42 protein-coding genes and 8 pseudogenes are annotated in these 45,413 nt (G+C 58.2%); 31 read left to right on the top strand and 19 right to left on the bottom strand.

The window, feature by feature from the left end:
• Positions 1-26: 26 nt before the first annotated feature.
• Positions 27-815 (top strand): annotated as a pseudogene (locus DT23_RS09150) (IS3 family transposase); the annotation flags it as partial.
• Between the two features lie 95 nt (positions 816-910).
• Here the strand turns inward: DT23_RS09150 and DT23_RS19810 are convergent.
• From DT23_RS19810 to DT23_RS09140, 3 genes and pseudogenes are all read right to left on the bottom strand, one after another.
• Positions 911-1,054 (bottom strand): annotated as a pseudogene (locus DT23_RS19810) (ISNCY family transposase); the annotation flags it as partial.
• Positions 1,055-1,182: 128 nt separating this feature from the next.
• Positions 1,183-2,058 carry an Eco29kI family restriction endonuclease gene (locus tag DT23_RS18560; protein ID WP_051697170.1) on the bottom strand — a complete coding sequence of 292 codons (876 nt, stop codon included), beginning with the start codon at positions 2,056-2,058 and terminating at the stop codon, positions 1,183-1,185.
• 2 nt (positions 2,059-2,060) lie between these two features.
• A complete protein-coding gene (locus DT23_RS09140; RefSeq protein ID WP_051697169.1) occupies positions 2,061-3,278 on the bottom strand; it encodes a DNA cytosine methyltransferase in 1,218 nt (405 codons plus the stop codon).
• A 204-nt stretch (positions 3,279-3,482) separates the two neighbouring features.
• Between DT23_RS09140 and DT23_RS20015 the strand changes: the two are divergent.
• Together DT23_RS20015 and DT23_RS20010 are read left to right on the top strand one after the other, a co-directional pair.
• Positions 3,483-3,664 (top strand): annotated as a pseudogene (locus DT23_RS20015) (IS5 family transposase); the annotation flags it as partial.
• Between the two features lie 188 nt (positions 3,665-3,852).
• Positions 3,853-4,170 carry a hypothetical protein gene (locus tag DT23_RS20010; RefSeq protein ID WP_240473580.1) on the top strand — a complete coding sequence of 106 codons (318 nt, stop codon included), beginning with the start codon at positions 3,853-3,855 and terminating at the stop codon, positions 4,168-4,170.
• A 71-nt stretch (positions 4,171-4,241) separates the two neighbouring features.
• Here the strand turns inward: DT23_RS20010 and DT23_RS09130 are convergent, their stop codons facing one another.
• Genes DT23_RS09130 through DT23_RS09105 form a run of 6 tightly spaced genes read right to left on the bottom strand, consistent with a single transcriptional unit; the run spans position 4,242 to position 11,260 of the window.
• The gene (locus tag DT23_RS09130; RefSeq protein WP_051697168.1) at positions 4,242-4,865 is read right to left on the bottom strand and encodes a pyruvate kinase; all 624 of its coding nucleotides are present in this window, start codon (positions 4,863-4,865) and stop codon (positions 4,242-4,244) included.
• Between the two features lie 7 nt (positions 4,866-4,872).
• Complete coding sequence (locus DT23_RS09125; protein ID WP_038130612.1) at positions 4,873-6,123, bottom strand: glycerate kinase type-2 family protein; 1,251 nt, start codon at positions 6,121-6,123, stop codon at positions 4,873-4,875.
• Positions 6,110-7,183, bottom strand: a complete 1,074-nt coding sequence (locus DT23_RS09120) for a tartrate dehydrogenase (protein WP_038130611.1) — start codon at positions 7,181-7,183, stop codon at positions 6,110-6,112. The genes DT23_RS09125 and DT23_RS09120 overlap by 14 nt, the downstream gene beginning before the upstream one ends.
• Positions 7,184-7,194: 11 nt before the next feature.
• On the bottom strand, positions 7,195-8,277 hold the full coding sequence (locus tag DT23_RS09115; protein ID WP_038130610.1) for a tartrate dehydrogenase: 1,083 nt from the start codon (positions 8,275-8,277) through the stop codon (positions 7,195-7,197).
• 13 nt (positions 8,278-8,290) lie between these two features.
• Positions 8,291-10,294, bottom strand: coding sequence for a tripartite tricarboxylate transporter permease (locus tag DT23_RS09110; protein ID WP_038130608.1), 2,004 nt, complete (start codon positions 10,292-10,294; stop codon positions 8,291-8,293).
• Between the two features lie 12 nt (positions 10,295-10,306).
• Complete coding sequence (locus DT23_RS09105; protein ID WP_038130607.1) at positions 10,307-11,260, bottom strand: tripartite tricarboxylate transporter substrate binding protein; 954 nt, start codon at positions 11,258-11,260, stop codon at positions 10,307-10,309.
• A gap of 221 nt (positions 11,261-11,481) precedes the next feature.
• Here DT23_RS09105 and DT23_RS09100 point away from each other — a divergent pair, with 221 nt between their 5' ends.
• From DT23_RS09100 to DT23_RS19030, 4 genes and pseudogenes are all read left to right on the top strand, one after another.
• Positions 11,482-12,420: a LysR family transcriptional regulator gene (locus tag DT23_RS09100; protein ID WP_038130606.1), complete on the top strand. Its 939-nt coding sequence runs from the start codon at positions 11,482-11,484 to the stop codon at positions 12,418-12,420.
• 45 nt (positions 12,421-12,465) lie between these two features.
• Complete coding sequence (locus DT23_RS09095; protein WP_038130604.1) at positions 12,466-13,365, top strand: LysR family transcriptional regulator; 900 nt, start codon at positions 12,466-12,468, stop codon at positions 13,363-13,365.
• A gap of 124 nt (positions 13,366-13,489) precedes the next feature.
• Positions 13,490-14,653, top strand: coding sequence for a mandelate racemase/muconate lactonizing enzyme family protein (locus DT23_RS09090; protein WP_038130603.1), 1,164 nt, complete (start codon positions 13,490-13,492; stop codon positions 14,651-14,653).
• Positions 14,654-14,662: 9 nt separating this feature from the next.
• Positions 14,663-14,860: pseudogene (locus tag DT23_RS19030) on the top strand (Tn3 family transposase); the annotation flags it as partial.
• A 38-nt stretch (positions 14,861-14,898) separates the two neighbouring features.
• Here DT23_RS19030 and DT23_RS19025 read toward each other — a convergent pair.
• A pseudogene (locus DT23_RS19025) lies at positions 14,899-16,271 on the bottom strand (IS30 family transposase).
• Between the two features lie 137 nt (positions 16,272-16,408).
• Here DT23_RS19025 and DT23_RS20335 point away from each other — a divergent pair.
• The 3 genes and pseudogenes from DT23_RS20335 to DT23_RS20325 all read left to right on the top strand — a co-directional run.
• Positions 16,409-16,504, top strand: a pseudogene (locus DT23_RS20335) (AAA family ATPase); the annotation flags it as partial.
• A 79-nt stretch (positions 16,505-16,583) separates the two neighbouring features.
• Positions 16,584-16,733, top strand: coding sequence for an ATP-binding protein (locus DT23_RS20330; protein WP_420804686.1), 150 nt, complete (start codon positions 16,584-16,586; stop codon positions 16,731-16,733).
• 70 nt (positions 16,734-16,803) lie between these two features.
• Positions 16,804-16,905, top strand: a pseudogene (locus DT23_RS20325) (IS6 family transposase); the annotation flags it as partial.
• Positions 16,906-17,068: 163 nt separating this feature from the next.
• Here DT23_RS20325 and DT23_RS19015 read toward each other — a convergent pair.
• From DT23_RS19015 to DT23_RS09080, 3 genes and pseudogenes are all read right to left on the bottom strand, one after another.
• A pseudogene (locus DT23_RS19015) lies at positions 17,069-17,233 on the bottom strand (IS6 family transposase); the annotation flags it as partial.
• A gap of 99 nt (positions 17,234-17,332) precedes the next feature.
• The gene (locus DT23_RS09085; RefSeq protein WP_038130601.1) at positions 17,333-18,649 is read right to left on the bottom strand and encodes a type II toxin-antitoxin system HipA family toxin; all 1,317 of its coding nucleotides are present in this window, start codon (positions 18,647-18,649) and stop codon (positions 17,333-17,335) included.
• On the bottom strand, positions 18,639-18,971 hold the full coding sequence (locus DT23_RS09080; RefSeq protein ID WP_081847037.1) for a helix-turn-helix transcriptional regulator: 333 nt from the start codon (positions 18,969-18,971) through the stop codon (positions 18,639-18,641). The genes DT23_RS09085 and DT23_RS09080 overlap by 11 nt, the downstream gene beginning before the upstream one ends.
• A gap of 361 nt (positions 18,972-19,332) precedes the next feature.
• Here DT23_RS09080 and DT23_RS19470 point away from each other — a divergent pair, with 361 nt between their 5' ends.
• From DT23_RS19470 to DT23_RS09060, 4 genes are all read left to right on the top strand, one after another.
• Positions 19,333-20,886 carry a hypothetical protein gene (locus DT23_RS19470; RefSeq protein WP_156023900.1) on the top strand — a complete coding sequence of 518 codons (1,554 nt, stop codon included), beginning with the start codon at positions 19,333-19,335 and terminating at the stop codon, positions 20,884-20,886.
• Positions 20,835-21,224, top strand: coding sequence for a helix-turn-helix domain-containing protein (locus DT23_RS19870; protein ID WP_038130597.1), 390 nt, complete (start codon positions 20,835-20,837; stop codon positions 21,222-21,224). The genes DT23_RS19470 and DT23_RS19870 overlap by 52 nt, the downstream gene beginning before the upstream one ends.
• 171 nt (positions 21,225-21,395) lie before the next feature.
• Positions 21,396-23,231 carry a hypothetical protein gene (locus DT23_RS09065; RefSeq protein WP_038130595.1) on the top strand — a complete coding sequence of 612 codons (1,836 nt, stop codon included), beginning with the start codon at positions 21,396-21,398 and terminating at the stop codon, positions 23,229-23,231.
• A 9-nt stretch (positions 23,232-23,240) separates the two neighbouring features.
• Complete coding sequence (locus DT23_RS09060) at positions 23,241-24,665, top strand: hypothetical protein (RefSeq protein WP_038130594.1); 1,425 nt, start codon at positions 23,241-23,243, stop codon at positions 24,663-24,665.
• A 101-nt stretch (positions 24,666-24,766) separates the two neighbouring features.
• On the opposite strand, the gene DT23_RS09055 is transcribed toward DT23_RS09060, so the two are convergent.
• Positions 24,767-25,606 (bottom strand): SAM-dependent methyltransferase, encoded by an 840-nt coding sequence (locus DT23_RS09055; RefSeq protein ID WP_051697166.1) that lies wholly within the window; start codon positions 25,604-25,606, stop codon positions 24,767-24,769.
• A 515-nt stretch (positions 25,607-26,121) separates the two neighbouring features.
• Between DT23_RS09055 and DT23_RS19460 the strand changes: the two genes are divergently transcribed.
• The 12 genes from DT23_RS19460 (at position 26,122) to DT23_RS08990 (ending at position 35,767) form a co-directional block, all read left to right on the top strand.
• Positions 26,122-26,586: a hypothetical protein gene (locus DT23_RS19460; protein WP_156023899.1), complete on the top strand. Its 465-nt coding sequence runs from the start codon at positions 26,122-26,124 to the stop codon at positions 26,584-26,586.
• A 224-nt stretch (positions 26,587-26,810) separates the two neighbouring features.
• On the top strand, positions 26,811-27,191 hold the full coding sequence (locus tag DT23_RS09045) for a hypothetical protein (protein ID WP_051697165.1): 381 nt from the start codon (positions 26,811-26,813) through the stop codon (positions 27,189-27,191).
• Between the two features lie 82 nt (positions 27,192-27,273).
• Positions 27,274-27,705, top strand: coding sequence for a hypothetical protein (locus tag DT23_RS09040; protein WP_038130591.1), 432 nt, complete (start codon positions 27,274-27,276; stop codon positions 27,703-27,705).
• 717 nt (positions 27,706-28,422) lie between these two features.
• Positions 28,423-28,776: a hypothetical protein gene (locus DT23_RS09030; RefSeq protein ID WP_038130589.1), complete on the top strand. Its 354-nt coding sequence runs from the start codon at positions 28,423-28,425 to the stop codon at positions 28,774-28,776.
• Positions 28,777-29,070: 294 nt separating this feature from the next.
• Positions 29,071-29,739, top strand: coding sequence for an amino acid ABC transporter permease (locus DT23_RS09025; protein ID WP_038130588.1), 669 nt, complete (start codon positions 29,071-29,073; stop codon positions 29,737-29,739).
• A 1-nt stretch (position 29,740) separates the two neighbouring features.
• Positions 29,741-30,397: an amino acid ABC transporter permease gene (locus DT23_RS09020; RefSeq protein ID WP_038130586.1), complete on the top strand. Its 657-nt coding sequence runs from the start codon at positions 29,741-29,743 to the stop codon at positions 30,395-30,397.
• A gap of 36 nt (positions 30,398-30,433) precedes the next feature.
• Positions 30,434-31,243, top strand: a complete 810-nt coding sequence (locus tag DT23_RS09015) for a transporter substrate-binding domain-containing protein (protein ID WP_038130584.1) — start codon at positions 30,434-30,436, stop codon at positions 31,241-31,243.
• Between the two features lie 99 nt (positions 31,244-31,342).
• On the top strand, positions 31,343-32,056 hold the full coding sequence (locus DT23_RS09010; protein WP_417808835.1) for an amino acid ABC transporter ATP-binding protein: 714 nt from the start codon (positions 31,343-31,345) through the stop codon (positions 32,054-32,056).
• Positions 32,053-33,000: a 2-hydroxyacid dehydrogenase gene (locus DT23_RS09005; RefSeq protein ID WP_038130581.1), complete on the top strand. Its 948-nt coding sequence runs from the start codon at positions 32,053-32,055 to the stop codon at positions 32,998-33,000. The genes DT23_RS09010 and DT23_RS09005 overlap by 4 nt, the downstream gene beginning before the upstream one ends.
• A gap of 12 nt (positions 33,001-33,012) precedes the next feature.
• Positions 33,013-33,948, top strand: a complete 936-nt coding sequence (locus DT23_RS09000; RefSeq protein ID WP_038130580.1) for a sugar kinase — start codon at positions 33,013-33,015, stop codon at positions 33,946-33,948.
• A complete protein-coding gene (locus tag DT23_RS08995) occupies positions 33,938-34,669 on the top strand; it encodes a hydratase (protein ID WP_156023898.1) in 732 nt (243 codons plus the stop codon). The genes DT23_RS09000 and DT23_RS08995 overlap by 11 nt, the downstream gene beginning before the upstream one ends.
• Before the next feature lie 84 nt (positions 34,670-34,753).
• Positions 34,754-35,767 (top strand): LacI family DNA-binding transcriptional regulator, encoded by a 1,014-nt coding sequence (locus DT23_RS08990; protein ID WP_038130579.1) that lies wholly within the window; start codon positions 34,754-34,756, stop codon positions 35,765-35,767.
• Between the two features lie 236 nt (positions 35,768-36,003).
• Here the strand turns inward: DT23_RS08990 and DT23_RS08985 are convergent, their stop codons facing one another.
• The 4 genes from DT23_RS08985 to DT23_RS08970 all read right to left on the bottom strand — a co-directional run bounded on the left by DT23_RS08985 (position 36,004) and on the right by DT23_RS08970 (position 39,565).
• Positions 36,004-36,705, bottom strand: coding sequence for a FadR/GntR family transcriptional regulator (locus tag DT23_RS08985; RefSeq protein WP_038130577.1), 702 nt, complete (start codon positions 36,703-36,705; stop codon positions 36,004-36,006).
• Between the two features lie 184 nt (positions 36,706-36,889).
• Positions 36,890-38,416, bottom strand: a complete 1,527-nt coding sequence (locus DT23_RS08980; RefSeq protein WP_038130575.1) for a tripartite tricarboxylate transporter permease — start codon at positions 38,414-38,416, stop codon at positions 36,890-36,892.
• A gap of 3 nt (positions 38,417-38,419) precedes the next feature.
• Positions 38,420-38,869: a tripartite tricarboxylate transporter TctB family protein gene (locus DT23_RS08975; protein ID WP_038130572.1), complete on the bottom strand. Its 450-nt coding sequence runs from the start codon at positions 38,867-38,869 to the stop codon at positions 38,420-38,422.
• A gap of 63 nt (positions 38,870-38,932) precedes the next feature.
• Positions 38,933-39,565 carry an IS6 family transposase gene (locus DT23_RS08970; protein WP_240473579.1) on the bottom strand — a complete coding sequence of 211 codons (633 nt, stop codon included), beginning with the start codon at positions 39,563-39,565 and terminating at the stop codon, positions 38,933-38,935.
• Between the two features lie 504 nt (positions 39,566-40,069).
• On the opposite strand from DT23_RS08970, the gene repA reads away from it, so the two are divergent.
• From repA to DT23_RS08945, 5 genes are all read left to right on the top strand, one after another.
• On the top strand, positions 40,070-41,272 hold the full coding sequence (repA, locus tag DT23_RS08965; RefSeq protein WP_051697163.1) for a plasmid partitioning protein RepA: 1,203 nt from the start codon (positions 40,070-40,072) through the stop codon (positions 41,270-41,272).
• The gene (gene repB, locus DT23_RS08960; RefSeq protein ID WP_038130570.1) at positions 41,272-42,246 is read left to right on the top strand and encodes a plasmid partitioning protein RepB; all 975 of its coding nucleotides are present in this window, start codon (positions 41,272-41,274) and stop codon (positions 42,244-42,246) included. Before repA ends, repB begins: the two co-directional genes overlap by 1 nt.
• 223 nt (positions 42,247-42,469) lie before the next feature.
• Complete coding sequence (gene repC / locus DT23_RS08955; protein ID WP_038130569.1) at positions 42,470-43,570, top strand: plasmid replication protein RepC; 1,101 nt, start codon at positions 42,470-42,472, stop codon at positions 43,568-43,570.
• A gap of 403 nt (positions 43,571-43,973) precedes the next feature.
• Entirely contained in the window at positions 43,974-44,249 is a 276-nt protein-coding gene (locus tag DT23_RS08950) for a ribbon-helix-helix domain-containing protein (RefSeq protein WP_038130567.1), read from the top strand.
• A complete protein-coding gene (locus DT23_RS08945) occupies positions 44,227-44,586 on the top strand; it encodes a type II toxin-antitoxin system RelE/ParE family toxin (RefSeq protein WP_051697162.1) in 360 nt (119 codons plus the stop codon). Before DT23_RS08950 ends, DT23_RS08945 begins: the two co-directional genes overlap by 23 nt.
• 12 nt (positions 44,587-44,598) lie before the next feature.
• Here DT23_RS08945 and DT23_RS08940 read toward each other — a convergent pair.
• Positions 44,599-45,413: tyrosine-type recombinase/integrase (locus DT23_RS08940; protein WP_038130565.1), on the bottom strand; the 815-nt coding region annotated here is incomplete at its 5' end.

Below are 45,413 nucleotides of genomic sequence, written 5' to 3'. Positions count from 1 at the left end.
CCGCGTCAATAACTTGACGATGCCACCGAGACCGCACTGACCTGAGCCTGACCAAGCAGTGCACGTTGCTGAAGATCAGCCGATCATCGCTGTATTACACGCCGGTTGGGATAGATGCTGAAACGCTGGAGTTGATGAACGAAATCGACCGCGTGTTCACCAAGTATCCGTTCTTTGGCAGCCGCCAGATCGCAGCATATCTGCCCAGAAACGGGTTCCATGCGGGCCGCCACCGTGTGCGGCGTCTGATGGGGGTCATGGGTTTGCAGGCTATCTACAAAGGCCCCAACACCAGCAGGAAGCACCCCCAACACCCGGTTTATCCTTACCTGCTGCGGAAACTGCCGATCACCCGCCCGAACCACGTTTGGTGCACTGATATTACCTACATTCCTGTCCGGCGTGGATTCCTCTATCTCGTCGCGATCATGGACTGGGCGACACGCAAGGTGCTATCCTGGCGGCTATCAAACACTCTCGATGCCAGCTTCTGTGTTGAGGCTCTGCAAGAGGCCATTGCCAAATACGGCAGGCCCGAGATCATGAATAGCGATCAAGGATCGCGGTTCACGGGCTCAGCCTGGATCACCACGCTGACCGATGCCAAGATCAAAATCTCAATGGATGGTCGGGGGCGATACCTCGACAACATATTTATCGAGCGTCTGTGGCGATCCCTGAAGCAGGAAGCCGTCTACCTACACGAATTGCAGGACGGATTCCAAGCCAAACGCGTCATCGACAACTGGATCGAGTTCTACAACGTTGAGCGGCCCCACACAGCGCTTGATAAACGAACTCCCGACGACGCATACTTTGACCCGATACAGATGAACCACGCGGCATGAAACCTAACCCAGATGCATCTTAGCTGAGCCGCAAACCTGTCCGAAAAAGCAGGACCACTTCAATATCGCTTCAGCAGTCTGAACATCTGGCGCTTCGTCACATCCAGCATGTTGGCACCGTTCTCAACGCTCAGCCGGCCATCATCAACCTGCGCCAAAACCTCTATGCGATTTAACTCGCGCTCGCTCATGATCATCCATCCCATGTCCAATCTCCCGTTGCTCACTTGAACAAGAGAGTGACATTCCTGAATTGCACAGGGATGACATTATCGCTTTGCTGCTACAAGAAATTCGCCTGATAATCCGTCTTATGTAAACTTTGCGCGAATAATCAGCGGATCTCGTCGGCTTCGTCATCCATTTCGGTCTCGTCGTCAGGATCAAGACGATCGGCTTGTCGTATGCCTTGCGCAAAAGCGCGAAATACATCTTCTGTTGTTCTAAACATAGGTTTGGTTCGAAAATGCTCAGCAACATCCGTGCGAATATCGTCAGCGGATTTGGCCTCTGGATTTCCTGCGGCCCATTTGCGACCAGGATGCATCGTGTCCCATGGCGACTTGTTGTTCGCACGGGTCGTCGCGGCGTCGCCGTGTTTGCCAATCCCGAAAAGTATTTTGGTCTCGTTGTTCCATATCGGCCAGAAAAGGCGGATCAGATGGTTCTCGGCGGCAGCCTGATATCCGCTTTGCACCGCCAAGGCCCGGCATTCAAAGTCCCTCAGGTTGATGCCTTGGACTTTTTCAATATTTTTGCGATGCTCGCTCAGTCGGGCAAAGAGTTTCGTTTCCTGCTCGACAACCGTTTTTGCCCCGGTCGGAGGATCAGCCTTGCCGACATAAATGGGGGTCTCGGTGCCAGAGATCGGCGCATAAATATCGGCAGGCCCTGTATAGTAAATCGCATAGACGCCAGCCCCATAGAATGGCGCGATCGACTCGAGTGGATTGCGCTCCTGAGAGAGTAAAGCCAAGGCAACGAAATGCCCGATCAGGCGCGGTTCCGAGGGGTCGAAGAAGGCTGCGGGCAGTCGTACCGGGTCAATACTTCGCTCGAGGGTGTGCAGTGCGTCTTTCATCTCTGCAATCGTCGCCAAGACCCGCTTTCGCGACGGTGCGGTCATTTCCGTGTCCTGAACCATCTCTGCGAACTGCCCCAAGGCAGCCGCCGTCTCATCCGCTTTCTGAAGCTCTGGTTTACGTGCCATTATCAGGCGACCTTGGACTCGTTCAGCCTGTCAGCAACACTCTCGCCGACAACGCGTGCAAGCTCCGCAGGGACGGCATTCCCGAGTTGTCGCATGCACTCGCTCCAGGCACCATGAAACTTATAGCCATCTGGAAACGTCTGGATCCTAGCCCCTTCGCGTACAGTGAAATATCGCACGGACCCATCTGCCCTGCGAAGCATGTTCTCACCGCCAGGGACACCGTGAACCCCCGCTTTGAGCGTTTTTGATGGCTCGTCAAGATAGCTGCCGGTATGGCCTGCATAGACCTTTGCGTTTGGTTGGAAGCGATGGTCCAATATCTTCTGCGACGTTCTGCTTTTCTCTGGGTCCGGCAGATCCCCGATGGAATCGCGTATGGTTCGCCAAGGTAAGCTCTCGGGCTTCTCTTCGAGCGATAGGCGCTTTGACAACTGGAGTGCCCGACCTTCGAGAACCCGGTCTTTCTGGGCAACGCTGTGACGCTCCCAGTAATCCCCGAAAAGTTGATCCCAAACGAGTGCTTCCTGCGTGAAGTCTCCCGGCCCGAAGGACCATCGCGCGTCCACGTCGTCACGAAATCCGACGAACAGCACGCGCTCCCGTTTTTGCGGCACACCGTAATTCGCCGAGTTGAGTAGCTTTGTGACCACCTGATAGTGCAATCCGGGGCGCCTTGTGGAGGTATGGTGTTGCTCGAGACGGCGAAGGTGGTCCGGCCACTCCTCATCAGATCTTGCGACGAGTTCGGGGTGTTCCATCTGGAGCTTCACATACTCAAAGTAATTCAGGAACGATGCTCTGGTCAGCCCTTTCACGTTCTCGAAGACGAACGCGCGAGGTCGCGCTTCGCGCACTGCGCGCACGGCTTGTGGAAACATGTCCCGAGCGTCGTCAAAGGCCCGGTGACGACCGCCCAAGCTGAACGGCTGACAGGGCGGACCGCCTGAAATCAAATCGAGCTTTCCCGCCATCGGCGTGAAATCGATCTCGCGGACGTCGCCCTCGACAACACCCCACGGATGCTTTCCATTCGATAGGTCATCCTCACCGAGAATTCTGTGGTTGTCGCGAAGGGTATCGCAACACCATTTGTTGTATTCGACAACCATTTGCGGAATGAAGCCCGCCTGTGCGAGCCCGATCCCAAGACCGCCTGCACCCGCGAAGAGCTCCACTGATTTTCGTGTTAAGGACTTGACAGGCTGTTTGCTCGACATGCCGCTCCTCCTGCAGGGGTTTCATCGACTTAGACCAAAACCCGTGTCAAGTATCAAGAACAGACTGACAACATCTGGTTAGGCATAGTCACGTCAACCACTTCCGATTGCTGGGTCCACGATTTGAAGGTAGCTGGGGCTGATGCAGTCACTGTCCATCAGCTACAAGCGCCACCGCTTTCCGCCGGAGATCATTGCCCATGCGTCGGAGATTCCACCGCGCTGCCATGTCTGTTGGATCAAATTGATAGCCCCGTCGACCAGTTTCTAGCGGACGGTGCCTACGACGGCGACCCAACGTGCGATCTTCTGCTCAAGGCTTTGGCGAAGGAATTGAGATTGCGATCCCACCCCCCAAAAATGCGATACTGAGCCCGGACGGCGCCTTGGGCGCCAGGCTCTGTGCTTCGCGCGGCAGTTGATAACTGGCCTTGTTCTTGACAACCTTCGGGCGGTCTTCGCGCGGCTTGTCTTTGGGACCGCCGCCGTTGCGATCAACCAAAGGGCTTGCCTGCCCCTCTGCAGTGATCAGCGCGGCGTAGAGCGCGACGACGTCACTCTGCGCGACCGAGTAATGAGCGACGGCATCTTCCCGCACCTCGCTGAAATCCAGCTGCGTGAAGCGGTCGCGCAGATGTTCCGCACTGACGCCCTCGGCGGCTTTCACAAAGAGATGCGAGCTCGGCGAGCGATGCGCGGGATCGTCGAAAATCCGCCCCGCGACGCCGCCCACGCGGCGGATGGCGAACTCCGCCTCGGCGGCATCGCAGAAGACGAAGTCCGGATGGCTGGTGCAGACCGGAGCCTCGAAACGGTTCTGTCGCAAAGTTTTTTTGCGCGGAATATTGTTCCTCGCCAACACCGCTTTGTGCGTGAGGGAGCTTCAATTTGAGATGATACTCAGCGAGTCTAGCAGCGGAATTTCAAATTTCAGCCTACTTTCCGATCACAAAAGAACAATATTCAAGTTATTTGAAGTGCTTTCAGAATTTGCGACAGAACCACCCAGTCAACACCAAGCGACAGGCCATATTCCAAGTCGACGCGATCCTTCTCGGTCAAGACGGGCAGCTCAAGAACACAGTCCGGCAGATTCACGCCCTTGCGGTCGCTGACCTTTCCGCCTTCGAGAACCTCTGCCTCGATCCGGCCCGGGGCCTTTGCAACAACCATCAACTGGACCCGCCCGTCATCAATGAACAGCCGGTGTCCGGGCGCGATTGCATCGAAAATCTCGGGATGCGGCAGGGGTATCGCTGTCAAATCGTCCGTGGTGTCCTCAGCCACCAGCCCAATCTTTTCACTACGTTCCATCATCCGCTCGCCTTCAGCTATGCGGCCAAGCCGAATCTTGGGGCCCTGCAAGTCTTGCAGGATGCCGATTGGCACGCCGACCTCCCGTTCCAGCGCCCGGATCGTGTCGACCGTCGCGGCGTGGATAGCGTGCTCACCGTGACTGAAGTTCAGTCGGAACGTATCAACGCCTTTCGTGAACAAGGTGCGCAGCATGAACGAAGAGCCACTCGCTGGCCCCACTGTGGCAACGATTTTGGCTCGTCTGTCGCGGATCACGATGGAGACCTTCATCCCAACTTCAGAGAACGAGAACCGCTCTGAAATCATTGACATTTGTCATAGTTGGCCCGGTGTGGATCAATGCGTCCAGCCGATTGAAAATACTGTAGCTGTCATGAGCGCCAAGATAGGCCTTGGGATCGAGCCCCACCGCTTGGCTTCGGTCCAGAAAGTCGGGTCCGATCAGGGCACCAGCGGCGTCTTCCGTGCCATCGATCCCGTCGGTGTCGGCGGCAAGTGCATGGATATGCTCGGAGCCGTTCAGGGCAAGAGCAAGGGACAGCAAAAATTCGGTATTCCGGCCACCGCGCCCAGGTTTTGTGTCGCCAATGGATACGGTAGTTTCCCCACCTGAAAGTAGAACAGCTGGCGCACGCGCTGGCGTGCCATGGGTCCGCACCGCTTTGGCTATTCCCGCCATGATGATCCCGACTTCGCGCGCCTCGCCTTCCAGAGCGTCGCCAAGCAGAATTGGCGAAACGCCCGCGTCGCGGGCAACTTGGGCTGCGGCTTCCAGCGACATCTGAGGTGTCGCAATGATGCGGAAGTCAGGGGTGAAACTGGTTGTTGGTTCAGGATCTGCGAGCAAGATGTCGCGCGCTGCCTGCGGCAGGGAAGGGCCGAGCCGGGTGACAAGATGCGACAGGTTTTCGGTGACCGAGGGATCGGGAACCGTTGGACCAGAGGCGATGGCGGCGGGGTCATCTCCTGGCACGTCCGAGATCGCTAGCGATATCAGCTGCGCGGAGGCTGCGGCAATGGCCAGCCCACCTCCTTTGATCCGCGAAAGGCGGCGGCGGACCCGGTTCATGTCCTCGATCGTCAGGCCGGATTTCAACAGCAGACGGTTGACCTCGACCTTCTCGTCCAGCGTAAGGGGGGAAACGGGCAGCGGCATCAGGGCTGAACCACCGCCAGAGATCAGTGCCAGCACAAGGTCATCAGACCCCGCAGCTTGTGCGGCGGCGAGAATTTCTTTTGCCGCGCTTTCTCCGGCGGCGTCAGGCACGGGATGGGAGGCCTCCCGGACCTGAATGCGTTCGGTCGGAACTCTATGCCCATACCGCGTTACTACGACCCCCGAAAGATCGACGTCGGGCCAGGCCTGCTCCAACGCCTTCGCCATCGAGGCGGCGGATTTGCCTGCCCCGACGACGATGCACCGCCCCGCAGGTTTCGGGGGCAGATGCCGAGCGAGAACAGTCGCAGGGTCGGCGGCGGCGATGGCCGCGTCCAGCATCGCTAGAAGCAGGTGTTCAGCCGATTGCATCGGCTACCGCCTTGCCACAAGTCACGGTGTCCGCCGGTCCGCCAAGATCGCGGGTGCGCAAGGCAGGCTCTGCCAAAACACGCTCGATAGCGGAAACCACATCCGCTGCGGCCTCGGCATGACCGAGGTGATCCAGCATCATCGCCCCCGCCCAGATCTGGCCAATCGGGTTGGCGATGCCCTGCCCGGCAATATCCGGCGCCGAGCCATGCACCGGTTCGAACAGAGAGGGGAAATCCCGCTCGGGGTTGATGTTGGCCGAAGGCGCAATGCCGATAGTGCCCGTGCAGGCCGGGCCGAGATCGGACAGGATGTCGCCGAACAGGTTCGACGCCACGACCACGTCGAACTTGTCGGGGTTGAGAACGAAATGCGCGGTCAGGATGTCGATGTGATACTTGTCGACGCTCACGCCAGGATAGGCCTTGGCCATCTCGGCAACCCGTTCGTCCCAATAGGGCATAGTGATCGAGATACCGTTAGATTTCGTGGCCGAGGTCAACTTGGCGCGCGGGCGTTTTGCTGCCAGATCGAAAGCGTATTTGAGAACCCGGTCCACGCCGATCCGGCTCATCACCGTTTCCTGCATCACAACCTCGCGCGGCGTGTCCGGGAACATCTTGCCGCCGATCGAAGAATATTCACCTTCGGTATTCTCGCGCACGATCCACATGTCGATGTCGCCGGGCTTGCGCCCCGCCAATGGGCTGGGCACGCCCGGCATCAGCCGCGCGGGGCGCAGGCTGATATACTGGTCGAACTGCCGGCGGAACTGGATCAGCGAGCCCCAGAGCGAGATATGATCCGGCACAGTTCCGGGCCAGCCGACGGCGCCGAAAAACAGCGCGTCATGGCCGCCAATCCGGTCCTTCCAGTCGTCGGGCATCATCTGGCCGTGCTTGAGGTAATAGTCGCAGGACGAGAAGTCGAAATCGTCAAACCGCATGTCGATGCTGTGCCGCTTGGCGACAGCCTCCATCACGCGCAGCCCCTCCGGGATCACTTCCTTGCCAATCCCGTCGCCGGGGATGACCGCGATGTTCAGATGGTTACTTTCCATATCTCTGCCTCTCAGTCGTTGCGGCCGCGCACGGCCTCAATGACGGCATCGGTGACCATACGGGTGGTGGCGTTACCGCCCAGATCGGGCGTGTGCAGGTCCGGGTTCGCGGTGATGGTCTCGATGGCGGACATCAACCTGTCGGCGGCGGGTTTCTCGTCTAGGTGTTCCAACATCATCGCGGCAGTCCAGAAAGTCGCCACCGGGTTGGCGGTGCCCTTGCCGGTGATATCGAAAGCCGAGCCGTGGATTGGTTCAAACATGGAGGGCGCCTCGCGCTCGGGGTTGAGGTTCGCCGTAGGCGCGACGCCGATGGAGCCCGAGAGCCCCGCCGCAAGGTCCGACAGGATGTCGGCGTGCAGGTTGGTGGCGACGATCGTGTCCAGAGACGCCGGGTCCATTGTCATGCGCACGGTCATTGCGTCGACCAGCATCTTGTCCCAGGTGACATCGGGGAATTCTTTTGCCACTTCGGCGGCGATCTGGTCCCAGAGCACCATGCCGTGCCGCTGGGCATTCGACTTGGTCACCACGGTCAAGAGCTTGCGAGGCCGCGACTGTGCCAACTTGAAGGCAAAGCGCATGATCCGCTCGATCCCCGCGCGGGTAAAGATCGAGACATCCGTCGCCACCTCCAGCGGCAGGCCGGGGTGCGAGCGTCCGCCCTGCCCCGCATATTCGCCTTCCGAGTTCTCGCGGACAATCACCCAGTCGAGCTCACCATCGTTGACGTGGCGCAGGGGGGACTGGATGCCGGGCAGCACCCGGGTAGGCCGCACGTTGGCATATTGGTCGAGGGGCTGGCAGATCGAGAGGCGCAACCCCCATAGCGTCAGGTGGTCAGGCACATCCGGCGCGCCAACCGCACCGAACAGGATGGCATCGAAGGCGCGCAGCTGGTCCGCGCCATCTGCGGGCATGAATTCCCCGGTGCGCTTGTAGCGTTCGGTCGACCAGTCGAAATTTTCGACGGCAAAGCTGAAGCCGCCGTCCTTGTCCGCCAGAGCGTGCAGGACCTCGAGACAGGCGTCGACAACTTCCACACCGATTCCGTCGCCGCCGATGGCGGCGATCTTGTGATTACGTTTACTCATAAGTTTCTCCAGTTTAGATCAAAAGCCCGGCGGGCATGCGGAGCAGCAGGACATTTGCCATGAGCCACCAGAAGCCGGTGCAAATCAGCAAGCCGGATACGATCCAGATTGCCCATGTTTTCGCGGGGGGACGGTCATAGTCCGCGACGATCATGATCGCGACAAAGGCAATCATGCTCGTGACGAGAAAGCCGATCACTGGCATCAGAAAGACCCACGCCAGAAGGACGACACCGAGCGAAATCCGACGCATCGCCCCGGCATTCAGATTGGCCAGCTTGAACGATCCGCCAGCGGGGCGACGCAAATTCATCGCGATAAGCAAGGCTGAAAAGGCGATCAGCACGGCCGCGATTGTCTTCGGGAAAACCGACCCGAGCGCCGACATGCCGGATGCGCCCAGATAAATCCCAATTCCGAGGATAATGAAGAGGATCGCGAACCCTATTTCAGGCAAGTCTCGCTGCTTATGCTCGGGGGTGATTTCGGTTCCGTCATCGGCAATCGGCTCGGCAATTTGCCCGAGTTGCCGACGACGCTTTGCCTTCCAGTCCGCCCAGAAAGGGAAGCCGAGCGTCAATAGCGCCGCACAGATGATACCGATGCTGATCGGCCGCATGAAAAACATTTCCGTCATGCGCCCTGAGGCATTACCGATCAGGTAGGTCTGAACGAAACCCTGTTCGGCGATCGACCCGAGAACCAGCCCCAGCACGATGGGAGAGGGCTGGAAGCCATATCGGTTCAAGATCCAAGAGAGGATACCAAGACCAACCATCAGTTGGGCATCATCGACGTTCGAGTGGATCGCGAAAGAACCGATTATGGTCAGCAGCGCTACCGTCGGGGCGAGCACGGCCTTTGGTACCTTGACGATGGTTGAATATGCGTAGCGACCGATCAGCAGACCGACGGGCAGCATCAGAAGGGTCGCAATGAGAAGACCCCAAATGAACGTGTAGACGATATTGCCGTCCGTCGTGAACAGGGTCGGTCCAATCTTGATCCCTTGCACCAGCAGCGCGCCGAGAATGATCGCATCAGGAGGCGTACCAGGAATGCCCAGAACCAGCGTCGGGATAAATCCACCCCCGACAGTCGCATTGTTTGCAGATTCCGTGGCGATCACCCCGTCCGGGTTGCCCTTGCCAAAGCTCTCAGGATTTTCCGACGTGCGGCGCGCTTCCGAATAGGACACCAGCCCAGCAATCGACCCGCCGGCTCCCGGCAGAACACCAATTATGGTGCCGATGACGGAAGAGCGTATCACGTTGAACTTACGCTTCAGTGCAATGCGCGTGCCTTCGCGAAAGCGCAGCCCGCCCGTTTCCGAGGGCTTCAAATGCGGATCGGCGTTGGCCACAAGATCCAGGATAACGGGCACGCAGTAGAGCCCGATGATCGCCGAGGTCAGGTCGATACCTGCCAGAAATCGTTGCATCCCCATCGTGTAGCGGACGTCGCCACCCACCACTGCCACACCGATCATCGATAAAACGAGTCCGAGACACGCGCCGATAAGGCCCTTGACAGTATTGCCGACCGAAAGCGCCGCGATGAGAGTGAGGCCAAACATCGCGAGCCAGAAATATTCCGTTGGACCAAATGCCAGCGCGACCTTGGCGAGGGGCGGCGCAAGCACGAGTAGCGCCACCGCGCCGACAATTCCGCCCACAACAGAAGAGATAGTAGCCAGCGAGATCGCCAGACCGCCGTCGCCTCGTTTCGCCATCGGGAAGCCATCGAAAGTTGTCGCGATTGCAGAGGGCGTGCCCGGAGTGTTCACGAGGATGGCGGCAAAGGCGCCGCCATAAATCGCGCCTGTGTAGATCGCGCCGAGGGCAATAAGCCCGGCGGCGGGATCCATTGTGAAAGTGAAGGGGACAAGCACCGCGACCGCCATGGTGGCCGAGAGCCCAGGCAGGGCACCAATTATCGTCCCTAGCACCACGCCCGCAAGCGCGAGGACAAGATTGAGCGGTGTCAATGCGTCCACGAGATAGCCGATGATGTCCATCTTCGCGCGCCGTTACTTGATAATGCCGAGCGCTTTGGCGCCAGCGGTATATTCTTTGATCCGCGCAGCCACGAAGTCATCCATCTTATCATAACCGATATCGGTCAGCACAAAGCCGGCACTTTCCATCTTCTCGATGAAATCCGGGCGGTGATTGATCTCGGTTACGATGTCGGAAATCTTCTGGCGGATGGGCTCAGGCGTCAACGACGGAACAGCCACCCCGCGATAGGCACCGCCCACAATGTCGTAACCGAGTTCCTTAAAGGTAGGCACATCGGGGAACGCCGGCAGGCGCTCGTCCGAAGCGACCGCAAGCATCCTCATTGCGTCGCCCTGGCTTACGCCCGAGGTTGCATAGTTGAAGCCGGCCGTAGTCTGCCCACCCAGAATTGCCGTAATTGACGGACCGGTGCCCGAGAAGGGCACATAAGTCGTATTGATATCGGCAAGCTCGTTGAACTGCACCGCCGCTAGATTGTTGGCCGAGTTCGAACCCGATCCAGCAAAGGTCACCAGCCCGGGGTTTGCTTTTGCATAGTCGACTAGGTCGGCCAGAGTCTTGAATTCACTATCCTTCGTCACGAAGATCGCGTTCGGTGTATAGTGGAAATAGTTGACCGGCGTCAGATCCTCGGTCTTGTAACCTGCGGACCCTGCAAGCGGCTGCAGAACCGTGTGCGGCATGTTGATACCCATGATCGTGTAGCCGTCGCCGGGCAATGAGTTCAACTGCGACCAGGCTTGAGCACCGCCCGCACCGGGCTGGTATTGGATCACGACCTGCTGTCCAGTGACAGCTTCCCACTCAGCCTGCTGGAAGCGCGCAGAGATGTCCGACTCGCCACCGGCGTTAAACGGAATGATATAGGTCATTGGTTTGCTCGGGAAGTCGTCGACAGACTGAGCCGCGAGCGGCGTCGCGGAAAGTAGCCCGGCAAAAATGACTGCGAGTGTTCTTTTCATAATTTCCTCCTCAAGAAGCGCTGCGGGGGAACCGCAACTGATATTTTGGGGAAACTTGCTGCGGGCTTAGGCCCGCAGTCGCTTCCCCTACACCTGATCACGTCCTCCAAGCCGCAAGCAGGATCCGCCAACTCCCCACAGGCGGACAGGGAAACGCTAGACTAATTCTGCAAAATCGTTAATTTCATAATAGGAACATCATTAGTGCATCTGGGTAAGCAATGAGTGAGAGCGACCTCGGGTTCTTCGTCCTCTTGGCGCAGCGCGAAAGCTTCGTCGAAACCGCACGTGAAATAGGCATTACAGCCTCGGCCGTGAGTCGCCGTCTGGCACGTTTGGAAGATCGGCTTGGAGTCAGGCTGATGAACCGCACCACTCGCCGGGTCAGCCTCACCGGCGAAGGAGAAGCATATCTAAACAAGGCAATACGTCTTCTGGGAGAAATCGAAGAGCTCGAAAATAGTTTGCGTTCCGGGAGCGAGCAGCCGAGCGGCCTGCTTCGGATCAACGCAACATTTGGTTTCAGCAGGGAGTATATTGCCCCAACAGTTTCCGCGTTCTGTGACACCTACCCAGATGTTGAAGTGCAGTTGGTGGTAACCGACGCGCCGATGAATCTGATCGAGCAGGGCTTCGATCTGAGCATTCGTTTCGGAACTCCACCGACCAGCAATCTGGTACAACGGATGTTACAAAGAAATCGTCGGTTCATGTGCGCTTCGCCCGCATACATCGAAAAACACGGGATGCCCGAAAACTTGGAGGATCTGCGCCGACATAGCTGCATCGTGCTGCGCCAGGAACACGACATCTACGACATCTGGCGTTTCGACGAACGGGGCGGCAAGAACCCTTCAGCACGTGTGAGCGGCGGGCTAAGCACTAATGATGGTGACATAGCACGCGAATGGATGCTGAACGGTCATGGGATCATGCTGCGTTCTGAATGGGACATCGCCGAGCTCGTGCGCAAAGGTCGCCTTCGCGTCGTGCTGCCTGAGTACTTCCAAACCGCGAACATCGCTGCCATCTATCCCGAGCGCCACCACCTGACCGCCAAAGTGCGGGCTTTCGTCGATCTATTGGCGGAGCGTATCCGCACCGCCGACTCGCAAGCGCCCTTCCAAGTCAACGCGTCGGAGCTGAGTAAAATTGCGTAACTTTCTCATGCCGAATATGCATGTATTAAGCATGGAGGCGCGAGAATGGATACGACGCTGTTCGATGATTTTCTGGAACTGGTGCGCGAATTGAATTTTTCCCGCGCCGCCGAGAACCGCAAAATGACCCAGCCCGCGTTCAGCCGCCGCATCAAACAACTTGAGGCCGCGATTCAGACGCCACTCATCCAGCGCACGACGCGGCAGGTCACACTGACTGCGGCCGGAAGAGCGTTCCAGCCGCGGGCGGAGGCTATCGTCAGGATGCTCTCGGAGGCCCGGCTCGAGGCGCTGGAGGCCGCAGGGCTCGCGCAACGGACCCTGAACCTCGCTGCTACCCACGCACTGTCCTACACCTTCGTTCCGAAATGGCTGATGCAGGTCGGCGGGCCCTCCCAGATCGGCGCCCTCAACATGGTCTCCGATACGCATCGACAAGGCGTGCGGCTTTTACAGAATGGCGAGGTGAGTTTCTTCATCTGCCATAAAAAACCCAACATTGCTGAAGATCTACCGGAAAAGCAGTTCCGGTTTCATCCAATCGGCAGCGATCGACTTGTGCCGCTTTGCGCCCCCGATGAAAGCGGTCGCCCCCTGTGGCGTCTCGGGAGCGCAGCTTCGCAAATTCCGTTCATAGCTTATTCCAGCGCATCCGGCCTACATGCAATCCTCGAGGCGCATGGTATCGGGGACGGGCGTCGCGGCATCGAAACCAAAATGAATTCTGTGCTTGCGTCGACCAATCTTGAGATGGCGAAAGAAGGCCAAGGCGTTGCCTTCCTTCCCCTCTCCCTCGCCGAACAGGAGATGGCGCGCGGCACTCTGGTCCGCGCTGGTGACCCCTCGCTTGATGTTCCCGTGCAATTGGTCATCTACCGCCCGCGCTCCCGGCTGTCGGCCCATTGCGAGGCATTCTGGCTGAAGGTGGTCAGTCAGGATACTTGATAATTCATGCAGAACGCGCATGAATTCAGTGCCAATCGGCATTGGAACTGCTCCCTGCAGCTCTCCTATTCATGTCTGGGTAAAGTCTTCGGACCATTCACCCCCACGGGAAAGGAGCACGGAAATGCGCATCGTGGACATTTGTGAGGTCACCAAGCCGATTTCCTCGCCTATCAGGAATGCATATATCGATTTCAGCAAGATGACCGCCAGCTTGGTGGCTGTGGTGACCGACGTGGTAAAGGACGGTCGCCGAGTGGTCGGCTACGGCTTCAACTCGAACGGACGCTACGGCCAGGGGGGGTTGATCCGGGAACGATTCCGCGACCGCATCCTCGAAGCCGACCCTGCGTCACTAATGAACGACGCGGGCGACAACCTCGATGCTCACAAAATCTGGGCTGCGATAATGCAGAATGAAAAACCCGGCGGTCACGGAGAGCGCTCGGTTGCCGTTGGCACCATCGACATGGCCGTATGGGACGCGATCTCGAAGATCGAAGAAAAGCCACTCTTCCGTATGCTGGCCGAACGCAAGGGCGTCGAGGCTAATCCGCGTGTCTTTGTCTATGCCGCGGGTGGCTACTACTATCCCGGCAAAGACAATTCCGCTCTGCGCAATGAAATGCGTGGCTATCTGGAGCGCGGTTACACCGTCGTGAAGATGAAAATTGGTGGCGCTTCGATCGACGAGGACCAGCGCCGGATCGAGGCTGTGTTAGCGGAAATCCGGGATGAGGCGCAACTTGCGGTCGATGCCAATGGCCGTTTCGATCTGGAAACCGCGCTCGCCTATGCCAAGATGCTGCGACAGTATCCTTTGTTCTGGTACGAGGAAATCGGAGATCCGCTGGACTACCAGCTGCAAGCTGCGATGGCCGAATTCTATCCGGGCTCCATGGCGACTGGAGAGAACCTGTTCTCGCATCAAGACGCGCGCAACCTGATCCGCTATGGCGGGATGCGCCCCGACCGTGACTGGCTGCAATTCGACTGCGCCTTGTCTTACGGTCTGGTAGAATATCTACGCACGCTCGACATGCTGGACCAGCTTGGCTGGTCGCCGTCGCGCTGCATTCCCCATGGCGGGCACCAGATGTCGCTAAACATCGCGGCCGGGCTCAGCCTCGGCGGCAATGAGAGCTACCCAGACTTGTTCCAGCCCTATGGCGGGTTCCCCGACGGCGTGAAAGTCGAAGACGGCCATATCATCATGCCAGAGCTTCCGGGCATCGGGTTCGAAGGCAAATCCGACTTGATCGCGGTGATGCGTGACCTCGTGGAATAGATTGGCACCGACCGGACAAGTGAAGGGCAGCATTTCAGGATGGCCGAGCTGAACCTGCTCACCACCATCATCATTTACTGGAACACCAAGCACCTCGGTCAGGCTGTCGCCAGCCGCCGCCGCACTGGATTGGATTGCTCACCAGACCTTCTGTCGCACATCTCTCCACTCGGGTGGGCGCACATCATTCTCACCGGCGAATACAGGGCGGATTCAAGTGGTCGTCGCAACGGTCGGCTGTTAACTCATTCTATGATTTCGTCCAATGCTTCGGCTGGCGTTTTCCACCCAAGCGTTTTGCGAGGGCGACTGTTGAGTGTATATGCCACTGCATCCAATTCATCTCGTCCATGCTGACTGAGGTCCGTTCCTTTTGGGAAGTATTGGCGCAGAAGGCCGTTGGTATTTTCATTACTGCCACGTTGCCATGGGCTTTGAGGGTCACAGAAGTAGATGTCGATTCCTGTCTGGTCTTTGAGCTTTTCATGTTGGGCCATTTCGGCGCCCTGATCCCAAGTTAGCGATTTGCGTAGATGGTTCGGCAGATTCCGAATGGATCTGGCGACGGCATCCCGGACGGCTGCAGCACCATGTCCAGCAAGAGCGGGGCCGTTTTTTTGACGCGGACCTGCCCCGTGACCCGGCATCGGCGGTAAGTGCAGCAGAAGGGAAAACGAGTTTTGCGTTCAACGAGCGTCCCAATAGCAGAACTTCTTAGGCCAAGGATTAAGTCGCCCTCCCAGTGACCTGGAACAGCGCGATCCGCGACTTCGGCCGGACGCTCACTGATCATGATCTCATCGGGCACGAAGCTTCTTCCCTTACCTTTTCGTCGCGCGCGCGGGACACGCAAGGCGCGGCCAGAGCGCAAGCAAGCGACCAGTTCGCGTCGCAGCGCGCCACGGCCCTGAATGAATAAGGACTGATAGATGGCTTCATGGCTGATACGCATCAAAGGGTCATCCGGATAATCCAATGGCAGCCGTCGGGCAATCTGTTCCGGGCTCCAAGCCAATGCCCACTTGCGGTGCTGGCGACGAACCGAACGCCTCTTGGTCCAGCGCACATCGGGGCCCGCGATAACTGCGCCATCAGCGCTCACGATCTGGCCTGACAGCCGATCTTCGACATACTGGCGCAAAGCCGTGTTTTCGGCCAGCTTTGTTACCCTGGGGCGTCTTCCGGCTCGGTTCGCGTGCCATTGCGCCGTTGTCGCGCGATATTCAAACCCGCCACTGCGTGTCGCAGCGTTGCGGCGTAATTCTCTTGATACCGTCGATGCTGCCCGTCCTATTTTGCGGGCGATGACACTCACGCCCATGCCCTGAGCGCGGTATAAAGCAATCTCTTCACGCTCAGAAAACGACAGATACCGCCCAGATAAAGGCGGCGAGGATTCTGAATATTGTGATGGTGGCATACCTCCAGCCTCCCGAAACCAACGACCGCCAACCGGGGCAGACGCGCCAACCTGAACCGCCGCTTCTTCGCTGGAAAGTCCTTTGCCAATCAAGCGCCAGAACATTACGTGCTGCTCTCGGTGAGCTGCCTTCGGTCTACCCGGCGAACTCAGCTTCTCTCGGGTGCTTCGATCCGAAGCGCGTTTGTGTATCGTCATAACCGTCCCCATTTTGAAACCGTTGCGACGGCCGTTTGAATCTGCCCAGGTGGCCCAAAAAAGGATCAAAGAAGCCTTAACGTACTATCCTGCCCCATCCGGCATCAGACCCCAAGCTGGCCCGCGTCCAGCTGCTGGTGCTCGACGACTGGGGCACGCATGGCCTGACCGATCAGCAGCGTCTCGATCTACTCGAGCTTTTCGAGGAGCGCTACCAGCGGCGGTCCACCATCATCACCGCCCAGCTGCCCGTGTCAGGATGGCATGACATGATCGGAGAACCCACAATCGCCCCCTCTCGGCGATGCAAGCATCGCCTGCCGGGTAACGGATGCCATCCTCGATCGGATCGTCCACAACGCACACCGCATCGGACTCAAGGGAGACAGTATGCGCAGAAAGGACCGAAACGCGACCTTGACCTCTGCCAAAAATACCGAAACCATTCGAACCGAAACATGATCTGCGGACAGATGATCAGCCGTGCCCGAGCTGTCCGGGAATTAGCGTAATCGCTGTCCGGTATTTCTGAAATCCGCACTCTGTACCAGCTCGCCGACGCGCCGCCCTGACCATTCGCTACCACCGGATGAAAGCTCTCCGTGCGTGGAAAGCCGCCGCCACCGTCGCCTGACGCCCGCATCAATGGCGCTGACCACCATTCCTTCGGTTAACGTGACAACTCCCACATGATACGCAAGGAGCAATTTGGCGACAAAGTGAAGACCGGGGTTCAGCAATTCGCGGCGCTGGCAGGATAACTGTGTCCAGATGATCGGCCGTCCTCAACCTCGGCAAAAGTTTGCGACACTACCCTTGAGCGTGGCATGGTCGACGGCAACTCCACGCTCAGCCTTGATCTCCTCGAGGTCACGGTAGGAGACAGCCTAGCGAAGGTAGCAAAATACCACATACAAGATCACCGACTTCGGGTAATGTACGCCCTTGAAATCAATCGCCATCCGCTCTTGTACCTGCTCTTGCTTTTCTCTCACCTAGCCCAAAACACGATGAAACTGAAGGGACCCCAAATCTTTGCGACACAACCCAACAACATCCCTCTAAACCGTAATCTGCGCGCGCACCTGATCGAATTGTTCGATTAGCCCTGCGTGCTTCGCGCCGAGGCTATTGGTGCAGTATGGATTCAAAAACTGGCGGCCAGCGAACAAGTTCTTGTCGATCTCGGTCAGCCGGACATCATCGCATATGGCACCCCATTCACCGGCGATCACGGTGATCTGGTCCTCGATGATGGTCTCGGCATCGTCTTCGGTGAGCAGAAAATCGGGGGCAACCGAGAGGCAACTTTGGAGCGTACTCATGCGGTTCTGGCCCTTGATCAGCATGGCCTGTGTCGCTTCGTTACCGGTTCTGCCTTGTGGGCAGATGTCATAGGCAGGAGTCAGGGTTAGCATCTTGCCGTCCCAGAAGGCGGCATGGTTTCGGGCGTGGTCGTCCGTGTTGCCGCAAAGAATGTTGAAGACGATCCGTCCGTACAGTTCCCGGAGCGTTCCTTTTGGATCGGTGAAGCGATGGCGGATGATCTCGGCGAGTTCTTCGTATGAGGCGTAGCGCGCCATCATTTCGTCCAACCCGAGCATCGTCAGCGCTGAAACCATGGCTTTGCGTTGCCAACCATCCTTTGCCTTGATGCGGTCGAAGCGTTCGATCAGCAACACATCCTTGCCGCCTGCAGCTATCATCGAGACGGGGGCGACATTCAGACCACATGCAGCGGCCAGCTTCATGGCGATGAATTCAGCTTTCACGACACTGTAGAGATCCGTGCTTGATGAAAACTTTGCGATCAGTGTGCGATCACCATTGTCGATCAGAGCCTTCGGGCGCGCGCCGCCGATCGACGTGCCATGATTGAGGGCCTGATCGAGGGCCGGTGTCAGCGGGACGCCTTTTTCAATGTGCGCGGCCGCTTCGAGAAGGTCCTCATACGAGGCCTCTGCCTTGAGACGCGGAACGTATTCTGTGGCGGATTCCTGAAAGTCGAGGGCGCCGATCCTATCCGAGCCCGACTCAAGCAAATAGGTGAGTTCTGTGAGGTCGCGGGCTTCGGCATCGCCAGCCTTGGGACCCACCAGGCGGTTGATGATGACCCTGCGGCCCCAGGCGTCAGGTGAGCCGTCACGAATGCAGCCGGCCATCGACAGGCCAGCGGCCGGTTCGATCAGGCCGCGGCGGAGCGGGAGCTCTGGCTCGTAAATCGGGATCGCGTCTTTGCGGTTCAGATAGCTGGTGCCATAGTTGAAGGTGTAGCTGTCGCCGCTTTGAGTGATGCGGCCGGCAACAACCGGCTCCGTCTCCCCCGGAAGCCAAATCCAGACATAGGCCTCTTTGTGCTGCATAAGCTTAGAAGTCATCATCGACCTCCTGTCGGCTATGGCGGACACTCTTGGGCAGCAGTGTCAGTTTTTCATCGAGGCGGGCGTTGTGCATAGCCAACGTCCGGTCGTCGAATTCGAACAGGCGAACACCCACGAGTGCAGCGACTTCAAAGACCGTGCCGATCTCAGCGCCGGGTGCCCCTTTTTCGATGTTGTAAAGCGTCGTGCGACTAATGCCAGCGCGATCGGCAAGTTCCTGGGCGGTCATGCCACGCTCAACGCGACCAACGCGGATCAGCTTGCCGAGGATAGACAAGGCTTGTCGCGTGATCTTTGAGTAGCTTCTTTTGCGCTTCATAGGACTCTGACTTTGTGCAGTTTAACAAACATAAGTTGTCTTCGCGTCCAGCATAGTGATGCCTCATACAATGGACAAAGCTTTCTTTCAAATTTATGTACACTTAGATGAACGCAAAAGATATTATGTTCACTTTAATGGTCATTGTGAGGCTGATTCCTGTCGAAATTTCGTCGTTGACCCACCAGCTCTGGGCAAAATCAGAAATTCTTAAATTGCTGGCTGCCTGACAGATACAAAGCCCACCAGCAAAACAGAGGGGCCCTGTCCTACCGACCCGCCACGCGACCGAGCACTCAAGGTCGACTCAAACAAGCTGCGATCTACTTCTGCAAATTCTTGACCGGTCCATGTCCGGTCAATGCAAAATCTTTCCAAATGCGTTTCCGTCCCGCTATCCTGCATCAGCGACATTTCTCCGGATGCTTATGTTGAGCTTCTCCACCCCAAAGACCAGCACGGCCGACCCTCTCTGCTCTGGTTCGAAGGCGACGAGCCGCGCAATCTTTGCCTTGCTCCGAGCGAATTAGAACTCGCCCTGCCCGGCCTGCTCGACGGGCGCGCCTATCTCTCATTGAATCGTTTCCGCTATCGCCGCACCTCCGATCAACTCATAGTGCTGAACGCGCTTTATGTGGATCTCGACTGGCATAAGACGGCGCGCTGGCGTGACTGTAATGTTGGCGTGGTTGAGAGGGCCGTTTTGAAGCATCTTGACGTTGCAAACCTACCACCGCCATCGGTGCTATTGCAGAGCGGGTGCGGGTCGGCCCTGATTTGGCTCATCGATGAATTGCCACCCCAAGCTCTCATGCGCTGGCAGGCGACCATGCGCGCGCTCGGGGACGTATTCGTGAAGTTCGGTGTCGATCGCGCGAGCCAGGAAGCGGCGCGCGTGTTTCGAATCCCGGGCAGCGTCAATGAAAAATCCGGAAGGCGCGTGCGCGCCTCCGGTGGAAGTGGCACACGACACGACTTCGACGCGCTCTCCGACGAGATCTTCAAAGCCGCAGGCCTGCCCACCCGCGCTGAGCTGCAATTGGTGCGCGCAGAAAAACGCGCGAAGCGGCGCACGAACGTAAATCCACGCGAGATGCCTTTCGGCCTTCCCCCGGCGGTACGTTTTCGTCAGATCCGCGATGACCTCGAAGCTATCCGCGTTGCGCACGGCGGGCGACTCCCGGAGGGCATGCGGAACACGTGGCTGCATCTCTACGCGACCGCGCTGACACATGATCCCCGAGAAACGCAGCTCGCCCAGAAAATCGAAGAGATAGCTCAGCTCGCAACGCCTGATCTGCCCGCGCAGGAAGTGGCCGCGATAATTCGCAGCGCGGAAAAGCAAGCCGCACGGGAGCGTGGTGCGACCCCACTCAAAGATGGCCGCTATCATTATTCCGGCGGGACAATCGCGGAACGGCTCGGAATTTCAGGAGAGGACGCACGCGCCCACGGCCTGCGCCAGATCATGCCTGCTCAAGAACGAAAGCGCCGGAAAGCAGAGGCTGAACGGAAACGGCGGGCGCGGAACGGGGCACAAACACGAGCGGAGTATCTCGCGAAGAACAGCGCCTCACGCAGTGAGATTTGGAAAGAATACGGTCTGAGCCGAACCACTTATTACAAGCGCAAGAAGGACGGAACGCTCCCGCCTCGCCTTGTGGCACAAGCTCCGGACAGGTCCGTGCCCGAGACAGGGGGAACCATAGGGCAGGACCGCAGCTGGAATTCTGCAGCAGCTCAAAACGACCTCAGCCGGACACCCGCATCCCCTACCCGGCCACTCCACGAAATTTCTGAACGCGAAAATTTGGATTTGAGCGGCAATGTCCCTTTCTCCTTTCCAACGAAAGGACATTGCCCATGCCAAAACGCTCCAAGCCCTCTCACTTTACCCACGCCTCAACCCTCCTGAGTGCCGCCGACCTGCTTCGCCGCTGGCAGGCAGGGAGCGATGCGACGCTCTGGCGCGCCGAGAAAGACAGCCTCCTGCTCCCGGTCCGCGAGGGCCGGCGCAGGGGCTATTCGTGGGAGACGATCTGGGCGTTTGAGGGCGGGCAGCCGCCAGCGGGAATGGAAGCAGCCTATCGACAGCGATTGCTGACCCCTGAGCAGGCGGCCATCGGCGTGCCCTACCGACCCTCGACCCTCATGACCAAAGCGCGCGAGGGCACCCTGCCCTGCCGCAGGATCGGCACAAAAGTCCGTTTTGTGGCCGCTGAGATCGATCGCTGGCTGTGCTCATGGCTGTAATCGCCAGCGCCGCGCCTGAACGGCAGAACCGCAATTTGAACGGGTTTTTTGCCCCTATGAACGAAACACCCCCCGAACTTCACGGGCCAAATCTGCGTGGGCGTCTCGTTCATCTTGGTCGGAATGAACGCGCCCCTTCGCAGATGAAATCTTACCAGCAAGGATGAAACAATGACTCTCAACGATATCTACCTCGCCCTGCCCAATCTCTATTCCGTGTCCTCGGCAAAGGCTTACAGCGCAGCGTTTCGCCGCGTCGAGAAACTGACCGGCCGGACCCTCAAACAGATCCCTGCGGACGATGTCGCCTGGACCGAGATCGCCCGACATATCGTCTGTGCCGGGGAGTTTCGGGCCGCGACGCCGAAGGCGGCTGAGCGTGCCTTCCACACATGGTCGGGAAAAATCAGCGCCGCGATCCGGAAAGCGATGGAGGCGACCGCAGAGGTGCCTGTCGCTCCCGATGCGCGCCTCGCGTGGGATCAGCTAATCGATTACGCCAAGCGGGTGCAGAACCGTCCGGGGCCCGATGGCTGCAAAGTACTGCCCGGAATGGCGGATGTATCGCTCGCAAATCTGCGGGCGCGCGTCGGGCATGTCTTTCCATCGGAATTGGACAACGAAGCGGCCACCGAAGTGCTTTCGTGTATTCCCTCGGACAAGACCGCATCGTTTCGACGTTCGCTCAAACTGTTCGACAAGATGATAATCCAAAAGGACCGGCATGAAGAGATCGCCGCCCTGCTCCCGGTCTCGCCCGTGGGTCCCCTTCCGGGACGGCGAGACGCTCCGCTCGATTGGACGGCGCTACCCGCATCCTTGGTTACGTCCTGCGACGCGGCGATCGACCGGGCTATCAATGGCGAGCGGCCGCAACGCGATCGTTTCGGGGGCAAACTCGGCGCAGACCCGCTGCCGCAGCGGAGCAAGAACAAGCGCAAGATCCGCAACCCTGAGCTGAGGCGCAAAAATCATCGTCAGGCATTGTCCTGGCTAATCCGGCACACATGGTCGGACCGCACCCCGCCCCCTGGCGTCACTCAGCTTGAAGACCTCCTGACCTCCAAACATGTCAAAATGGCGACCGCAAAATATGCGGAGAGAACGAAGCAAAGCAAATCTCTCAAGGGGGCCAATGAGACCTCTTCGACGAACTCATGGCTCGCGACCCTCGATACGCTCGCGAAGCGTAATGACCTCGGTGACGACGTGCTTGATGCGATCGCGGATTTGCGGTTTTCCGACACCGTTCACAGCGACTACGCAAACGAGATGGCGGCAGAACGCGCGGCGTTTCTGAAGCTGTTGGATCACAATCCCGAAGTCGTTCGAGCCATCCTTACGGGACCGCGCGTTTTGGCACGCGAAGCGCGGCGGGGTTTCGATAGATGGGAGACGTTAGGGGCGCATGCCCAGACCGAGGCGCTGCATATCGCGATGGCCTCGGCGGCGATGGCTCTCCAGCTCTCGCGCCCCCTGCGGACGCGTAACATCCACGAGCTGACAGTGAGCGGAGAAGGCGCCGAGCTTTGTCTCCCGCGTCGCAAGGGGTCTCTGGCGATGATCGACATTGCCCGGACGCGAGTGAAGAACAATCGCGAAATCTTTCACGAGGTGCCAGCGGCGCAATGGAAGACGCTTGCGCTCTGGATCGAAGAAGGGCGCGCCAGGTGGTGCGCGAGTCACGGCATAGATCCCGACCTGAATCCCTACCTGTTCCCGGGCACAAAAAGTGGCGCGCCGATCTCGCGGGCCACATTCAACAAAACCTGGAATCGTGGGATGTCGAGGATCGGCGTGATTGGCCTCAGCCCGCACTTGATGCGGCATGTCGGCGCGACGCTCTACATCGCCCAATATCCCGGAGCCTACGGCGTCGTCGCAGACCTGCTCTGTGACAAAATCGGAACGGTGGAAGCATTCTACTCCCGCGGTGCCGGACGCGAAGCATCGCGTCTCTTTGCCGAGGTGATCCAGCGCCTCGACCCGACGCTCCACCTTACCTGAGGAGGCCTCATGGCTCACCAACCTTTCTCCCGCGCCGAGCGGATCGCCCGGCTGCTTGCGCGAATGCAGAATGTTCCGCGCCCTGTCGCCCGCGCGGTCGCGGAGGCAGTTGTCGAGGACACGCTCAAAGGGCGCGGCGCACCCGCCGCGCTCGAGCGCTTCTACGCCGCCCTCGCGGCGGCAGGCCGGACGCCCGAAACTGCAAACCGCGAAGACTTCGAGGCCGCGGCGAGCAGCCGGACGAGCTACCGGACCTTGATCTCGGCCCTCACACGGTTTGATCCCACCGTGCCGCTTGCCCCGGCCCGAGGCGTGACGATAAACTGGGATCGTTGGTTGAACTCGACCTACGGCAGCAAGCCGAAAAAGCCCCGGGTCTCCACCCGGATCGCGGCGCTGCCCGAGCACTGGCCCTCGGCTTGGCGCGACACCCTCCCTCTTCTCGACCGGGTCGTGCGACGCGGCGAGACGGCCTACAAGCCGCTTCGGGAGAAGTCGCGTGCATCCGTCGTCGCAGCCGTCGGCACCTGCGAAACCGCCCGGATCTGGGCCGCCGCGCGCGGCATCGCGCTCGGTGAGGCCTTCTGTCCCGATCTCGCCGAGGTATTTCTACGCTACTTGCTCGTCGAACGCGGGATTACGCCACACTCGGCTGCGGACTATTTCGAGCGCGTGGAAGGCTTCGCCTATCGCGGGAGGCTCTTCGACCGAGCCGCCGCCGAAGCGTTCGCGGATATCCGCGGGCAGTTGCGGGCGGAAGCGGACGATCAGCCGGAAGGCAAACGCGCAAAGGTCCAACGCTTTCTAAAGGCATTCGATCTCGCCGATATCCTGCATGCGGCAGCGCGACTTTCCGAGGCCGCAACGTCTTATCGAGGGGACAGTGCTCAGGCCGAACGGCTTCGGCGCAAATCGGTGGTCTTCGCGCTTCTCGTCAACGGCTCCGACCGACAGGGAGACCTGTCGCGATTTCGGATTGGCCGCGAGATCCAGCGGTTACCCGACGGCAGCTGGGAAGTGGAGTTTCGGCAGGCAAAGACGCGGCGCAAAAAGGAATTGGGCGCGCTCTGGCCTTTCACGGCACGACTTCTCGACGCTCATGTTCTGGCCGATCGTCCGTCGTGGCAGATCCAAGACCGCATGGCGGAATTGGATGGCATGAACCTGCTCAGTCTGGCGGAGGATGGTTTTAATACGTATCACCCGAGCGCCCTTCTGCAGGAGGAGTTCGGAATTTCAGGGCACCTGATCCGAACGCTGGTCACGAACCTGATCCGCACCGAAGAGCCAGATGCGGCCTGGGCAGCGCAGGCGCTCCTCGGCCACTCGAACCGCTATTCGCAGCGCGCTTACCTCACGAACTTTCGTGTCACGGCGTCCGTGCGCGCTTGGCAATCGGCAATCGGGGAAATTGAGAAACGGGTTGCGCCATAACACATGTCATCGTTCAGCGGGATCGCGAACCGAGTCGTCGCGCCACGAGACATGCTAACGCGACCCGACAGGGCTTGAAGGGCGATAACGCCATGCCGTCCTCAGCCTCCCGCCACGAGAAGCGCTTCGTAGAGCGCGACGACATCACTCTTTGCGACCGAGTAATTTGCAACGGAATCCTCGCGCACCTCACTAAAATCCAGCTGCGCAAAACGCGCCCGCAAATGTTGCGCGTTCTCCCGGTCGATCGCCTTGAGGAAGAGATGCGAGCTGGGCGTGTGTTCGATCGGATTATCGAATATGCGTCCCGCGACGCCGCCAATGCGGCGAATGGCAAAATCAGCCTCTTCGGCGTTGCAGAAACTGAAATCCGGATGTTTGACGTCACCCCGCTGTTCGGAACGCTCATAGCCCCGACGCTCCCAAATCTGGAAAACGGTGCGCACCGCGTAGGGCTGACCCTCATAGAGAAACGCCTCTACCGGCAACAGCATCTCGTCAACGAGATGGAACATCCGATTGAGCCGGCGGCGCAGCGAGGATTTACGCACCGAGCGCGGCAGGATCATCGCAATCACATCCGCATGGCTCGCTGCGTGATTGAAAAAATTGATCGCGAGGGAAGCGTTGCGACCGAACGGCGGGTTGCCGACAACAACGTGCCGCCTAAAATTGCCCGGCGGGACCCAGTTCAGATAATCGGCTCGTACGATGCCAGAAGCAGCAGGCGCGAGGTCGAGGCCTATACGCGGCTCAGGTAAATGCGCGAGAAAGGCACCAGCCCCCGCAGAAGGCTCGATCCAAAGATCACCCGGCTGGGCTGGGAATGTCTGGGACAGTCGCGCATAGCATTTCTCAGCAATCAATGGGTTCGTGTAGAACTGATCGAGTGCCCGTGCGGTCGCTTGAAAGGGCTGCTCGAAGCATGTGTGGATGGTCATGTAGATTTCTCCTGTTCTTGACGAACAGGGAAATCGAGACGTGCCGGAAAAACGGAAATCGAAACCCGAAAAAAATTACAGAAATATCATAACTACCTGTAAAAGAACACTAAAATAGTGGATGTGAGCATCAAACCTGTGGACGCTCCCTCAAAGCAAGGAATATGGAACGCGAGGATTGGGGCAAAAGAAACAACATCTCTGAGGGTGAAAAAGTACGCGCCGGAGACGACTGCGGTGAGTAAAAAGATCAGCGCAGCCCCGCGCGATCATCTTACACCACGAAATAATTTTTGTGGTGTAAGACCCGGCTAATCGCATCCAATCCACCTGATTAGCCCGGCCCGCCTCTTCCTGCGTCGCATACGGCAGGACACCTACCACCACCGTGAGAAAGAAACCGGTCATCCGGGCACCGGCCGTCGGTCGCGCACGCCTTGTGACGCGCGACCGAAAGCCGATCCCGGCAACGACCTCAAACATCGTGCGTCACTCCCATCGAAAAGGAATGACACATGCTGACTGCCCTCTCGAAACGCACCTCTACTTCACCATGCGAAACAACGCGACCTTGGTCTGAAACCATAAAAGCGGGCGATATCATCTCGTTCAGGTTTCCACTGCAGAATGCACCCGCCAACGAGAGGCCCAAGGCGCGCCCCTGCCTCGTGCTCGCGGTTTCAGTCTGCGACGGGCAGCGCTGGTTATGCGTGGCTTACGGCACCACCATTCGCCGCAAAGCGCGCAACATTCTCGGCATCGACCTTTCGAGGGATGAGGCTGCGGCCAGCGGCCTTGATCGCGCCACCGGATTCTGCGGCACGCGCACCGTTGTGATCCGCACGAACGACCCGGCGCTGTGTGTTTGTCCAGCTTTACGCACACCGGTCATCGGCAAGCTCGCCGATCAGCCTCGCAAGCGGATGCGGATTGTTCAGACTCGCCTGCTCAAAAAGTTGGAAACGGCTGACCGGCGCTGACCAAACTTGATCGGTAGAGCTGAGATAGCGCTCTCGATACGAAGCGCTATCACACCCCCTCCGCTCCAAGAGATCGAAAGCAACTGAAAGAAGCGTGCACGATATCTCTCGGCCCCCAAATCGCGTCGTTGCCAAACGCAGCCCACCACACATCCCAAACGGCCATGAAGTGCCGTTCTTGAAGCCCGCGGGTCAGTCCGCAGGGCATGATAGGAGTTTATCCCATGCACCATCGCATGATCCCGGTTGCCCGAATTTCGATGTCGAGCTTCCTCCACGAAAACCATGAGGCGCTTTGCAATGCGGCCGCCTTGCTGGGTGGCGGAAGCGCGGCGCAACGCGTCTCCGCTATCCTTCACGGATTGTCCCGTCCGGTGCCTCTTTCGCGCCAGCTCTGGCGAAAGTTGCAATGGCTATCCGACCTTCTCACCCTCGAGAATGTCGAAAATTTCGAGCGTCCCGAGGCAGGCTATTTTGCCGCCGTGAATCCAAACGACCCCGTCGTCGAGGAAATCTGCCTTCTGACCGACGAATACACCGACCGGCTCAACGCCCTGCGTGCTGAAGAGGCCACATCCGCGCCGCCGCATCTTCTGGCAGCTTGAGCGCTACCTTCGCGCCGCCGCTTAGCGGGGCGGTGCGAACTTGAGGACCCGCGCTTTTGCGGGTCAAAACAAGGAGCACTTCATGCACTATCCTTCAAACACAACTGATATCAAAGCTATCGCCATCGCGGCAATCGAGACCGCGCGCGCGCTCGAAACGGCGCTCGATGAAAGCACGGTGGATCTACGTCAGGACACACAGCCCGTCCAAGCGATGTTCGAAGCGTTTCGCGCAGGCACTCTTTATGACGAAGCCGAGGAACCTACCCTCGACGCGCTGAGCGCGCATGTGCTTGGCACGCTCTCCGATCGCGTGCCGGGATATCGGCAAATTGCGCTAAATTACGACACGGACAACTACTTCTTCCTCGACGAGGACCTCGAGAGCATCCGAAATCTCTGGGAACAGCTGCGGCTGTTTCGCAGTTTGCGCCAAAAGGTGATCGATCAACTCGCCGCCGAGCAGCATCTGTCTGCGCTGCGCCACCGCCGTTTTACATCCGCATTGGAGTAGGTACAAACTGCAGGCCGGGATTTTCCCGGCCTGTAATCCGCTTGTATTCGCTGCGGTCCGTCAACCCGCGTGCAAGACCGCGCGACACAGACCACAGCCCCTCTCCGCCAATCCCGCCAGGTGTTTTCATCATTTTTTGCCGATCTCAGATGCGCGTAAAACGCCTTATAAATAGCGATTTTTCGTAGAAAAACACAAGATCTTGCCGATAACCGTTGCCGATCTTGCTTGCCGAAGTTTTGTGCGGGCTGATGCGATGATGATTGCCCGCTCGCGCTGACATAAAGGGACCAACATAACGACCGCGCTGTTGGACCGCATCACACACCGCTGCCTCCGCCAACGGTGCTCGACCGGCTTGCCGCCGAACGTCAGGTCTTCGCGCGTTAGTGCCGTCCGGCTCTACGCGCAGCCGGGTAAAAGGAATGCCGGGCCGAGATGCCCCGGTGTGGCATAAAATCATAGAGCAACAAGGCGGGGCGAACCGCAAAAGCGGCTGAGCCACTCGCTTTTATTATTTCAGATTAATGAGTTGCCGGAAATTTCGTGATTTTTTCGGAAATGTTCTTTCCCCATTCCGTCAAAGGCTCACATTCCATCCGGTTGCTGTGGACGCCTGACGCAATGCCATGCCCATCTGTGCATGATCCCCGACAAGCCCGATCACGCGGCGCATCACCAAGCTTTCAAACATCTACAAAATATGAGGCCGCACAAATGAGTTTCGATATCCTTTTCTGCCGCAATCAAGAGGACGTTTTAGATCTTAAAAATCACACAGACTTCCTTGCCCTTTTTGACGCCGACATCGGCGGTCGGGTCTACGACGGATATGATGATTTCTATGTAACGGATCAAACCCTCGCAATTGCGGATGCGCGTCTCGCTGTCGCGCTTACGTCAGCAGGCATTGGGAGCCACGAGGTTCAGAGCGAGATCCCCAATGGCTTTTGCGATATCGATGCCCGGACGGCACACTGGAGCTATCTTCTGCGCTGCTATCCCGCCCTCTTGGAAATGTTGCGCGAAAACATCCGAGACCACGGGCCCTTGGTCTGCGCCTATGGTTGATCAGCGTAAACCCACAAATCCTTTTGTCGTGTCAGCTGGTTCTGTGGGAAAGGGGGAACTGTATCCATCGCTTAATCCATGCAACATGGCCGCTTGCAATTGCTTTGGCGGGTGCGGATCGCCGACATATCCCAAGTTGACCATAGCGTCGCCTTCACGCAGATGCGAGAGTGTGCCGTCACGGAAATTTGTTTTGCCAATTAACATTTAGAACGATCTAATTGGATCGTTCTAAATGGTCTAAAATGTCCGTTGAGGAGCGGAGATTTCGGACGGTCACGCAGGGGAGGCGTCGTGTACCATTTCAACTTTACACCCGTATTCGACAACTTTTACCTGCTTTTATACGGCGCTTGGCTGACGGTTCGCTTGTCATTTGTCGCGATGATTTTGGGGCTAGTCGTCTCGGTTCTCGGTGCGGTGGCGCGCACGTCTCGCTACAAGATCTTACGCGGCCTTGTCGGGGCCTATGTTGAAATTATCCGCAACACACCCTTCCTGATCCAGATTTTCTTTTTGTTTTTCGGCTTGCCCGCCGTGGGCATCGCATTGAATCCAAATGTCGCAGCCCTCGTCGCCCTTGTGATCAACGTCGGTGCTTACGGAACCGAAATCACCCGAGCGGGCATCGAGTCCGTGCCTCATGGTCAGGTTGAGGCGGGGCGTGCGCTTGGGCTCGAGCCGGTGCAGATTTTTCGCTATGTCGTGCTTAAACCTGCGTTGCGCAACGTCTACCCGGCGATGACGAGCCAGTTCATCTACCTCATGCTGACGTCCTCGGTTGTCTCTACGATTTCGGCCAATGATCTGGCCTCTGCCGGCGCGGATCTGAACGCAAAAACTTTTGCGAGCTTTGAGATCTATCTGGTCATCACGGCCATGTATCTTGTGCTTTCACTGCTGTTCTCGGGCTTGTTCCGCCTGGTTCAGCACACCTTGTTCAATTACCCCGCGAGCCGCTGATATGATCCGTCAATTCGGTCCCGCCGACATTCTATTCATCATCGAGGCCGTCCGCTGGACCTTGCTGCTGTCCGTCATTGCGTTTGTCGGCGGAGCCGTCGGCGGGCTGATCGTCGCACTGGCGCGCAGCTCTGACTCGATCGCGCTACGCCGGATCAGCGCCGTATTTATCCGAATTTTTCAGGGCACGCCGCTGCTGATGCAGTTGTTTCTGTTTTACTTTGGCCTTGCTGTCTTGAACTTGCCGATCAATCCGTTGCTGGCTGCCGCCGTTGCGCTGACATTCCACGCAAGCGCCTATCTGGGCGAGATTTGGCGCGGCTCGATACAGGCGGTGCCCACGGGCCAACTTGAAGCCGCAACGGCCCTTTCGCTTAGCTACCGCGACCGGATGCAAAGCGTAATCTTGCCGCAAGCGGCACGGATTGGGGTTGCGCCTACGGTGGGATTTCTGGTGCAGCTCATCAAGGGCACCTCGCTGACCTCTATTATCGGCTTTACCGAACTGACTCGCGCTGGTCAGATTGTCAACAATGCCACCTTCGACCCGTTTGTGGTCTTTGGATTGGTGGCCGTGATCTATTTCCTGATTTGCTGGCCGCTTTCGCTATACGCGCGCCGGCTTGAAGCGCGGATGCGCCGCGCCTTCACACGCTGAACGACCGTAACCACCAATTTCTCGGAGGAAGAGAGAATGAAGTTTTTCCACACACTGGCAGCCGCCGCTATTGCAGCCACGGCCCTTCTTGCCCCGCAAGCGCAAGCCACTACACTCAAACAGATCGAGGCGAATGGCGTGCTCAAAGTCGGCATGTTGGTCGATTTTCCGCCCTTCGGCACGATGAGCGCGACCGGCGCGCCCGAGGGCTATGACGCCGACACCGCCAAGGCGTTGGCGAAATATCTCGGCACTAAAATTCAGATCGTGCCGGTGACCGGGCCCAACCGCATTCCCTATCTGTTGTCGGGTCAGGTCGATGTTCTGGTGGCCTCACTGGGGATCACGCCGGCGCGTGCCGAAAGGGTTGATTTCTCGAACCCATATGCTGGGATTGAGATCATGGTTTACGGCAAAAAGGATGAGGATGTGAAGGACGGCGCGGGCCTCGCGGGCAAGACGATCGGCGTGGTGCGCGCCTCGACACAAGATGCTGGCGTCACCAAAGTTGCCCCCGCAAGCGCAACGATCCGCCGTTTTGACGATGATGCCGCCGCAGTTCAAGCGCTGCTATCGGGACAGGTGCCGCTGATTGGCGTCTCGAACGTGATCGCTGCACAGATCAACAAAGCTGCACCGGGCCGCTTCGACGAGAAGTTCTCACTTTCGAGCCAAGTTCAGGGTGTGGCCGTCGTGCCGGGCTCTGACGCGCTGTTGGCCAAGATCAACGCCTTTGTCGCGGACGCGATGAAAGACGGGACGATGGACAAAATCAGCGAGCAATGGCTTGGCACGAAGGTCCCTGATTTTGTCCGCACTGGCACCGCGAAAGCGGCTTTGAAGTGAACATCTGACATCAACCCGGCGCCACGTTTCAAACGCGGCGGCGCCGGGCTTCAATGACGAGGCATGACCATGGCACAATCCAAGCAGCTCGCGGTTGAAATGCGCGGGGTCTCCAAATTCTTCGGGGCGTTCCAAGCGTTGAAAGCAATTGATCTGACGGTCGAGACCGGCGAACGGATTGTTATCTGTGGCCCCTCTGGCTCGGGTAAATCAACGCTGATCCGCACGATCAACCAGCTTGAAACCATTCAAAGCGGCACAATCACCGTTGATGGAATCGAGCTGACAGCAGGGGGCGACAATGTTGGCAAAGTGCGCCGTGAAGTTGGCATGGTCTTTCAGCAGTTCAACCTGTTTCCCCATCTCACGGTGCTGCAAAACTGCATGTTGGCGCCGCTCAAGACGGGACGGGCCAATAAGTCCAGCGCCGAGGCGACCGCGCGCAAATATCTTGAGCGTGTGAAAATCCCCGAGCAGGCAGATAAGTTTCCCGCCCAATTGTCGGGGGGCCAACAGCAGCGCGTCGCAATTGCGCGCGCGCTGTGCATGGAGCCGCGGATCATGCTGTTTGACGAGCCGACTTCGGCGCTTGACCCCGAGATGGTAAAAGAAGTGCTCGATACGATGATTGATCTCGCGCGCGAAGGCATGACGATGCTCTGCGTGACCCACGAAATGGAGTTTGCACGCGCGGTGGCCGATCGTGTGATCTTTATGGAAGCGGGCGCGATCATCGAGCAGGGCGCGCCCGAAGAGTTCTTTGGCAACCCCCGCTCTGAGCGGCTGCGCAACTTCCTTGGTCAAATCGCATGACTGCCGCCACAGCACCGCCCCGAATTTTGGTTCTGAGCGATCTTAATCCGCCAGACATAATGGAGCAGTTTTGCGCCAGTCACGCCATCACCCGCGACATCGAGGCGCGTGACGGGATCGAGATCGTGCTCACCAGCGGCACGCGCGGATTGACGTGTGACGAAATTGACGCTCTGCCCGACCTGCGGCTGATCGCGGTGAATGGCGTGGGCACAGATGCCGTCGACCTGGGCGCTGCGTCCGCGCGCAACATTGCCGTAACCACCACACCCGATGTGCTTTCCGGGGCGGTGGCCGAACTGGCGCTTGGTCTTGCGTTAAGCGTGCGCCGGCGCATTGGCGAAGGAGAGCGACTGGTGCGCTCGGGCGCTTGGGGCGGGGGTCAAAAGGCGCGGCTTGGCCGCTCACTGATCGGTGCGCGGTCCGGCATTCTGGGCTACGGTCGGATCGGGCGTGCACTGGCGGATATGCTGCGCGCTTTGGGCCTTGAGGTGCTCTATTACGCGCGCGCGCCGGATCAAAATGCGACCGACGCCTATCGCGCCAATCCTGTGACATTGGCGCGTGATTGCGATGTGCTATTCGTAACCTTGGCCGCCACGCCCGAGACCCACCATATCGTCGGGCCTGACGTGCTGGACGCGCTAGGCCCAGAGGGCACTCTGGTCAACGTCGCGCGCGGCTCGGTTGTTGATAGCGCGGCTCTGGCGACGGCTTTGCACGGCGGAACGCTTGGCGCTGCGGCGCTTGACGTGTTTGAAACCGAACCGGCCACGCCCGGCGGCCCGGAGGATGCGCTTTTGCGCGCGCCCAATACGCTGTTCACCCCGCATATCGCCTCGGCCACCTATGAGGCGCGCAGGGCAATGGCCCAACTTGTGATTGCCAATATCGACGCGTTTATTGCCGGAGCACCGCTGCCCAGCAAAGTCGCGCTGTCTTGAACGGAACCTCGAATGGATATCCTTTGCATCGGCGAGCCGCTTGCTGAATTCACCAATGATGCCGCAAACCTGAACCAGTTTCACCGCCGGTTGGGCGGCGATATACTCAATGCCGCGATTTATCTGGCGCGTTTGCGACCCGATTTGCGCATAGGCTATCTGTCGCGGTTAGGCGATGACGCAATGAGCCGCTGGATGCGCGATGCCATTGCTGCCGAAGGTGTGGATGTGTCAGGCGTCGCGCTGGAGCCGCACGGCAGCCCTGGTCTGAGCTTTATCTCGACCGATGAAGACGGTGAGCGTAGCTTTGTTTATTGGCGCGATCAGTCCCCGGCACGTCGGATGTTCTCCCCCGAAATGTCCGAGGCGCCCGCCCTGTCCAACGCCCGCGCAGTGCTGTTTTCTGGCATTGCACTGGCTATTTTGCCAGCAGCGGCGCGCGCCCGGATGTTGTCGGCTTTGGCGCACGCGCGCGCGGCGGGTTGTTTGGTGGCCTATGATACGAATTACCGCGCGCGGTTGTGGACTTCGCATCAAGAAGCCACAGACTGGAGTTCACGAGCGTTGGCGGTGGCTTCGGTCGCGCTGCCCTCACTGGAAGATATGGGTGCGCTTTGGGGCTATGATACACCTGAGGCGGCATTGCAACACTGCGCCCGCTTCGCGACTGGCGAGATCGTTTTGACCACCGGCGGCGGTGCGGTTTTGCACCGCAGCTCCGCAGGTGAGGCGCAGTCCATCGCCCTACCTGCACCAGTGCGCGCGCGCGATACCACCGCCGCAGGCGACAGTTTTGACGCAGGCTTTTTGTCGGCCTTTCAGCGCGGAAAGTCCCCACAGGAGGCGGTTCTGGCAGGGGCGCGACTGGCCGCCCGCGTGGTGCAATTTCCCGGTGCCATCATTCCGAAATCCGCGATGCATGAGGAGATCGCCGAACATGCAGTCTGACATGATCGAGAGCTGCGCCGCTCAGTTTGCCCACGCCCATCTGACGGGACAGATCGACGCGCTGCCGCTGCTGCCCGAAACCGCCGAGGACGCTTTTGCAATCCAGAGCGCCACAATTGCACGGCTTGGCGTCGTGGGCGGCTGGAAACACGGTCTGATCGGCGGGCGTGACTTGGCCTGTGCGCCGATTTTGAAAGTCGAAGTTCATCACTCCGGCACCCTACAGCCCCACCTGAGAGGCCTTCGGATAGAAGTTGAAACCGCGTTCCTCCTTGGCAAAGATATCGCCCCCGATGCCACCTTCGAGGCGATCCTTGATGCTATCGACGACGTCCATATCGCGTTTGAGTGTTTGCGTACGCGATTCGTCACACCAACTGGTCACACGCCGCTAGAGCTGATGGCAGACAGGTTCACCAACCATTCCATCGTGATCGGCGACGCGATTGCCGATTGGCGCAACCGCGATCTGGCGGCGCTTGCGATCACAACCAATTTCGCCCCGGCGGGAACGCGGGCGGCACCCGGCATGTCTCTTGATCAAAGCGTCGATTTTCTTGGTTTTCTTGCGCGACGCGCAGCGGAACTTGGCCTGCCGCTAAGCGCAGGGCAATATGTGATTACTGGCGCGCGGCTTGGGCCAATCCCGCTGACCACGCCGGGCACATTTCACGCAGAAATAAATCATGCGCGAGTCGAGATGACAGTTACTGCCGCATAATTTTTAAGCGCGCCAACCCCCTGATCTGGCGCGGCTGGGTATGGTCAATTGCCACGGTGGCGTCGGGACGATACTGGTCGGAATATGAGCAAAAAGCGGATCACCTTGATTGATGTGGCGCGCGCGGCAGGGGTGTCGCGCGCAACGGCCTCACTGGTGATCCGCGGATCAAGCCTCGTGGCCGAGACGACGCGTGAAAAAGTCGAAAAGGTAATCGCCGATCTCGATTATGTGCCCAACAGCGGCGCTGCGCGTCTGCGCGGGCAAAAAAGCCGCACGATCGGCGTCATCATCCCCAACCTCGTCAACAGCTTCTTTGCCGAGTTTGTCGAAGGAATTGAGGCCAGACTCGATGACAGTGGCCATTTGGTGATGCTGGCCAGTAGCCGCGATGACCCCGCGCGCCAGTCCGGCCTGATCCGTAGGCTGCGCGAGCACGGCGCCGAAGGGCTGATATTGATTCCCGCCGACGCCACGCGCCCCGAGACGATCTCGCAACTCGACCGCGCGTCCCTGCCGGTGGTGCAAGCGATGCGTCACGTTGGAATGGGTCTGAGCGACTTTGCGGGCTCTGATCCGGGGCTGGCAGTGCGCGAAAGTGTGCGGCATTTACGCGATCTAGGCCATCGCCGGATTGCCTATGTTTCACTTAAGGGCGAGACCTCAACCCGGATTGAGCGGTTGGAGTCGTTTGACAGGCACATGCGCGAAATGGGCCTTGAGAATGCGGGCATTATTGAGGTTCCGCTTGCGTGGGATGGATCACCACAATCGGCGGGGATGGTGAGTGCGCTCAATCCGCGCCCGACAGCGGCCATTTGCTTTAATGATATTCTGGCATCAGGACTGCTGCGCGGTCTGTTCGATCTGGGGTTGATGCCGGGGCGCGATCTGTCGGTGGTAGGTCACGACAACCTGTCGTTCATCGATCTCGGCGCACCGCCGCGCCTGACCACGGTGCAGGTTTTCCCGCGCGAGATTGGCACCAAAGCCGCCGAGCTGCTGATCCGTCGGATCGCCGAGCCACATGCAGAACTGCGTGACGCGATTGTCCAGCCGCGGCTTAGAGTTCGTGATACCACCGGACCTTGCGGCTAAGGAGCGCGACGGCGTCGTTACATACCGCTTCCGCCAGTTTCATGGGTGCTGTCGCAGAGTTTCCAGGTGTCGAAAGAAGAACCTTCATTGGCATTGTCAACTTGTTGGCCGGCCTTCCGAGAGTCGGTAGCAGATTCCGATGATCAACCAATTTCCCAACCCCGCCTCAAAGGCGACCGCAGTATTCCCGTCAGGTTTGACCGCGACACCTACGAAGGTCAGCGGTACCGAAACGTCTAGGCGTCCTGTGTCCCAACAAACATCCGGTCCTTGGCGGCGGTGATGTGATAGCGCATGGCGGCTTTTGCGACTTCTGGCTGCTTCAGGCGGATTGCGTCCAACACCGCACGATGCTCGGCCAGCACCAGTTCCTGACGCACTGTCGTATCCAAAAGCGTCAGCGACCGCGAGAGTTTCACGCCGATGGCAATTTGTTCGCTAAGAGATTCGAGAACCGAGGCAAAGAACGGGTTTTTCGAGGCGCGTGCCACGGCAAGGTGAAGCATCTGGTCTGCTTCGACGCCAAGTGCGTGTTGTTCATAGCTTTGCGCCATCACCTGATAGGCGTGATCCATCGCGGCAAGATCTTCGTCGTCCCTGCGCAGAGCCGCCCATGCCGCCGCAGCACCTTCCACATCAATGCGGAATTCGTAACACCGCTGAACTCCTGAAACCGAGTCCAGCGGTAGAAATGTGATGAGTTGCCGGTCGGGACTACGCAAGACATAGCTGCCAGAGCCACGACGGGACTCGACGATGCCGTCATCGCGCAGCCGCGAAAGTGCTGCGCGCACAATCGGGCGCGAAACACCGAAATTTTGGGCCAGAACGTCTTCGGCGGGCAGACGGCTGTGGACCGGGTATTCCTCTTCGAGGATCTGCGTCAGAAGTTGATCATAAACTTGGTCCGCCAACGACGGGCGACGGGGCTCTGACACTGTGGCCTCCTTTGTTTCTGTTGGACCGGAGTATACATTGGCCAAGTCTCTGCCAAACGTCTGAACTCCTTTATAAGCCGCAAACGGGCCTTCGCAACGCTCGGGTCATGGCGCGCATCCGGTTCGGTGCCGCCCCCGTGATGCAGTTGGTGCGATCACGGGAACGGGGCTACTGGCACGCACGTTACTCGGATTGACCCGTCACCGGTTTCTTCGCAGGCTTTCTGATCGCGAGGAAATAGACAAAGATCAAAGTCAGCACGACAAAGAACAAGCTGTCCGGGTTGGTAAGAAACGTCATGGGATCGCCATTTGACAGCGCCAGAGACCGGCGCAGGAATTCCTCGAGGTTGGGGCCCAGAATGTAACCCAGCAACATCGTGATTACCGGAAACCCGTTGCGTCGCAGATAGAAGGTCAGAACCCCCATCCCCAGCGCCATGAACATCTGAAAGGTCGAGTAGGTCGAAACGTAGCTTCCGACAACAGCCAACAAAGCGATGACGCCGTAAAGCAGGTCTTTACGGATCGACACGATCTTGATGCAATACGGCCCGATCAGATAAAGCGTCAAAGGAATAAGGACCACGGCGCTGAACAGCAGGGTTGCAAGCATCGGCGCAATCAAACCGGCTTGATCCGCCATCAGCTGCGGGCCGGGCTGGATCCCGTTGATGATCAAGACGCCAAGCATGATGGCGGTGATCGGATCGCCCGGAATACCAAAGGTCAGCATTGGAACCATGGCCCCGCCGCAGACGGCATTGTTGGCGCTTTCCGAGGCGGCGATACCTTTGGGGTTTCCTTTACCAAAGGTTTCGGGCTCGTGAGAGGTGCGAACCGCCTCGGTATAGGCCAAGAGCGACCCCATAGACCCGCCCGCACCGGGAAGGGTGCCGACGAAATATCCGATCAGGCAGGATTTGAAGTAGCAAACAAAGCCGATCTTGCGGATTTCAGACAGCGGGGGCCGAAAATCCCTGCGCCTGATCTTGATCTTTTCGGCGGCCGCAGCGACCGCAGCCATATTGGTGTGCGTGCTGGCCTGAATGAGAATTTCCGAGATCGCAAACGTCCCGATGATGACAGGCATCAGATCAATGCCGGCGGTCAGGTCGCTGTAGCCAAAGGTGAACCGGGTGATCGGCTCCATCGCGTCAAGGCCGACGGTGGCAAGCATGAGCCCGATACAGGCGGCCAGCCCGGCTTGTGGGATGCGCCCGCGTTGCGCGATAACGACAACGACGATGGCAAAGGCAAGCAGCGAGAATTTACCGGTCGTTTTGACGAGCAGGGACAGCTCGGCCACAAAGGGCGCGACCGCGATCAGCAGCAACGTTCCCACCGCGCCTCCGAACATCGAGCCTAGGGCCGCATGCCCCAACGCCTTAGCGCCGTTGCCCTGCTGTTGCATGGGGTAGCCGTCCAGAGCCGTCATCATCGAAGATGGTGCCCCCGGAATATTGATGGTGATAGCCGTGATGCTGCCACCGTACATGCCGGCCATGTAGATGCTCGCGCTGGCCATAAGTGCGGTTTCAACGTTGAGCGTGTAGGTCAGAGGCAACAGCAAGGCCATCGCCAGCGTTGCAGTCAGGCCGGGAATGGCGGCGAAAATGGTGCCAATTATGAAGCCCATAATCACATAGGCCAGGTTCATTGGATCAAGCAGCAAGCTGAAGCTGTGGAAGACAAGGGCGATGAAATCCATGATTTACCCCCACGGCGTCGGGAGGCGAACCCCGAACAATTGTTGGAACATGACATAGGCGATCCCGACAATCACCACGGATATAACGGCCTTCTGCAGCAGCTTTTCGAAAGACGAGAAAAGCAAGAGAAGCGCGAAGACGAAGAGGCTTGAAGAGATGAAATATCCCAAAGGCTTGAAGGCGACGATGTAGACAAAGATGGCCACGACAACCCACAAATGCGTGTAGATCCGCGGTTCGCTTGGTCCCGGTCCATCGTGTTCGGCGCGCAGCTTTTGGACGATAAGAACGCTGGCAAAAACGATGGCCACGCCCCCCAGAAGGATGGGGAAGAACGAAGGCGTCAAGCCGCTCTCGGATACGGGCGCACCTAAACTCAGCGCCGTAATGAAATATCCGACAGACACGGCAAGAGTGAAATACAAGAATAACGGTTGTCTGTTGAAAATCATCGTCTTCTCCCGGGTTCCGTCGCAAACTTTTTTAGGGATCGTTGAGCCGAATTCTGGACATGGCTATGCTGCGATCTCCGCGAAGATCTGAAAGGCGGTTGCGCCTTTTGCCGGGATCTGGCCCTTTCGGATCATGTGGGCGGTCTCGATCCCGGCAATGGTCGCGGCGGCCGAATGGAATGCTTTGAAGCCCATCATGGGGTGAGTGACCCGTTTGATAAATCGGTGGTCTTGTTCAAGAATGTTGTTGAGATATTTGACCTGCCGTATCTCGATCGTCCGCCCGCAGTTCGTGAATTTCAGGATCACATTCACCGCCTGAAGCCCGGCGAGATTGGCTCCGCTTTTGTCGATCACAACACGATCTGGTACGTCGTTCGCAGCTATCACCTGCTTGAAGAAATGACGAGCGGCGGCGAGGTCGCGGCGCTCGGACAGCATAAAATCAAGGGTTTGCCCACTTCGATCCACGGCGCGGTAGAGGTAAGTCCAACGGCCTTTGACCCGGATGTAGGTCTCGTCTACTCGCCAGGAGTTGGCCGTCGGCCGCTTCCTCCTTTGTGCTTGGGCGGCGATCAAAGGTGAAAACTTCACAACCCATCGGTTCAGCGTCGCATGGTCGACCTGGACCCCGCGCTCGGCCATAATCTCTTCCAGGTCGCGGTAGGAGACAGCGTAGCGGACGTAGAAGAACACCGCTTAAAGGACCACCGGTTTCGGGTAGTGCACGCCCCTGAAATCAATAGCCATCTGCGTCAACCCGCCTGCCCTTGTTTTTTGCCAATCGTAGCGCGAAACTCTACCGGACTGAAGGGTCATCCCTCGTTTGCGACAGAACCGCCGCCCCTCGGGCCATCACCAAATTTCCCGTGTTTCGCCCGGATAGCCCCGTCAAAGAGCGGCACCCCCCCAGCGATTCGCCTTGTGGATACAATTCCAGCGGTAGCGGAGCGGCAGCTATCCGCTACCATATTTTGTGCAGCGCGCGCGCATTCAGCAATTCTTTAATATTTTCAACTTGTTATATGCTGCCAAAGCCCTCTGGCGGCACAATCACGACGCTGCCCGCGCCTCCTGGGGATAAAAAACTGTTGTTTGAAGGAAAGTTGCGTGTAATTAGTTTAATCGTCGCCAGATCGCAAAAATCGCGCATTCTGGCGACGAAATAGAACAGGCTCGACAAGAAGCCATGAGGGCAGCATGAATTCGACAGTAAAACCTCCCGTCTCGGGCTCTATCGCGGAAACGATTGCAGCCAATGCGACGCGGCTGTCTAATGCGCTCAATGAGCATATGCGCAACAGCTTTCAACCCGAAAGCCGAAAAACGCTGCGCAAGTTTCAGGCCTCTGAAGTGTCCGAGCTGACCGGCATCAGCATGTCAAACCTGCGCACCCGCCATCAGGAACCCGATTTTCCCGAGGTCGAGACCGACACGCGCGGGCGTCGTCTGTATTCCGCCGAGGAAATCGACCAGATCCGCCATATCATGGCGCGCACGGGGCGCAACGGCGATGCCTATTTGCCCGGCCGTCGCGAAGGCGATGCGCTGCAAGTCATCTCAATCGTGAACTTTAAGGGGGGGTCAAGCAAGACTACCTCGGCAATTCATCTCGCACAGCGTTATGCCTTACGGGGCTACCGGGTGCTGGCGCTGGACATGGATCCGCAGGCCAGTTTAACCACGATGTTCGGCTACCGTCCCGAGATCGAATTTGTCGAACACGGCACGATTTATGACGCGCTGAAATACGAGGATCCGGTGCCGATGAGCCAGATCGTCCGCAAGACCTATTTCCACAATCTCGATCTGGCCCCCGCAGGGTTGATGCTATCGGAATATGAAACCGAAACGGCCTATGCGCTGCAACACAAGATCGACCCGCCTTTCACGCAACGTCTTGCCATCGCTTTGGACGAGGTCGAGGCCAATTATGATCTTGTGATCATCGATTGCCCGCCGCAGCTTGGCTTTACCACGATGACGGCCCTGCTGGCCTCTAGCGGATTGCTGATTACAGTTGTCCCCAGCATGCTAGATGTCGCGTCCATGGCGCAATTCCTTGAAATGGCGGGGGAGACGGTGCGCGCCTTAGAAGAGGCCACCGGCCCGATCGATTGGAGTTTCCTGAAATTCCTGATCGCTCGATACGAGCCAACCGACGTGCCGCAATCGCAAATGGCCGGATTCCTGCGTTCGATTCTGCTGGATCAGGTCCTGACGACGCCGATGCTGAAATCCACCGCGATTTCGGATGCCGGCATGACACAGCAATCCATCTACGAGCTTGAGCCCTCACAGGTTGTGCGCAAGACGCTCGACCGGATCATGGAAAGCGTGAACGGGGTCGCCGACGAGTTCGAGAAAAGCATTCAACAGGGATGGGGGCGCGAGACTGACTGATGGCACGTAGAAACCTGTTCCAGCCCCCTGCCCCACCCTCTACCGGTTCCACCGAAAGCCCGACGGAAACAAAGTCGCGCTTTCCCAATACCGGCGCGATGAGCGGCGTGAAATCCACGCTAAAGGATCTCTCAAGCAATGCAGTGCGCGAAATTGCGCCCCATCTGATCGACGATGGCGGTCCGAAAGACCGGCTCTTTTTCGCGGATGAGGATGTCGCGACGCTTGCGCAATCGATCAAGGAATTCGGGCAACAAGTGCCGATCATGGTGCGCCCGATTGTCGAAAGTCCCGGTCGCTACCGGATTGTCTATGGACGCAGGCGATTGCGTGCGCTGGCCTTGCTTGGGCAATCCGCCAAGGCGTTGGTGCGCTCATTGTCAGATGAAGATGCGGTGCTGGCGCAGGGGCAGGAGAATTCTCAGCGTCTTGATCCCAGTTTTATCGAAAAAGCACTGTTTGCCAATGAGTTAACAGACGCTGGCTATGAAAGCTCGGTGATTTTGGACGCGCTTGCGATCGACAAGCCGATGTTGTCGCGCATGAACAAGGTCACACGTGGTATCCCGCGCCCTGTAGTTGGATTTATCGGCCCGGCGCATGGGGTTGGCCGCAGGCGTTGGGAGGAATTGAGCGAGTTGTTCAACTCAGGCAATCAGGACGTTGCGGCGATGTTGTCCGCAATCGAGTCCAAAGCTGGCGCCCTGCCCTCAGACGAACGCTTTGACGCAGTGCATGGCGCGATGACGCGCAGTACCGCTAGTCCCAAAGCGTCTCGTTCCGCCCCCCCTGCCCTATCGATGGTTCATGAGGACGGAACAGTTCTCGCCGAGGTCAAGGAAACTACGCGTGCGCTGACGTTCAAGCTGTCGAAAACCGATACTCCGGACTTCGCGCGCTGGATGCGTGACAACGCGGAAGCCGAATTGAAACGTCTCTATGAGGCGTGGCAAGCGTCGGCAAAAGCCGATTAAGAAGCGAGCAGTCGATAACAAAAGGAGCACATAAGCAGCCAGAAACGAAAGAGCCCCCCAAGGTAATCCCCGGAGAGCCCAATCTGTCATTTGCACCCTCAGATTTACCAGCTTCTCCCTGACAGTCAACAACAACCGATTCGGTTGACGTGTTTTCTGCACCCTTTTTACGGATAAACTGCGGATCAGGTCCTCTTTTGCCATCAGGTTGCCGTGATAAGCCATGGCATTCATTCAAGTCGCCGCGCCTTTCGGGCAGCGGGTAGGTCAAGTATTGTCCGCGGACAACGCCGTTCCCGAACGTCACATCGTCATCGAAATCATCCGCAAAGCCGCGCCTCTCCTGAGCCTCAAACCACCGGTCATCGCAACGCTCGAGGCCATGCTATCTTGCCTGGCGCCGAAGCGAACCCACCACACAGTCTTTGCCTCTAATGCAACGCTCTCTTTTCGGCGCAGCGGCATTTCCGAGCGCAGCATCCGTCGGCACGTTGCGACCCTACAGGAGATTGGCCTGCTGGTACGTCACGACAGCCCGAACAAAAAACGCTACACACGGCACAATGCAAATGAAGGAAAGTCACTCCGGTTTGGTTTTGACCTTAGCCCGCTATTCGAACGCCTGCATGAACTGTCCGACCTCGCAGCCACTGCCGCAAAACAACAAGAACAAATTAACTATCTCCGATGCAAACTGCGCGCAGCGATCAACATAGCGCTTACGCAAGACCCCGAGAATGAAGATGCCCTTCTGGGCTTGAAACTGTTGCGGAGAAAGCTGTCACTGGAGCAGCTCGAAACCTTGTTGGAAACCCATCAAACGCCCCCCGCCGAAGCCGCTGCGGACCATAACGTTTCTAATAAAAATTCGACTGATCTGTCCGCCAACGACGGCCAATTTGTCCGCCACCATCATAAGTCAAATAAAGAACTTAATGATAAGAAAGAAACATCTTCTGAACCATCCAGCCCTCACCCAGCCAACGAAACACTTAACCTTGCAGAGCTAATCGCCGCCTGTCCTCAAGCGATGGAATTTTCGCTAAGAAACATAGAAACGCCAGCAGACGTAATTGCTCATGGTCGAAGTCTTGCGCCCATGATTGGCATTGATCGAGCGAATTACCAAGCCGCTGAACACTCGATTGGACCTTATCACGCAGCAATTTCGGTCTGGATCATGACGCAATTCCATGAACGCATTCAGCAAGTCGGTGCCTATTTCCGGTCCGTTACCAGCGGACGCAATAGCGCGAACTTTGACCCTGTCCGCTTGATCAAACGTATGTCAAACCAGACAGGGTTCTCATTGCAAAGAGCATAGAATTGTCCGCGGACAACATGGACCAAGTTGCTTGTAAGCATTATCCGTCAGATATCGATAGGTTGACCATTAGAAGGGCGAATTCAAGCAGTCAGTTCGATGTCGCTTAAACCTCTCGAATTTTTACCACCAGTCGACCTACGTCCAAGGGACACTCATTTTCTGATTTGCCGCCGGAAGTGCAGCAGTGAGATTATCCGTCTCCTCCATAACTCAATTTCGAGAGGGATAACCCACGGCCTCGCCACATTTGGGCAAGCTCACGCGTGTTCAATCGCCGCAGGGGAGCTACATTTTGAGCACAGCTTCTTTGGTAGGCTCAGCGATTACGCGGCATAACAGCCAAGCCCGCCTTGAAGGTGGTGCCACTCAGTGTTACCTTTGGCATAGAAGGAGACTTGCCATGAGTGTAAAATCTTCAATCTCGCTCTCTGATCAACAGGATGCCTTTGCGCGCGGGTTGGTGGAGCAAGGGCGGTTTTCGAGTGTCAGCGCCGTTATCCAAAACGGCCTGGACCTTCTGCGGCAGAAAACCGAAGCCGACGAGGCGGAAACGGCCGCGCTTCAGCTGCTTTTGGTGGAGCGTCAGGGGGGGGCATTCGTCTCGGGTCCCGAAATGCAAAGTCGCGTCAGCGCCATGATCGGCAGGAAGCGGCGTGGCCCTCGTGTGGAGCGTTGAGTTCGCTGCAGCCACCGAGCAAGATTTCGAGTTGATCTTTGAACATCTTGTTCAGTCCTATACGGATTTTGGCGATGATCTTGAAACGGCCATGAATCGCGCCGAGCATCGCATTTTGACGATACAGTCCTTGGCACTTGAATTGGCGAAAGCACCGTTTCAAGGGACGCTGCGCCCCGATATTCTGGACGAATTGCGCTACGTTCGGCACAACAAGGCCGTGTTTTGGTTCATAGCAAACGAAGATCGCAAGGCCGTACAGGTGTTGGCTGTTTTCTATGGCGGGCAGGATCACATTCGCCATATGTTGGCGCGTTTGCTCGCTGGCAGTTCCTAGTAGGGCCGTGCATCACAACCCCGCCGCCTTGGTCAGGTTCACGCGGAACCGGTCGCGGCGGCGCTGATAGCGGCGGGTCATTTCGGCGCTGGCATGGCCAAGCTGCTTTTGAACATAGCGCTCGTCGACCTCGGCGGAACTGGCAAGACCGGCGCGCAGGGAATGGCCAGAAAACAGCGCAAGGCGGTCTTTCTCGGGCAGGTCCGCGCGGATGCCCGCGTCCAGTACGGTCTGCTTGATCAGCCGCGCGACGTGTTTATCGCTCAGGCGGGCCGCAAGCGCCTTTTTGCCATCGCGGGATGTCCGAACAAACAGCGGGCCAAAGTCGATCTTGGCGAATTGCAGCCACTGCTCCAGCGCATGCACCGGGCAAGTCTGATCGGACGAGCCGCGCCCGATCTCGACCTCACGCCAGCCGGTTTTGGCATTCAGCGTGAGCAGGGCGCCCGCGTCCATGATCTCGATCCAGCAACCAGAGTCGGGCGTGTCATCCTTATGCAAGTCCAGACTGACGATCTCAGAGCGCCGCAATCCGCCCGCATAGCCCAACAGCAGGATCGCACGATCACGCAACCCGCGCAGGTCGTAGGGCAGGGTGGCCACCATCGCGAGAATGTCGTCGCGCAGGATCGCTTCTTTCTGCACCGGCGGGCGCGCATGTTTGCGTTTGATCCCCGCCAGCACGGTCGCGATATGGCGGTTCTTGCGATCAAGCGCAAAGCCGCGCTGCGCGTAGTTCCAGCCAAGGCCGGACAGGCGGCGCTCGATGGTCGAGACCGACAGGGCAGGGGCCTTGCCCGCAGGCGCTGCCAGATCGGCAAGGTAAA

This window comes from Thioclava indica (genome assembly GCF_000714545.1).
Lineage (GTDB): Bacteria > Pseudomonadota > Alphaproteobacteria > Rhodobacterales > Rhodobacteraceae > Thioclava > Thioclava indica.
The sequence above is the reverse complement of the archived record's forward strand: the minus strand, read 5'-3'. Positions and strand labels throughout refer to the sequence as shown.

Coding starts and splice junctions, on each gene's coding strand:
- DT23_RS08980 (WP_038130575.1), bottom strand. CDS start 38,416: ATGGATTTCATCGCCCTTGTCTTCCACAGCTTCAGCTTGCTGCTTGAT.
- DT23_RS08995 (WP_156023898.1), top strand. CDS start 33,938: ATGCAGTCTGACATGATCGAGAGCTGCGCCGCTCAGTTTGCCCACGCC.
- DT23_RS18560 (WP_051697170.1), bottom strand. CDS start 2,058: ATGGCACGTAAACCAGAGCTTCAGAAAGCGGATGAGACGGCGGCTGCC.
- DT23_RS09065 (WP_038130595.1), top strand. CDS start 21,396: ATGACTCTCAACGATATCTACCTCGCCCTGCCCAATCTCTATTCCGTG.
- DT23_RS09060 (WP_038130594.1), top strand. CDS start 23,241: ATGGCTCACCAACCTTTCTCCCGCGCCGAGCGGATCGCCCGGCTGCTT.
- DT23_RS09120 (WP_038130611.1), bottom strand. CDS start 7,183: ATGGAAAGTAACCATCTGAACATCGCGGTCATCCCCGGCGACGGGATT.
- DT23_RS09100 (WP_038130606.1), top strand. CDS start 11,482: ATGAGTGAGAGCGACCTCGGGTTCTTCGTCCTCTTGGCGCAGCGCGAA.
- DT23_RS09130 (WP_051697168.1), bottom strand. CDS start 4,865: ATGAAGGTCTCCATCGTGATCCGCGACAGACGAGCCAAAATCGTTGCC.
- DT23_RS09110 (WP_038130608.1), bottom strand. CDS start 10,294: ATGGACATCATCGGCTATCTCGTGGACGCATTGACACCGCTCAATCTT.
- DT23_RS08975 (WP_038130572.1), bottom strand. CDS start 38,869: ATGATTTTCAACAGACAACCGTTATTCTTGTATTTCACTCTTGCCGTG.
- repB (WP_038130570.1), top strand. CDS start 41,272: ATGGCACGTAGAAACCTGTTCCAGCCCCCTGCCCCACCCTCTACCGGT.
- DT23_RS09010 (WP_417808835.1), top strand. CDS start 31,343: ATGCGCGGGGTCTCCAAATTCTTCGGGGCGTTCCAAGCGTTGAAAGCA.
- DT23_RS19870 (WP_038130597.1), top strand. CDS start 20,835: ATGCCAAAACGCTCCAAGCCCTCTCACTTTACCCACGCCTCAACCCTC.
- DT23_RS08950 (WP_038130567.1), top strand. CDS start 43,974: ATGAGTGTAAAATCTTCAATCTCGCTCTCTGATCAACAGGATGCCTTT.
- DT23_RS19460 (WP_156023899.1), top strand. CDS start 26,122: ATGCTGACTGCCCTCTCGAAACGCACCTCTACTTCACCATGCGAAACA.
- DT23_RS09105 (WP_038130607.1), bottom strand. CDS start 11,260: ATGAAAAGAACACTCGCAGTCATTTTTGCCGGGCTACTTTCCGCGACG.
- DT23_RS09045 (WP_051697165.1), top strand. CDS start 26,811: ATGCACCATCGCATGATCCCGGTTGCCCGAATTTCGATGTCGAGCTTC.
- DT23_RS08990 (WP_038130579.1), top strand. CDS start 34,754: ATGAGCAAAAAGCGGATCACCTTGATTGATGTGGCGCGCGCGGCAGGG.
- DT23_RS20010 (WP_240473580.1), top strand. CDS start 3,853: ATGAGCGACGGCATCTTCCCGCACCTCGCTGAAATCCAGCTGCGTGAA.
- DT23_RS09015 (WP_038130584.1), top strand. CDS start 30,434: ATGAAGTTTTTCCACACACTGGCAGCCGCCGCTATTGCAGCCACGGCC.
- DT23_RS09040 (WP_038130591.1), top strand. CDS start 27,274: ATGCACTATCCTTCAAACACAACTGATATCAAAGCTATCGCCATCGCG.
- DT23_RS09090 (WP_038130603.1), top strand. CDS start 13,490: ATGCGCATCGTGGACATTTGTGAGGTCACCAAGCCGATTTCCTCGCCT.
- DT23_RS09000 (WP_038130580.1), top strand. CDS start 33,013: ATGGATATCCTTTGCATCGGCGAGCCGCTTGCTGAATTCACCAATGAT.
- DT23_RS09055 (WP_051697166.1), bottom strand. CDS start 25,606: ATGACCATCCACACATGCTTCGAGCAGCCCTTTCAAGCGACCGCACGG.
- DT23_RS09005 (WP_038130581.1), top strand. CDS start 32,053: ATGACTGCCGCCACAGCACCGCCCCGAATTTTGGTTCTGAGCGATCTT.
- DT23_RS09125 (WP_038130612.1), bottom strand. CDS start 6,123: ATGCAATCGGCTGAACACCTGCTTCTAGCGATGCTGGACGCGGCCATC.
- DT23_RS09095 (WP_038130604.1), top strand. CDS start 12,466: ATGGATACGACGCTGTTCGATGATTTTCTGGAACTGGTGCGCGAATTG.
- DT23_RS09080 (WP_081847037.1), bottom strand. CDS start 18,971: ATGAAGCGCAAAAGAAGCTACTCAAAGATCACGCGACAAGCCTTGTCT.
- DT23_RS09085 (WP_038130601.1), bottom strand. CDS start 18,649: ATGACTTCTAAGCTTATGCAGCACAAAGAGGCCTATGTCTGGATTTGG.
- DT23_RS09140 (WP_051697169.1), bottom strand. CDS start 3,278: ATGTCGAGCAAACAGCCTGTCAAGTCCTTAACACGAAAATCAGTGGAG.
- repC (WP_038130569.1), top strand. CDS start 42,470: ATGGCATTCATTCAAGTCGCCGCGCCTTTCGGGCAGCGGGTAGGTCAA.
- DT23_RS09020 (WP_038130586.1), top strand. CDS start 29,741: ATGATCCGTCAATTCGGTCCCGCCGACATTCTATTCATCATCGAGGCC.
- repA (WP_051697163.1), top strand. CDS start 40,070: ATGAATTCGACAGTAAAACCTCCCGTCTCGGGCTCTATCGCGGAAACG.
- DT23_RS09115 (WP_038130610.1), bottom strand. CDS start 8,277: ATGAGTAAACGTAATCACAAGATCGCCGCCATCGGCGGCGACGGAATC.
- DT23_RS09030 (WP_038130589.1), top strand. CDS start 28,423: ATGAGTTTCGATATCCTTTTCTGCCGCAATCAAGAGGACGTTTTAGAT.
- DT23_RS19470 (WP_156023900.1), top strand. CDS start 19,333: ATGCAAAATCTTTCCAAATGCGTTTCCGTCCCGCTATCCTGCATCAGC.